Source organism: Psychrobacillus sp. NPDC096426 (genome assembly GCF_044762745.1).
Classification (GTDB): domain Bacteria; phylum Bacillota; class Bacilli; order Bacillales_A; family Planococcaceae; genus Psychrobacillus.
Map to the genome: position 1 here is coordinate 1 of NZ_JBIWEX010000014.1, position 57,671 is coordinate 57,671.

51 protein-coding genes (1 of these 51 running past the window's edge) are annotated in these 57,671 nt (G+C 39.2%); 3 read left to right on the plus strand and 48 right to left on the minus strand.

Annotation, left to right across the window (positions count from 1 at the left end; all coding sequences use genetic code 11):
* The first annotated feature begins 477 nt into the window (after positions 1–477).
* The gene (locus ACIQYS_RS12720; RefSeq protein ID WP_402980206.1) at positions 478–603 is read left to right on the plus strand and encodes a hypothetical protein; all 126 of its coding nucleotides are present in this window, start codon (positions 478–480) and stop codon (positions 601–603) included.
* A 96-nt stretch (positions 604–699) separates the two neighbouring features.
* Here the strand turns inward: ACIQYS_RS12720 and ACIQYS_RS12725 are convergent, their stop codons facing one another.
* The 27 genes from ACIQYS_RS12725 to ACIQYS_RS12855 all read right to left on the minus strand — a co-directional run bounded on the left by ACIQYS_RS12725 (position 700) and on the right by ACIQYS_RS12855 (position 31,300).
* Positions 700–894, minus strand: coding sequence for a tyrosine-type recombinase/integrase (locus ACIQYS_RS12725; RefSeq protein WP_402980611.1), 195 nt, complete (start codon positions 892–894; stop codon positions 700–702).
* Between the two features lie 238 nt (positions 895–1,132).
* Complete coding sequence (locus tag ACIQYS_RS12730; RefSeq protein ID WP_402980209.1) at positions 1,133–1,381, minus strand: hypothetical protein; 249 nt, start codon at positions 1,379–1,381, stop codon at positions 1,133–1,135.
* A gap of 325 nt (positions 1,382–1,706) precedes the next feature.
* A complete protein-coding gene (locus tag ACIQYS_RS12735; protein WP_402980212.1) occupies positions 1,707–2,261 on the minus strand; it encodes a tyrosine-type recombinase/integrase in 555 nt (184 codons plus the stop codon).
* A 74-nt stretch (positions 2,262–2,335) separates the two neighbouring features.
* Positions 2,336–2,545 (minus strand): hypothetical protein, encoded by a 210-nt coding sequence (locus ACIQYS_RS12740; protein WP_402980215.1) that lies wholly within the window; start codon positions 2,543–2,545, stop codon positions 2,336–2,338.
* Positions 2,546–2,826: 281 nt separating this feature from the next.
* Positions 2,827–3,150 (minus strand): hypothetical protein, encoded by a 324-nt coding sequence (locus ACIQYS_RS12745; RefSeq protein WP_402980218.1) that lies wholly within the window; start codon positions 3,148–3,150, stop codon positions 2,827–2,829.
* A complete protein-coding gene (locus tag ACIQYS_RS12750; RefSeq protein ID WP_402980221.1) occupies positions 3,150–3,662 on the minus strand; it encodes a JAB domain-containing protein in 513 nt (170 codons plus the stop codon). The genes ACIQYS_RS12745 and ACIQYS_RS12750 overlap by 1 nt, the downstream gene beginning before the upstream one ends.
* An 839-nt stretch (positions 3,663–4,501) precedes the next feature.
* Positions 4,502–6,604 (minus strand): Ig-like domain-containing protein, encoded by a 2,103-nt coding sequence (locus ACIQYS_RS12755; protein ID WP_402980224.1) that lies wholly within the window; start codon positions 6,602–6,604, stop codon positions 4,502–4,504.
* 67 nt (positions 6,605–6,671) lie between these two features.
* Positions 6,672–9,317 carry a hypothetical protein gene (locus ACIQYS_RS12760; protein WP_402980227.1) on the minus strand — a complete coding sequence of 882 codons (2,646 nt, stop codon included), beginning with the start codon at positions 9,315–9,317 and terminating at the stop codon, positions 6,672–6,674.
* Between the two features lie 590 nt (positions 9,318–9,907).
* Positions 9,908–10,768, minus strand: a complete 861-nt coding sequence (locus tag ACIQYS_RS12765) for an ROK family protein (RefSeq protein ID WP_402980236.1) — start codon at positions 10,766–10,768, stop codon at positions 9,908–9,910.
* Positions 10,769–10,903: 135 nt separating this feature from the next.
* Entirely contained in the window at positions 10,904–11,524 is a 621-nt protein-coding gene (locus ACIQYS_RS12770; protein ID WP_402980239.1) for a LutC/YkgG family protein, read from the minus strand.
* On the minus strand, positions 11,521–12,945 hold the full coding sequence (locus ACIQYS_RS12775) for a LutB/LldF family L-lactate oxidation iron-sulfur protein (protein WP_402980242.1): 1,425 nt from the start codon (positions 12,943–12,945) through the stop codon (positions 11,521–11,523). The genes ACIQYS_RS12770 and ACIQYS_RS12775 overlap by 4 nt, the downstream gene beginning before the upstream one ends.
* 2 nt (positions 12,946–12,947) lie before the next feature.
* Complete coding sequence (locus ACIQYS_RS12780) at positions 12,948–13,673, minus strand: (Fe-S)-binding protein (protein ID WP_402980245.1); 726 nt, start codon at positions 13,671–13,673, stop codon at positions 12,948–12,950.
* A gap of 225 nt (positions 13,674–13,898) precedes the next feature.
* Complete coding sequence (locus tag ACIQYS_RS12785; protein ID WP_402980252.1) at positions 13,899–15,947, minus strand: bifunctional aldolase/short-chain dehydrogenase; 2,049 nt, start codon at positions 15,945–15,947, stop codon at positions 13,899–13,901.
* The gene (locus ACIQYS_RS12790) at positions 15,944–17,539 is read right to left on the minus strand and encodes a ribulokinase (protein ID WP_402980255.1); all 1,596 of its coding nucleotides are present in this window, start codon (positions 17,537–17,539) and stop codon (positions 15,944–15,946) included. The genes ACIQYS_RS12785 and ACIQYS_RS12790 overlap by 4 nt, the downstream gene beginning before the upstream one ends.
* Before the next feature lie 14 nt (positions 17,540–17,553).
* Positions 17,554–19,338, minus strand: a complete 1,785-nt coding sequence (locus tag ACIQYS_RS12795; RefSeq protein ID WP_402980258.1) for an L-fucose isomerase — start codon at positions 19,336–19,338, stop codon at positions 17,554–17,556.
* Positions 19,339–19,353: 15 nt separating this feature from the next.
* On the minus strand, positions 19,354–20,790 hold the full coding sequence (locus ACIQYS_RS12800) for a rhamnulokinase (RefSeq protein ID WP_402980261.1): 1,437 nt from the start codon (positions 20,788–20,790) through the stop codon (positions 19,354–19,356).
* Positions 20,791–20,802: 12 nt separating this feature from the next.
* The gene (locus ACIQYS_RS12805; protein ID WP_402980264.1) at positions 20,803–21,444 is read right to left on the minus strand and encodes a class II aldolase/adducin family protein; all 642 of its coding nucleotides are present in this window, start codon (positions 21,442–21,444) and stop codon (positions 20,803–20,805) included.
* 55 nt (positions 21,445–21,499) lie between these two features.
* Positions 21,500–22,480, minus strand: a complete 981-nt coding sequence (locus tag ACIQYS_RS12810) for a Gfo/Idh/MocA family protein (RefSeq protein WP_402980267.1) — start codon at positions 22,478–22,480, stop codon at positions 21,500–21,502.
* Positions 22,481–22,590: 110 nt separating this feature from the next.
* Positions 22,591–23,574 carry an ABC transporter substrate-binding protein gene (locus ACIQYS_RS12815; protein ID WP_402980270.1) on the minus strand — a complete coding sequence of 328 codons (984 nt, stop codon included), beginning with the start codon at positions 23,572–23,574 and terminating at the stop codon, positions 22,591–22,593.
* A 55-nt stretch (positions 23,575–23,629) separates the two neighbouring features.
* Complete coding sequence (locus ACIQYS_RS12820; protein ID WP_402980273.1) at positions 23,630–24,616, minus strand: ABC transporter permease; 987 nt, start codon at positions 24,614–24,616, stop codon at positions 23,630–23,632.
* Positions 24,617–24,633: 17 nt separating this feature from the next.
* Positions 24,634–26,133, minus strand: coding sequence for a sugar ABC transporter ATP-binding protein (locus tag ACIQYS_RS12825; protein ID WP_402980614.1), 1,500 nt, complete (start codon positions 26,131–26,133; stop codon positions 24,634–24,636).
* Positions 26,134–26,274: 141 nt separating this feature from the next.
* Positions 26,275–27,042: a DeoR/GlpR family DNA-binding transcription regulator gene (locus ACIQYS_RS12830; RefSeq protein WP_402980305.1), complete on the minus strand. Its 768-nt coding sequence runs from the start codon at positions 27,040–27,042 to the stop codon at positions 26,275–26,277.
* A gap of 18 nt (positions 27,043–27,060) precedes the next feature.
* Positions 27,061–27,486 carry an RbsD/FucU family protein gene (locus ACIQYS_RS12835; RefSeq protein WP_402980308.1) on the minus strand — a complete coding sequence of 142 codons (426 nt, stop codon included), beginning with the start codon at positions 27,484–27,486 and terminating at the stop codon, positions 27,061–27,063.
* A gap of 352 nt (positions 27,487–27,838) precedes the next feature.
* Positions 27,839–28,678: an NERD domain-containing protein gene (locus ACIQYS_RS12840; RefSeq protein ID WP_402980311.1), complete on the minus strand. Its 840-nt coding sequence runs from the start codon at positions 28,676–28,678 to the stop codon at positions 27,839–27,841.
* A 363-nt stretch (positions 28,679–29,041) separates the two neighbouring features.
* Positions 29,042–29,770, minus strand: coding sequence for an amino acid ABC transporter ATP-binding protein (locus tag ACIQYS_RS12845; protein ID WP_402980315.1), 729 nt, complete (start codon positions 29,768–29,770; stop codon positions 29,042–29,044).
* 20 nt (positions 29,771–29,790) lie between these two features.
* Positions 29,791–30,447 (minus strand): amino acid ABC transporter permease, encoded by a 657-nt coding sequence (locus tag ACIQYS_RS12850; protein WP_402980339.1) that lies wholly within the window; start codon positions 30,445–30,447, stop codon positions 29,791–29,793.
* 31 nt (positions 30,448–30,478) lie between these two features.
* Positions 30,479–31,300: a transporter substrate-binding domain-containing protein gene (locus ACIQYS_RS12855; RefSeq protein WP_402980342.1), complete on the minus strand. Its 822-nt coding sequence runs from the start codon at positions 31,298–31,300 to the stop codon at positions 30,479–30,481.
* A 248-nt stretch (positions 31,301–31,548) separates the two neighbouring features.
* Between ACIQYS_RS12855 and ACIQYS_RS12860 the strand changes: the two genes are divergently transcribed.
* Both ACIQYS_RS12860 and ACIQYS_RS12865 read left to right on the plus strand, forming a co-directional pair.
* Entirely contained in the window at positions 31,549–32,103 is a 555-nt protein-coding gene (locus ACIQYS_RS12860; RefSeq protein WP_402980346.1) for a helix-turn-helix domain-containing protein, read from the plus strand.
* A 34-nt stretch (positions 32,104–32,137) separates the two neighbouring features.
* Positions 32,138–32,620 (plus strand): hypothetical protein, encoded by a 483-nt coding sequence (locus tag ACIQYS_RS12865; protein ID WP_402980349.1) that lies wholly within the window; start codon positions 32,138–32,140, stop codon positions 32,618–32,620.
* A 49-nt stretch (positions 32,621–32,669) separates the two neighbouring features.
* On the opposite strand, the gene ACIQYS_RS12870 is transcribed toward ACIQYS_RS12865, so the two are convergent.
* From ACIQYS_RS12870 to ACIQYS_RS12970, 21 genes are all read right to left on the minus strand, one after another.
* Entirely contained in the window at positions 32,670–33,617 is a 948-nt protein-coding gene (locus ACIQYS_RS12870; RefSeq protein ID WP_402980377.1) for an NERD domain-containing protein, read from the minus strand.
* Positions 33,618–33,712: 95 nt separating this feature from the next.
* On the minus strand, positions 33,713–34,180 hold the full coding sequence (locus tag ACIQYS_RS12875) for an SRPBCC family protein (RefSeq protein WP_402980380.1): 468 nt from the start codon (positions 34,178–34,180) through the stop codon (positions 33,713–33,715).
* 262 nt (positions 34,181–34,442) lie between these two features.
* On the minus strand, positions 34,443–35,567 hold the full coding sequence (locus ACIQYS_RS12880) for an acetylornithine transaminase (protein WP_402980383.1): 1,125 nt from the start codon (positions 35,565–35,567) through the stop codon (positions 34,443–34,445).
* Positions 35,564–36,340 carry an acetylglutamate kinase gene (gene argB, locus ACIQYS_RS12885; RefSeq protein ID WP_402980386.1) on the minus strand — a complete coding sequence of 259 codons (777 nt, stop codon included), beginning with the start codon at positions 36,338–36,340 and terminating at the stop codon, positions 35,564–35,566. The genes ACIQYS_RS12880 and argB overlap by 4 nt, the downstream gene beginning before the upstream one ends.
* Complete coding sequence (argJ, locus tag ACIQYS_RS12890; protein WP_402980617.1) at positions 36,303–37,508, minus strand: bifunctional ornithine acetyltransferase/N-acetylglutamate synthase; 1,206 nt, start codon at positions 37,506–37,508, stop codon at positions 36,303–36,305. Before argJ ends, argB begins: the two co-directional genes overlap by 38 nt.
* Before the next feature lie 124 nt (positions 37,509–37,632).
* Complete coding sequence (gene argC / locus ACIQYS_RS12895; protein WP_402980389.1) at positions 37,633–38,667, minus strand: N-acetyl-gamma-glutamyl-phosphate reductase; 1,035 nt, start codon at positions 38,665–38,667, stop codon at positions 37,633–37,635.
* A 333-nt stretch (positions 38,668–39,000) separates the two neighbouring features.
* The gene (locus ACIQYS_RS12900; protein WP_402980392.1) at positions 39,001–39,912 is read right to left on the minus strand and encodes an anti-sigma factor domain-containing protein; all 912 of its coding nucleotides are present in this window, start codon (positions 39,910–39,912) and stop codon (positions 39,001–39,003) included.
* Positions 39,909–40,664, minus strand: coding sequence for an RNA polymerase sigma-I factor (gene sigI, locus ACIQYS_RS12905; RefSeq protein WP_402980395.1), 756 nt, complete (start codon positions 40,662–40,664; stop codon positions 39,909–39,911). Before sigI ends, ACIQYS_RS12900 begins: the two co-directional genes overlap by 4 nt.
* 84 nt (positions 40,665–40,748) lie before the next feature.
* Positions 40,749–41,291 carry a hypothetical protein gene (locus tag ACIQYS_RS12910; protein WP_402980398.1) on the minus strand — a complete coding sequence of 181 codons (543 nt, stop codon included), beginning with the start codon at positions 41,289–41,291 and terminating at the stop codon, positions 40,749–40,751.
* 328 nt (positions 41,292–41,619) lie between these two features.
* Positions 41,620–42,300 (minus strand): DUF4956 domain-containing protein, encoded by a 681-nt coding sequence (locus ACIQYS_RS12915; RefSeq protein ID WP_402980401.1) that lies wholly within the window; start codon positions 42,298–42,300, stop codon positions 41,620–41,622.
* A gap of 21 nt (positions 42,301–42,321) precedes the next feature.
* Positions 42,322–43,032 (minus strand): polyphosphate polymerase domain-containing protein, encoded by a 711-nt coding sequence (locus tag ACIQYS_RS12920; protein ID WP_402980404.1) that lies wholly within the window; start codon positions 43,030–43,032, stop codon positions 42,322–42,324.
* 1 nt (position 43,033) lies between these two features.
* On the minus strand, positions 43,034–46,144 hold the full coding sequence (gene pelG, locus ACIQYS_RS12925; RefSeq protein ID WP_402980407.1) for an exopolysaccharide Pel transporter PelG: 3,111 nt from the start codon (positions 46,142–46,144) through the stop codon (positions 43,034–43,036).
* Between the two features lie 6 nt (positions 46,145–46,150).
* Entirely contained in the window at positions 46,151–47,563 is a 1,413-nt protein-coding gene (gene pelF / locus ACIQYS_RS12930) for a GT4 family glycosyltransferase PelF (RefSeq protein WP_402980410.1), read from the minus strand.
* A 1-nt stretch (position 47,564) separates the two neighbouring features.
* Positions 47,565–49,403: a DUF2194 domain-containing protein gene (locus ACIQYS_RS12935; RefSeq protein WP_402980413.1), complete on the minus strand. Its 1,839-nt coding sequence runs from the start codon at positions 49,401–49,403 to the stop codon at positions 47,565–47,567.
* Entirely contained in the window at positions 49,384–50,295 is a 912-nt protein-coding gene (locus ACIQYS_RS12940; RefSeq protein ID WP_402980416.1) for a hypothetical protein, read from the minus strand. Before ACIQYS_RS12940 ends, ACIQYS_RS12935 begins: the two co-directional genes overlap by 20 nt.
* 1 nt (position 50,296) lies before the next feature.
* Complete coding sequence (locus ACIQYS_RS12945) at positions 50,297–52,465, minus strand: NAD-dependent epimerase/dehydratase family protein (RefSeq protein ID WP_402980419.1); 2,169 nt, start codon at positions 52,463–52,465, stop codon at positions 50,297–50,299.
* A gap of 21 nt (positions 52,466–52,486) precedes the next feature.
* Positions 52,487–53,815, minus strand: coding sequence for a right-handed parallel beta-helix repeat-containing protein (locus tag ACIQYS_RS12950; RefSeq protein WP_402980422.1), 1,329 nt, complete (start codon positions 53,813–53,815; stop codon positions 52,487–52,489).
* 176 nt (positions 53,816–53,991) lie between these two features.
* Positions 53,992–54,906, minus strand: coding sequence for a DMT family transporter (locus tag ACIQYS_RS12955; RefSeq protein WP_402980425.1), 915 nt, complete (start codon positions 54,904–54,906; stop codon positions 53,992–53,994).
* Between the two features lie 213 nt (positions 54,907–55,119).
* Positions 55,120–56,367, minus strand: a complete 1,248-nt coding sequence (locus ACIQYS_RS12960; RefSeq protein WP_402980428.1) for an efflux RND transporter periplasmic adaptor subunit — start codon at positions 56,365–56,367, stop codon at positions 55,120–55,122.
* On the minus strand, positions 56,364–57,041 hold the full coding sequence (locus ACIQYS_RS12965) for a hypothetical protein (RefSeq protein WP_402980431.1): 678 nt from the start codon (positions 57,039–57,041) through the stop codon (positions 56,364–56,366). The genes ACIQYS_RS12960 and ACIQYS_RS12965 overlap by 4 nt, the downstream gene beginning before the upstream one ends.
* A 16-nt stretch (positions 57,042–57,057) precedes the next feature.
* Positions 57,058–57,671, minus strand: partial view of a S41 family peptidase gene (locus ACIQYS_RS12970; RefSeq protein WP_402980434.1) — the final stretch only. The gene runs 766 nt beyond the window's last position; only the last 614 of its 1,380 coding nucleotides appear in the window; its start codon lies beyond the right edge, outside the window — the gene reads right to left on this strand; its stop codon occupies positions 57,058–57,060.

The window sequence follows — 57,671 nt, forward strand, 5'->3', positions numbered from 1 at the left end:
CAAGAAAAATTAGGCTACCTAACACCAAAAGAATTTGGAATTGCGGCAGCCTAAATAGGTGTTTTATATGTGTCTCATATCGCTAGGTCAGTTCATTTACGATATTTCTTATATTTTGGGTAAACCCCAAACCAAAAATCTCTGATATTCTTCTTTAATTTGAGGTAATTCAAAATTAAGCACTTCTTTTTCCTTCACTAATCCCGCTATAGATGGAGTATGTCAATTCAATTCACCCTCTGATCAATAGAAATTTAAAGTAATATAATAATCTTTATTTTTTGCTTACCATATAACCGTTACCTATTGACTAATTACCATTAAAAAAATGGCATAAGTAATCAAAAAACACAAATATAAGAATACTACAAATACAATAAATAATGTGTGTTTTTTGTAAAATTATAGATATAGTGACGAATTTGTGAAATGTTTTTTGTCGTAATTTTCCAATGAGAGCATCAGGAGATGTTATAAGTGGTAGAAATCATAATTATTCGACATGAAGTAAACCAAAAAGTTATGTGGAGAATTGGCAGGTCAAGTGCAGCAAGTCAAACGCATACTGCACAACAGATGTATAAACAGCCGGTTAAGAGATGATTTCCTAGGAAAGGAAATCTTATTTTTCAACATATGAAATGCGTGCCCACTCCGCCTGCCCCATCAGATCCACTCATCATACTTGTCTTTTTGTGCCTAATGGTGCAACCCTGCATACAGATCGGTTTGACTTACATGATGGCGGCCTAACAATACTTTCAAAAATACAAAGGGAATTCCTTTCATGGCTAAGTGGGCAGCAAACGTATTGCGTAATGTATGGGGGCTCAGATAGAAGTCCAATTCTTTTCTGTAAGCCGCAAACCAATGAACCATAGATTCACGACTAATCGCTTCGTCCCTTCAAATTCAAAAATAGAATGGGAAGCTCAACCGTCCTTTCTAGTAAGATTGCACGGACATGCTCGGAACATTCTCTCGTGGACAAAACGATTCGGTCTTTCTTCCCCTTCCCCTTTGGAATGCGAATCATCCGCTCCTCCCAGTGAATATCTGCTAATTTTATGCTGGCCAATTCCCCCTCAGACGCCCGTTGTATATAATAACATCTCTATCACCGCTCTTTGTTTCAAGTACCTCTCAACAAGCAGCCTAGTTGGATAACCGCTCGTTGGTTAAGTATCTGGCAATATCGCTTTGGTCTTCCAGGTGATATACAGGCATGGTCCGACAATCCAAAAGCCATTAGCGATTCGCCAGTTCCTTCTGCCTCAAACCAAACGGAAAGTTCTGATTCGATGGCAGAAACGTATTCGAGAGGAATACTCCCCATTTCTATTAATTCCTCTATATCAGCGATAGTGTGAATGGTTTTCAACAGTTATGACTCCCCTTTACAATTTTTCAACAGCCACTTGTTTTTCCTCTCTTGTCGTTTGGATATAGAATTTAGCAGTCATGTTTACTGTGGAATAACCTGTTAGCTTGCTTACAGTAGTTAGGTCTACTCCTTTTCGGAGGAGTCTAGTTGCAAATGTCGGAACAGATGTGGATGCAGTTTCATCCCCAGCTCTTCTGAAATATTGGCAAGCCAGTTCCTAACCGCATCTCGATGCATTTTATTCGCTCGTTGGCTGACCAATAGATAGTCACTTTCACAAAAGCGAGATTTCTTTCTTCTGACTGGTATTGCTTTATCAGTTTTAGACCATCTTGCCGCAAGCTGATTTCCCGCCCTTTCCACGAACCTTTAGTGTAGCTGTTAATGAATCAATATCACCTAGCTTGATATTCACTAACTCGGACACCCTAACAGCTGTATATAAGAGCAGATAGGCAATAACCTTATTCCGATGGCTCACTTTTGTATCATCCTCTAAGTAAAAGAGCAGCTTTTCCACTTCCTTTTCAGACATTGCCGTAACAACGTGTTCACTTCCAGCTGCAATTTGTACCTTATCCCTTTTGAGTTGAATGAAGTCCTCACTTACCAAAACATTCCTTTGCAGGAAATCGTTGTAAACCTTTAGGCTATTTACTTTCTTATTGATGGTCGAGATAGCAAATTGATTATCTAGTAAATGTTGCTGGTATCGAACAAACGAAAAGCGAGAAAGCGGCTGTTGTTCGTTTGTCGCCTTCTCGTTCAAAAACTCCTGGAATCCCTTTACATCGCTTACATACGACTCAATAGTTTTCGTTGCCCGTCCCTCTTCTAAGAGCCATTGCTGAAATGATGCTAGAATATTTTCTGTCATCTTGATTTCCTCCTAAAATAAAAAAAGAGTAGCGGCTTTTATACCACTACTCGGAAGATTAATTCCTTAACTATTTATCTAAATCTTTCTCCTGTATAGGTTTCAAATAATTCTTCAATTTCATCTAACTCAGAACACCAACCATGTCTTGTATTATTAGGGTCTAAAATTCTATAGTGCTGAGTAAACATATTTTGTTGGATTTTCCATCCATTTGTCGTTTTAATAGTATTCCAAACAAAATTTCCACCTAGTGTTTTAGTTGGTATATTAGGAAATAACATAACTTCACTCCTCTCCATAATATTACATTTATTACCCAATGCAAATGTTTTTATACTTCAATTACTAATAAACATCACCTACTTTCAAATTAGCTTCATATTGCACCATTCTCGCCAGTTATATAATAATGGCATAAGTTTTTAGGCACACAAAATGAGCACATGCTATGTACCGCATGCACTTACCATTTTCAATATCATTGGTCCTCACTTTTGACATGAGTTTTTCTTAGAACTGTCGTGAGTTGCCAATATAGAGTACCCTAGTTTTGTTGTGAGATTTAGTGGGGGAGGGGTAGCACATTTCGAAAAACTAACTCACCATTTTTCGTCACAACCTGTAAACACCACTCTGGACTATCTGGATAAAAAGAAATTGCACCAACCCATACATTGTTCTTCTCATCATCGACAATCATAATCTCGTAAACAAGTGTTTCTGGAAGCTCACCAAATAGTTCCATCGGAACAAAGAAATCTTCTACTTCATCCATTCCTAACTCTGTAGCTTCTATACCAATATCGCTTACTTCAACTTCTACACCAAATTCATTTAGTAATGTACCCACAAACCACTCCATTTCTCTTGATAGCCGATTTTCCATTATAAGTAGCCTTTCTCTTTCAGCGATACAAAACTGTTTTCTCCGATGACAAGATGGTCGATTAACTCAATCCCAATAATTCTACTAGCTTCTACTAATCGTTTCGTGACATCAATATCTTCTTTACTTGGTTTTGGTCGTCCAGATGGATGATTATGCATTACTAAAATGGAAGCTGCATTTGAAAGCACCGCAGTTTTCATGATTTCTCTCGGATGTACGATACTTGCATTCAAACTACCAATGTGGCACACATTAATCACTGTAGGCTGATTCTTCACATCTAAACACATCAATACAAAATATTCACGGTCCAACTCTCCTAGAAACTGCTTGAACAGGTTATAAGCATCTTCTGGACTTCGTATACTCCTATCCTTATATAGTAGACTTGATTCCTTCACCATGCGAAGAGAGACAATATCCACCCGTTTAGCAGGTATTCGTTTCTCTCCTCCCTTCACTGTTAGTAATTCAATCTGTTCCAATTCATTCACTTGATACTTCTCCATAGTAAATCCCTCCAAATAAAATAGCTCTACCTCCAAAGTTGGAAGTAGAGACTTTATGTTTGTATTCGGGATTATAATATATATTTGAAACGTGATTAAAAACAGAATATTTGTATAATGTGATGAATAAAATAAATACAAGAACATTTGATATCTAATACAATATAACATCCCATTTCATTCCCTTTACTTTTTTACATTTGGTCTAAGCGTGTATAGATGCTCTTCAAAAAGAAACATCTAGAAGAAGAGGCTAAGTTACAAAGAATAATTAAGCGGTAGAGACAAAAAGATTCCTCGGCTAACAACTTAATTAATGTAGCATATTATTTGACTTCATTCAAAAATAATTGTAATTATGTCCAAATCGTTTCCGGTATAAAGTCAGATTTACCTTCAAAAAAATAATTCTATGTTCTCATGCAGCAATTAATTAGTCCCATGTTAAGATTTTGCAAATATATAAACAGTTACTATGTACCTATTTAAACTGAAAATTATTATACAAACAATTTAGACTTGGTAAATTGAACCTATATAACCACTATTTTTTAGGTTACAAACTACAAAGGATATTGTAGAATAACAAGTAAGAGATATTAAGTAGTCAACGCACGAATATAGTTGACCGAGATTACAATGAAGCTACATATATTAGATAGCAAGAGAAAGACACAAAAAGAAAAGCCCCTTAACCGATTGCTCGATTAAAGGACTATTCCTCATTCAACATCCTATGTAATTAGCGATGAAAAAATTAATTCTGAATGTAATCACATAAGGTGTCTTGTCCACTTCTTTCACTAGATTACTAGTTTATGAAGTAACGTTTCGTTTAATTAAACGCCTTCGACTTCTTCAGGAGCAGGAGTTCCTTCTTCTTCAGGAGCAGGAGTTCCTTCTTCTCCAGGAGCTTCAGCAGGAGCAACTTTTGCGATATCGACGTCAATTGTACCTACGGATACAATTTTACCTGCAGTATCCTTCACACGTACAGTAACTGTACCTGTTACCGCTGCAGTTGAACCTTCTGCACGTGATACAGTTACAAGTAATTCCCCATGAACACCTTCTGCTACAGATACTACAGCTGAACCTTTAGTAGAATCTAAGTTATCTAAGATTTCTAAAGTACCTAATGTAGCAGCTGATTCTGCGCTATCTTTAATAGTTGCTGATTTACCACCTTCAGCAACATCAAATACTACTGCAGTCGCTGGAGTAGATGTGAATGTTAAACCACTTGCTTTTAATACTGCAGTTGCATCTGTAGATGTTACTTTTGCATCTTTAATTAGAGTTGCTTTAGTAACTGTTGGAGTAGAGTTATTAACTGTTACTTTATATGAAGCTACTTTAAGAGCGCCATCATATACATTTACAGTTGCTGTACCAGTAGCTGTAGCTGTTAAAGTAATTTTACCATTTTCGCCAGCAGCAACTTCTACAATATTAGCTGTATTACCATTTATATCTTTTTCTACTACTTCATAAGATAATGTTGCTGCAGGATTTTCAGCAATATATTCTTCTAAAGCTGCAGCCCCTACTAATTGATTAGCAGTATTGTAACCGTTATATGCTACAGTTACAGCATTATCTTTAGCATTAGCCACATCAATCACATTATCTTCTGATTGGTCAGCTACTTTTACTAATTCTAATTTGTAAGTATCTACTTTATTTTCACCAACAGTAACTGGAATTGAAATTGTTTTTGTTCCAGCTTTAACTGTTACTGTAGTAGAACCTTTTGCTACACCAGCGATTGTTACTTTAGAACCATCAGGATTTGCAGTAGCAATTGTTTCTTTAGCAGAAGTTACTGTTAAACTACCAGTAGAAATTGCATCGCCAAATTGGTCAAATGCTTTGATAACTACATCTTGAGAACCAGATTCAACGATACCTACAGCTGTTACATCTGCTTTTACTGTTGTAATTACACGAGTAGCTTCAGCTACTGTTAAAGTGATAGTTTTAGAACCTTCTCCTGAAGTTACAGTAATTGTTGCTGTACCAGCAGAAACAGGAGTAATTTTTCCATCTGCACTAACTAATGCTACTGCATTATTTGATGATTTGTAAGTTACACCTGTAAATTCTGTAATTTCTTCTCCTTTAACATTTGTACCTTTAGTTGGCACTACTTTTAATGTAGTATCATCTAAAGTAACAGTTGTACTAGTTAAAGCTTTTTCAGCTGAATCTTGTAATTCTAATTCAGTAATCGTTTTTGTAGCTGTAGCATCCACAACTGTTACTTTACCAGTTGTTTTAGAAGTAAAAGACTCTTCACCTTTTTCTACAGTTACTGTGTAGTTAAAATCAGTAATTGTTCCAAAGTCAGCTAGTAATTCACCTGTTGTAGAGGTAGTAGAACCACCAACAAAAACAGCTTTGTTAGCAGAGAATGATACTGTATACCCAGCTTCTTCTAACTCTGCTACAGTTACTGATTGTTTGCCATTAATTTGTACCGCTAATTTTTGTTCGGCAACTGCTTTATAAACAGTAGCGTTAATCGCACTTACCTCAACTACTTCAAGATCAGTAGCCGGTGCTTCAGTAACTAGGTCACCTTTTTCATCAAATTTTGCTTCTACAGTAGTAACGTTCACTGGAGTACCAGCTGAATCTAAAGCATCTAATGTTAGAGAAATATCATTTTTATATGCATCTAATGCTAGGTTATATTCACTAACTGAATAAGTTTCTCCATTAGGAGCAGTTACATATTGTACGCTAAGTCCTGCTGCTTTATTAGCATCTACTAGTGCGTTATATGTAGAATAACTAACTTTATAGTTAACACCGTCTTTTGTAAAAATTACTTCGGAAAGAGAAGAAGCAGGTGCGGCAGAAACTGTTGGTACAACTGCACTTGCAACTAGTACTGCAGCTAAAGCTGTACCGCTCATTACTTTAAGTGGTTTTTTCATTGAAGTTCACCTCATGGTTTTTTTATTAAAAGGGACGGCAGATAAAGCCGCCCCTTTTGATTATTTATTATTTTACTACTTTAAATTCTGCAGCATTAATTTGTGCATCAGTATAAGTGCTTGGAACACTTACAGTATAACGTCCAGCAGTAAATGGATTTACAACAAAGTTGTAAGTATTACCATCTAAAACTAATGAGTAAGAAGTTCCTTTGTTAGCATCTGCTAAATCAGCAGTGTTAAATCCAACAACTTTATTTCCTAAACCGTTATTTGTAATAGTAGAAGTAACATCACCTAAAGTCACTTTAACAGCTCCCACTTGAATAGCATTAACACGAGCTTGTAATGCATCTTTAGTTGCACCAGCAGCTAAAGCATTAACTGCAGATTGTGCTGCATCTTTATCAGCTTGTGTTTTGCTACCTTCTGCTTTAGTTACAGCTGTATCAGCAGCTATTACTTTAATTTGTTCTTGAGTTAGTGGTGGATTTACTACTCCTTGGTTAAAACCAATACCTTCTTTAACTTTTAATACAAGGTTATCTTGGTTTGTAACTCCAGATACGCTGTCGATTCTGTGTGAAGTAGTTTCTTTGTTATCATAACCAGCTTCAGAAGAAACAACGTCAACAATTTTAAGTGTATCGCGGTCTACTTTTACCACTTTATAAGTAGCTTTTTTAGATAAAGAGTCTTTAAGTGTAATAGTTGCACTTGAAGAAACTTTTAAATCATTTAATGAATCGTTGCTGAAGTAAGAGAAAGTGAAGTTAAGAACATCACCAAAACCGATAACTCCATCAGCAATTGATCCTGCAGTTGATACAGAGTTTACTTCATATGGTCCTACAAGAACTTCTGCAGAAACTGCAACGTTTTCAGAAATAGTCTTAGCAGCATCAACACTTTGGCCTGGTGCTACTTGTACTGCCGTGAATGTTGGGTTTTGACCTGGTGTTCCTAGGTTAGCCGCTTGTACTGACCATTTACCTGAAGAAACAGTAGATGTTCCAACTAATCCACCAGTAACATTGTTATATAGATATACTGTATAACCATTGTTACCTTCACCTTCAAATTTATAGTTCATTCCATATCCATCATAAGTTACTTTTACTTCTGGATTTGTGAACTCTACACCAGCAAATGTAACGTCTGATGTGATGTTGAAAACAGAGCTTCCAGAAGCAGCTGCTTTGTAAGAAGTTACTGTGAAAGTATCTTTATATGATAATGCTGCTTTGAATTGATCTAAAGTAACAACATTCCCTAAAATGTGGAAAACATCGTTTGCATCATATTTATATTTTGTTGCTCCAACTGTGAAATAATTGTTAGTTTTATCATGGAATCCAGTAAATTCTGTTGCAGAAAGGGTTGCGTTGTCTGCTGCAGGTTGATATACAAATGTACGTCCAAGTTTTAAAACTTTTTCGTTATCAACACGTTCTACTGTAGGAACAAATCCATCAGCACTTCCTGCGTCTCCTTTAATAACGATAGTTAAAATTCCGTCATAAGGAACAGTTACAGTTGCTGTATCACCTGAAGTTGCAACACCATTAACACTTACTAAATCTGCAGTAGCTCCAGCATTTGTGTTGATTTTAACTTGACCGTTATAGTTTGTTAAATCAGCATTTTTTACTGTTACTTTATAAACGCGAGTTTGACCAACTTCAATACGTTCTACGTCAGCTTGATCTACAAAGAAAGTATTGTCTGTCACTGCACCTGGAGTAGTGAATGATTTACCAGTAGCTTTTCCTTGGTAAGATAATGTGTAAGTTGTACCAACTTTTTGAGTTGAAGTAGTCAAAGTTACAGTTTTGCGGTCTTCTGAAACAACAGCTGCATTAACTGTTAAACTATTATCAAATACAAATTGTCCAGCTGGTAATACAGCGTCAACTTGTTTAGAGAATTTAACTGTTACTGTGTTGTCATTTACGCGGTCTACAGAAAGAACTTGTAGTGGTAATGCTGCTGCTACGTCAGTATAGTTTTTCTCTAAAGTAGATTTGAAAGTGAATTTCGCATCTTTAAGAGTTAAGTTGTAATCAGCTTTTGCTAATTCAGCAGCTGCTTCTTCTAACTTGTTGTTTTTGATCAAAGCAGAAGCTTTGTCTAAGTGAGTTTTAACAGTAACGTCATATTGAACGTCTGCGATTAATTTTTCTAATGTTGGTTTAACAGCGTTACGGATACCGTCACGAGTAGATTGACCATAAACGCGGTCTAATAATTTTGCTTGTTTGCGGTATTCAGCAGTAGCTGTATGGTAAGCAGTTTCTACTTTACCAAGATCACCAGATTTGATAGCTGCATCAAGATTGTTAGTTAACCCGATGATTTTTTCACTTGAAGTGATTGCATCGATGTAAGCTTGAGCGCGAGTGATTTGAATTTTTGGTTCAACAAGTTTCGCTTGAATGCTTAATTTTTCTGTTGAAGATAATTTTGCTGCAGCTGCTTCTGCTGCTGCTACAGCTTTTTTAGCTGCATTATACTGATCGTATGGACGAGTTTTGTAATCAGCAGAACCTTCTACTGAGATAGCCCATTTTAATACTGTACCTGCATTTTGTGCGTCTGTTGCTAATTGGTTTACATTTGTTGCTGCGTCAGCTTGGTTTGCTGGTGCTGCTGCAACGAATGCTGAAGCTGCTACTGCAGTTGAAGCTGCAATTTTGATAGCTTTTTTCTTCATAAACTTGTGATCTCCCTTCGCTTGTGTGTTGCAATTTTTTTGTAGTTTGTAACACCGGTCGCTTGATTGCGTCCAATATCAACACCCTAACTAATATATGAGTATACAAAACTCTTATGCTAAAATCAACTAAAATCCTAAAATATTACCAGTTGATTTTTGAGGATATTGTTTTGAAAGCACCAAGGACATGATTACATGTTCCATATTACAGCAATATTACCAATCATGCCACCTTTTTTTCTGAATAATTATTACTATTTTTTAAATTGAACGTTTTGACATTTTTATTTATCTGATTAAATAGATTTTTCTTACTACTAATTCATTTAATATTATAGTAGATTTTTATTATTAAATTAATTTATTTTAAATTTCTTTGTGTAAATGCGTGCATTTTTTATTTTTTGTGTTATGATGTACAGTATAGAAGGTTACTTATAGATGTGTAACGCCGTAAACTTGTTTGTACATTCATTAGTGTGCAGCCTTCTACTTCCTTCGTTTTATCGCTCAAGAAAAGAAGCATCTGAACATCGGATGCTTCTTTTCTTATTTTATCGCCTTTTGCTTATGCAGAAGGCGTTTTTTTATATTTGTCCCGCATACACAAGCCCACCGATTAACCCTGCATTATCCCCTAGTGCCGGTAAGACTATTGTTTCTTCTAGGTTAGCAAGTGCTGGATAGTAGGTGTAGCAGTTTAGTTGTTCTTTCATATTTTGTTTTATTTTCGGAAGGAGTTGAGGTTGTTTCATAACACCTCCACCGATGATGATGCGGTCGGGTGCGTGGGTGAGTATCATTTGGTAGACTCCTTGTGCGATATAGTTTGCTTCTGTCTCCCATGCAGAATGGTTTGCTGGGAGATTTTTTGCGTTTGTTTTCCATCTTTTTTCGATTGCTGGACCGGATGCTAGTCCTTCGAAGCAGTCTGTGTGGAATGGGCAATTGCTCGGCGTTGTGTCTTCCTTTGTTCGCTTAATCCAGACATGGCCCATCTCAGGGTGTTGGGTGGTGGGCAAGAATCGTTTGTTTACGACTACTCCACCGCCGATTCCTGTCCCTATTGTGATGTATAGGACGGTTTTATCTTTAGTTCCTGCTCCATGTACAGCTTCTCCTAGCGCCGCTACGTTTACATCGCTTTGCAGTTCGATCGGGATGTTCAGGTTATCTTTTAGCGTTTTAAGGAACGGAAAGAAACGCCACGCTAGTTTTGGGGTGTCTAGTATGGTCCCGTATAGTTTGTGCTCTCGGTCGATGTTTACTGGTCCGAAAACACCGATTCCGATTGCTGTTACTGGGTTTTCTACGAAAAATTCGGTGAGTTGCTGCATGTTTTCAGCTGGTGTAGTTGTTGGAAACTGTGCTTGTTTTATGATATTGCCGTTTTTGTCCCCGATAGCGCAGTTCATCTTTGTGCCCCCAGCTTCGATGGATCCTAGCATTTTAAAGCCTCCTTTTTATTTCCTTTTTAATAGGGTATAAAAGTTATAGTCACTAGTTATATTGACTTATCGTTGTTTTTTTCAAAATCTTTAGTAGTATTAAGCTTTGATGACTAACGTAAACAACTTGTAATGTCATGTTTCTTCGTCAAGAATGACATATATTGTGCGCAAAGGCCCATGTACGCCGACTACTAGATAGCTTTCGATGTCAGCGGAGTTGCTTGGACCTGTTATATAGTTAACGCAGGATGGGACTAGCTTCCCTTGTTTTACTCGTCCGTGCAGGTCTCTCATGCTTTCCTTTAGGCGTGGGACGATTACTTCTACTGGAATGAGTACGATATGGATTTCCGGCAGCAGACTGACAGATCTCCCTGTGTTGTTTTCGTTTAGTAGCACTACTGTGCCTGATTCCGCTAACGCTTGATCGCAGTATGTGATGCCAAATTTTGCTTGTTCGGCGTTGGTGATATTTTTATCGCCAAGAGTTGTGTCCCATTTGGTTGTGTTTTCGTCGAGCCAAGTTTCTAGTGGACCAGTTGCTCCGTGTATGGATGATAGTATTTCATTTGCTGGGGTTCCTTCTATTATATTGTTTAGTGCTTTTATAAGATTTGATGGTGTTGTTTCAATGATTTCTGCTTGGATTAGCTTAGCCGATTCGATGAATACTTGTTTGAGAGAGCCTGTTTCGATTGCGCAATAGACGTTCGATACGGGACGTTCGATTTGTTTTCTTGCTAGTTTGTTCATTGGCTATCCTCCCTTTCTTTCATCCAATCACGGAAACGACTTTGTTTGGGTGTTGGGAAGTCTCGGCTATTTGTCCATTCTTTTAATAGTCCTGGACCATTCGAGATAGTTTGTTTGTTTTTTAATAGCATTTTGAGACTTACGGCTGCCATTTTGGAACCATTTGTGTATACGGCGTTGGTAGATGCGCCGAAACCAAATGCTTTCATCATAAGGCGTTCGCTGATAGGTGCTTTTCCTTCTGTTTCCACTATTTGTTGACGATGCTTTAATAGTAGATTGTGTAATGGTATTTTCACTGGGCAGACGTCTGTGCATGCTCCGCAAAGGGTCGATGCATACGGTAAGTCTTTATGATCTGCATATCCGTCGAGAAGAGGCGTGAGTACTGCTCCTACTGGTCCTGGGTAAATGGAGCCGTAAGAGTGTCCTCCGATATGACGGTAAACCGGGCAGACGTTTAAACAAGCACCACAGCGAATGCATTGTAGAATTTCTTGAAAGTCTGTTCCGAGTATTTTTGAACGTCCATTGTCTACGATCACTACGTGCAATTCTTCTGGACCATCTATTTCTTGTTGCTTTTTGGGTCCTGTTAATAATGTGATATAGCTGGTAAGGCGTTGCCCGACGGATGCTCTAGTGAGGAGGCTGACCATAATGTCTAAGTCTTCGAATGTTGGTACGAGTCGCTCCATTCCCATGACGGTAATCTGTGTTTTCGGAATGGTTGTGACTAATCGAGCATTTCCTTCATTTGTTACGAGACAGATGGTACCACTTTCAGCTACACCGAAGTTACAGCCAGTAATACCTACTTCAGCTTCTAGGAATTTTTCTCTTAATGTGTAGCGTACGTGTTTTGCAAGTTCGTCTGGATCGGCGGATTTTGTGTAACCAAGTTTTTCGACGAAGACGTCTCGGATTTGTTCTTTCTTTTTATGTAATGCAGGTACGACGATATGTGATGGTGGGTCGTGATCGTCGATTTGCAGAATGTATTCTCCTAGGTCTGTTTCGACGACCTCACAACCTATCGCTTCGAGTGCTTGGTTTAGGCTGATTTCTTCGGTGACCATCGATTTGGATTTGACTATTTTTTTGGCGTTCTTTTTTTGTACGACTTGTTGGATGTATCGCGTTGCTTCTTTGTCGTCTTTCGCGAGGAAGACGTGTCCGCCGCTTTTTGTTACTTGCTCGCTGAATTGTTCTAAGTAGTCTGCGAGATTGTCTACTGTATGTTTTCTAATTTCTTGTCCTGCTTCTCTCCATTTTTCCCATTCGCCTAGTTGGTCCGTCGCGAGGTTTCTTCGTGCCCCAAGACCGTCTTGGGCGCTGGAGACGGCTTTACGCATAAAGTCATTTTGGAGTTCGGATTCTAGACGTTTCTTGAATGGTCCTTGTTTTATTTTGATAGACATTGTTATTCCTCCATTCCTCGATTTAATACTTCAGCGATGTGGAGCACTTGGACTGGTTGGTTTTCGCGTGATAAACGACCTTCTATGTTCATGAGACAACCACAATCTGCTCCTATTAAGTAGTCGACATCTGCAGTCATGATGTTATTAACTTTTTCTTTGACCATTTCTGCTGAGATATCCCCCATTTTAACGGAGAATGTGCCTCCGAAGCCGCAACACTGTTCTTGTCCTTTTAGCGGTTTTATTTCCAAGTTATTGACATTGTTTAGAAGCATTTTCGGCTCTTCTTTTGCCTTTAAAAGTCGGGTCATATGGCATGATGTGTGGAATACGGCTTTTCCGCGTAATGATGTGTTTACTTTGGTAACGCCGAGCACATGGACGATGAATTGTGTGAGTTCGTACGTTTTGTCTGCTACTTGTTTGGCGATCATGTGCCATTTTGGGTCGTCTTGGAAAATGTGTTCATATTCTTTTAGCATGAGGGCGCAAGAGCCAGATGGTGTGACGATGTATTCAGCGTGTTGGAACGTTTCGAGCAAATGCTTCATTGCTGGTTTTGCTTCGTTCAGATAGCCACTGTTGTAGGCTGGTTGGCCACAGCAGATTTGAGCGGTTGGGTAGTCAATTTCGCAGCCTAGTTTTTCGAGTAGTTCCACGGTAGCGATGCCAACGTTTGGCTGGAATAGGTCGACTAGGCATGTGGAGAATAAAGTTACGCGCATGTTCTTTCTTCCTTTCTGAAAAAAATCGCTTCGGATGGAAGCGACTTTTTTGGTTTGTTGGTTTTGTCGTGTTCGCGGGTGGTTTTGTCGCGTTCGGCCGTTGTTTTGTCGCGTTCGAATTGCCGTTAGTCGCGTTCATGCGCTTGTTTGTCTCGTTTAGGTAGTATTTCCCTGTTTTTTGGCTTGAATTGCTTTTCGCGGGAGAAAAGCTTCCTTTGTTTCTTTTTATCTTGTGAAGGCTGCGGCTACTCCGCCGTCTACAGTTAACATGCAGCCGGTTGTTTTGGTTGCTTTGGATGATGCGAAGAAGGCGATTGCTTCGGCTATATCCCTTGGATAGATATTTTCTTTCAGAACGGTACGTTGTCTGTAATGTTCTTCTAGTTCATCCGGTTCAATTCCGTATGCAGTTGCCCGTTCTTCGCGCCATTTAGATCCCCAGATGGCGGAGCCTTGTAGGACTGCGTCTGGTAGTACTGAGTTGGCGCGAATGCCGAAATCTCCCCCTTCTGTTGCGATGCAGCGAGCTAGTTGGACTTCAAGTGCTTTTACAGCGCTGTATGCGGATGCATTTTTGCCGGCATAGATGGAGTTTTTGGAGCCGATGAATATCATACTTCCGCCTGTGCCTTGGATTTTCATGAGCTTGAATGCTTCTCTCGAGACGAGAAAGTATCCTGTTCCGAGTACGTTCATATTGAGATTCCATTCTTTTAGCGTTGTTTCCTCGAATGGGCTGGATGTTGCTAGACCTGCATTGTTTACTAGTATGTCTACTCCGCCGTATGTGCGGGTTACTTGTTGGAATGCGCCAATAATTTGTTCTTCGCTTGTCACGTCCATTTGTACTGCGATTGCTCTACCTTTTCCGTAAGTTGCGTTTATTTCACTAGCTACTTTTTCTGCGCCTTCTAGATTAAGGTCAGCGAGGACGACATGGGCTCCTTGAGATGCTAGTAGGCGGCATGTTTCGCTTCCGATTCCTCCTGCTCCACCTGTGATGAATGCTACTTTTCTAGAAAACTCGGCTTCTTTTGGAGCGAGTGATAGTTTGTAAAGCTCTAATGGCCAGTATTCAATGGCGAATGACTCCGCCTCAGAAAGTGATGTGAAACCTCCAAGTGCATCTGAGCCTTTCATGACGGCGATTGCTCGGTGGTATAGGTCTCCACTAATAAGGGCTGATGCTTTGTCTTTGCCCGTGTTGATCATGCCGATGCCTGGAATTAAAATGACACGTGGAGATGTGTTGAACATTTTGTCTTCGGGTGAAGCATGTTCTTTAAAATACTTTTTGTATGCTGCTTGGTAGTTTTCGATACTTGTTTTGATCGTTTCCAGATTGCCGTCCCAGTTAATGAAAAGAGGGACACGTTTCGTGTGAACTAGATGATCAGGGCAAGCTGCTCCAACTTGAGCGAGTTCTATAGCACGCTCGCTATTGACGAATTCGAGTACGTCTTCTGTGTCATCGTAGGTGATGATTTGGCCTTCCTCTTTTGATACTAGTCCCCGGATGTAGGGAAGGATTTCAGTAACTAGTCGTTCGCGTTTTGCTGGTGAAATTCCTTCATTCGATTGGCCACCGAAAGCTGGTTTTTTCGTTAATTCGTTATCAATATATGCTTTTGCTTCGTTGATTACTTGTATCGTTTTGTCGTAGCTTTCCCGAGCTGTTTCTCCCCAAACGACTAGACCATGCTTTTCCATCAGGACGAGCTCTGCATTTGGATTGTTTTTTACTCCGTCTGTAATCATTTTGGATAATAAAAATCCGGGGCGTATGTATGGCACCCATACGAATCGGTTCCCGAAAATCTCAGTTGCGATTTCCTTTCCATTTGGCGCACAACAGATACTAATGATGCTATCTGGGTGCGTGTGGTCGACGTGCTTGAATGGAAGGAAAGCATGTAAAAGTGTCTCAATAGATGCACGTGGATGCGATTTGTTGAGCATGCAGTGTGCTAAGTATTCGACCATGTCTTCGTCGGGCATGTCTTCACGTTCTTGAAGTGGGAGAATATGTTCTAGTTGAAGCGCAGTGAAATTTGCTTCTTTCATCGTTGCAAGGTCGGATCCGCTTCCTTTTACCCACATGATGTCGACTTCTTCCCCTTTGAAGTCGAGGGCGGTTGTTTTAAAGGAAGTGTTTCCTCCTCCCCAGTTGCATACGCGACGATCTGCGCCGATTAGATTGGAACGGAATGTTAGTTCTTCTATTGTGTCGGGTTCAACTGATTTATTGGATGATGCCCAAAGGTTTTCAATCATTGTAAGTTCTCCCCTTTCAGGTTGTGTAAGTCATGCATGATGGTAGAGTCATGGACAAAGTATTTGCTTAAGTTTTGATAGATGGTGAATAGTTGGTTGTATGTCTGTTCATTGGCTTTGTTTGGTTTATACGTAATAGATTGTTTGGATGCCATTTTTTCGATTGCTTCTGGGAATGATGTGTATGCATTTGCTACGACTGCACCTAGGATGGCCGCTCCGAGTGCCGGTGCTTGGTCGTTTTCTACAACGATAATTTCTTTTTGTAGGATGTCTGCGTAAATTTGCATAAGTAATGTATTTTTCTTTGGTATACCACCGGTTGCGACGACTTGGTCGATTGGGATGTCGTTGCTTTCGAATAGTTCGATGATTACTCGAGTGCCGAAAGCAGTGGCTTCTAGTAAAGCTCGGTAAATTTCATACGTTTGTGTGGAAAGTTTTTCTCCGATTACCACGCCAGAAAGCATTGAATCTACATAGGGCGATCTACAGCCGTTATGCCAATCAAGTGCTACTAGACCACTTTCACCCGGTTTTAGTGTTTTTGCTTTATTCGTAAGCGTTTCGAAATCGGTGTTATAGTTTTTCACGAAATGTACAAATAGATCGCCGACTGCCGCTTGCCCTGCTTCATATGCGTAATATCCTGGTAAGATTCCGTCTTCTACGACACCGCTAATGCCTGGAACGAGTACTTCTTTGTCACTAAGTAATAGGTGGCAAGTGGATGTGCCCATGACCATAACGAGTGTTCCTGGTTCACTTACTCCTGCTCCAGGGAGTGCCGCGTGTGCGTCGATAATGCCTACTGCTACTGGTGTTCCTTCGTTCAATCCTAATTGTTCGCTCATTTCTTTTGTCAGTTTACCTGCTAATGTACCGGTGGATTTGACTGTACCAGCGAGTTTTGTTTCATATATATTTTCTAGTTTTGGATGAATCTTTTGGAGTGTTTCATTTGGTAAATAGCCCGTTTCTTTATGCCATGTTCCTTTGTAGCCGGCAGAACAGCTGTTTCTAGTTATGGTTCCAGTTAAGGTGGACACGACCCAGTCTCCTGCTTCTAAGAATAGATCGATTTCATCAAATAGAGCTGGATCGTCGTTTGCTATTTCCATTATTTTTGGCAACATCCACTCAGAAGAGAGGCGTCCTCCGTATCGTGCGAGCCATTTTTCGTTTTGCATGATGTTGTTTAGTTGTTTTGCTTCGGTTTCTGCTTCATGGTGTTTCCATAGTTTGACGTATGCGTGCGGGTTCGCTTCGTATGCTTTTATTGTGCATAGTGGTTTTAGCTCTTCATTTACCGGTAAGATGGTGCATGATGTGAAGTCTAGGCCAATACCTATGACGTCTGCTGGATTTATATTTTTTATTACGTCAGGGATGGATTTTGTAAGTACGTCCAAATAATCCTGGGGCACTTGAAGTGCAGTTTCTTTCCCTAACGGATTGTTATTAAGATGCCCAGTGATGACGCCATGGGGGTAGGGCGTCACACTAGTAGCGACGATATCGCCATTTTCGGTGTTCACTAAAATTACACGGCCGGATTCGGTTCCGTAATCAATGCCAATTGTGTATGTCATGGCTTTCACCTCATTCATTTGTACAAAGGACCAAAGTTTTGACAAGCACGGAAGTCGGCCGCTTCGCTTTGCTCCGTGCCGAACATGCTCCATGCACTCGGTCTGAAGATGCGAGATCCTTCGACGTTATGCATATTAACTGGAATGCGCAAGATAGATGCGAGTGATATCAAATCTGCACCGATATGCCCGTAGCTGACCACACAATGATTAGCTCCCCAGTTATTCATGACAGAGTAGACGTCCGTGAATGGACCTTCGCCAGTTAAGTTGGGTACAAACCAAGTTGTTGGCCAAGTTGGATCTGTTCGAAGATCGAGTGTGTCATGCATTTCGTCATCGAGTTCGATTGTATGCCCTTCTGCAATTTGAAGCACTGGACCGAGTCCTTTTACGTAGTTAAGACGAGCGATTGTAACTGGCATATCGCCTTTTGTCGTGAAATCGCTAGAGTATCCACCGCCTCTAAAGTATTCAGTTGACGCTGGACGGAATTGTACGTTTTTTAGTGTTTCCTCAACTTCTTCGTCCGTAATTTCCCAGTAAGGCTTCATGACTGGTTTACCATCTTTCGTTTGACGACCGGTTCCATCAAGGGCAGCCGATCCGGAGTTGATGAGATGGATGAAGCCATTTGCCGCTTTTCCTGTGAGTTCTTTTCCTGTTACCCGTATAACCGCCTCTGGACTCCAGAACGTTCGGACGTCCGCAAAAACTTGCGCGGTATTTGTGAGCAAGTGCCCCATTGCCATTGTGACACCGTTTAAGCTGTCGTTTTCAGTCGCCAATAAATACGGAGCACGCTTGCCATTCCAATCGAATGATGAATTTAAAATCGTTTCCATAAAGTCTCCATTTGGAAAGTAGTCCGTCCATTGACGCTGCCCTTGGAAACCTGCGATGAGTGCGTTTCGACCATTCGCTTCTTCTTCGAAGCCCATTTGTGCAAGTTTTTCATTGCCAACCATTAAATCGCGTGCGATAAGCGTCATTTTAATAGAACGTTCCCAGTCGCTTTGTTTTTCTTCGTCTGTTCGCTTAAATTGTTCTTTGTTTATATCTTCCCCACGCGTTAAGTTTTCGTTTGTCCACGCGAGTGCTTTTTCATATTCTTCTGTATCATAAATTTCAAGATCCATCCTACGAACAAATTCACTCATATCGATGTACTCATTGCGCATGCCTAAGTATTCTTGGAAAAAGTCGTCTTTTACAATGCTTCCGGCAATTCCCATCGAGACAGAGCCCATTGCAAGATAGGATTTTCCTTTGAGCATTGCTGCGGCAAGCCCAGCTTTAGCAAAGCGAAGGAGTTTTTCTTGTACGTCTTGTGGGATTGTTGGATCTGCTGCGTCTTGTACGTCATGACCGTAAATGCCGAAAGCAGGAAGTCCCTTTTGGTTATAACCCGCTAGCACTGCAGCTAGGTATACGGCTCCAGGCCGCTCGGTTCCGTTGAAGCCCCAAACCGCTTTTGGCAGATGCGGATCCATATCCATTGTTTCGCTTCCATAGCACCAGCATGGGGTTACGGTGATTGACACCCCGACTCCTTCTTTTTTGAATTTCTCTGCCGCATGTGCCGCTTCTGCAACGCCGCCGATACAAGTGTCCGCGACGACGCATTCTACTGGTTCACCATTATAATATTGAAGATTTTCAGATAGGAATGTTGCGACGTTTTTTGCCATGTTCATCGTTGTTTCTTCTAGCGATTCGCGAACTCCTTTTCGTCGTCCGTCAATAGCTGGGCGTATGCCTATTTTCGGTAGTGTTCCGATATAACGTTCTTTTGTCATATTTGTATCCCTCCGTTAAGTATGTAATAGTTGTTGAAACTTTTCGGTTGCTTCTTGCCATTCTGACTCGTTTTGTGGTTCATACCGAGTCATTTCGAAGGAGTTTGCGACGAGTTGACGCCCTTCTTCGATCGTGCGTACCTCTCCTAGAGCCCGGAGTTGGGATAGGCCGTTTCCGATAGAACTTGCTTCTGTTGGACCGGTGTGAACGATTTTTTTCGTTGCGTTTGCGATAAATTGGCATAGGTTTTTATTTTGCGTTCCTCCACCACCGATGTGGATGGCAGTTGTTTTCGTTTTGGTGATTTGTTCTATTTGGTTGATCGTATATGCATACTTTAATGCTAGACTTTCTAATAAGCAGCGTATATGTGCCCCTGGTGTTAGCGGGACTTGCTGATTTGTTTTAAAGCAGTATTTTTTTATTGCCTTTGTCATCGATGTTGGGTTGAAAAAGAGCTCGTCGTCCGGGTCGATGAACATTTGAAACGGTCGAGCTGCTTGTAGTGCTTGTATTTCTTGTTCATATGTGAAGTAAAGTCCTTGTTGCTTCCACTCTTCTCTCCATTTTTGTAGGATCCAAAATCCCATTGCGTTTTTTTGGAATCGGTAATGCCCTTCACTCGTTCCTTCGTTTGTGAAGCCTTTTTGGAAAGCTTCGATTGTGGTGTTTGGTGTGTTTACTTCTTTTCCAATGAGTCCCCATGTACCAATGCTAATGAAAACGGCGTTAGGTGTTTGAATCGGCAGTGCGGATAGTGCGCAAGCCGTGTCGTGGCCCGGTACTAATGCCATTTTAATGTTTGAGTGATTCGTTAAGTTGCCGACGATTTGGTGCGGCATTTCGATCGGTGCAAATGGTAGTGTTTGATTGAAAAAAGTGTGTTGAATGTCTTGGTCCCATGTTTTGTTTGCGTTTACTAGTTGGGATGTAGACGCGATGGCGAATTCGTTTATTGTGCTGCCGGATAGTGCGTGCATAAGCAAGTTTGGTGTCATGAGTATGTTGTGTGTTTCTGATAAATAGTGCGGGTACTGGTCTTGTATAGCCATCAGTTGAAATAATGTGTTGATTGGCGAGATTTCGTTGCCTGTTTGTTGGAATAGTTTTAGCGCTGGTATTTGGTTTGTCGCTTGTTTTACGTACGGGACGGAGTGCGTGTCTCGGTATGAAAACGGCTTCGTTACAAGGTCGCCGTTTTTATTGAGTAGACCAAAATCGACTCCCCAAGTGTCGATGCCGAGTGATTCAGTTGGAAAATCCACTTTGTTTAAGCCATCATTTAGTTCGTGTATTAAGTGATCGTAATCCCAATAATAGTGATTATTTTGAGCGATTGGCTTGTTGACGAAGCGATGAATTTCCTTTGTGTTGAGTGTATTTCCATTAAATTTTTGGGCAACGAGCCGACCACTGGACGCACCTAAATCATAGGCAAGAACTGTTTTCATAGCGTTTGCCTCCTATTCTTTCAGCAATTTCGAACGATATCTTTCCGCAGAAAGGTTACGAAGATCATCGCATTCTTCGTTGGTTAAAATTCGTGGGCCGCCGAAAATGGAGCTGATCGTGTACACTTTCGCAGATTCCTCCGTCAGCTGCATGAAGAAAAAAGCTTCTTTCATCGTTTTGCCTAAAGTGAGCACGCCGTGATTTCGCATGATGATCACGTCATTTATCACGAGCTCCGCCACTTTTTCTGCAAGTAAATGGGTGGTCGGAATAATGTAGTCGATGTAGCCGACGCTTTTCACCATTGCTGGAAAGTCCGGAAAGACCGGCGGAATGTCTTTGCCAGCGGATGACACGCCTACTGAGTATGTCGGGTGCGCATGGAGCACAGCTTGAATTGCATCATTTTTGCGGAAGCATTCTAAATGCATCAGTACTTCAGATGATGGGCGGAGTGTCCCTTCTACTTTCCCTGTTGTAATGTTCACTTTGACCCATTGGTGTGGCTCGATTTCTTTAAGATCGAATCCACTTGGGGAGATGTACATATTGTCTTGGTCACGCATGCTTAAGTTGCCGCCTGCTCCTACTACTAGGCCTTGGTCTACTAATTTATGGGCGTATTTTGTCAGTTCTTCGATGACTTTGGACACATTTGGTCACTTCCTTTCTGGTAATGCTGATTGGAATTTAGGTTAAGGTAACTGGTTATGTTGGAATCGCTGTTTTTATTGCTTGGTTGATTTTTTCAAGTTCGGTCGTTTGTTGGAGCATTTGTGTTTCTGTGTAGGTTGGTGGTTCATTGTTTTCGATTGCTTGTTGGAATGCTTTTATTTGTTCGATGTATGCATTTGCTGTTACGGTTATGGTTTTAGTTTCGTTGTTTGATTTGTATTGAATGACGCCTTTGTGATTGTTTAGGTCCGTTCGAAATGCATAAGGTAGTTGCATCGTTCCTTTTGTTCCGATGATATCTATTGTTTGTGTCATCGGGCCGTGGAAGCTTGCGTCGATTTGCGCTATGATTCCCGATGGATAGCTTAGTTGAACCGCGATATGTGTGTCGACTTGGTGATTTGATCTGCCTTGAGAAGCTTGGACCGTTTTCGTACTTTCTTCTATTAAATAGTGAATCGCATTTAGTGGATAGCAGCCGATGTCATTTAGGACGCCCCCTCCAAGATTCGGGTTGAGGCGGATATCGTTTTGCCAGTCCTCTATTGTGAAATGGAATCTTGAGCGGATAGTTAGGATATCACCAATTACTCGTTGTGCTAATAGTTCTTTTGCTTTCGCCATTTGGGGATGGAAGCGGTACATGAATGCTTCCATTAAATAGACGTTGTGTTGTTTGCATGCTTGTTGCAATTCGATTAGGTCGGTTGCATGAAGCACGATTGGTTTTTCGCACAGCACATGTTTGTTCGCTTGGATTGCGGCAAGTGTCCATTTTTTGTGATGCGTGTTCGGAAGTGCTATGTACACTGCATCTATATCTGGTGAGTCGAGTAGTTTTTCGTATGTGTCGTATGTGTTTGGAATGTTGAATTGCGTTGCGAGTGCTTCGGCTTTTCCACTTCGGCTTGCTATTGCGATGATTTCGGCGTTAGTTGTTTGTTGTATTGCCGGAATGACTTGTTGTTTCGCGATGTTCGCCGCGCCGATGATGCCCCAGCGAATCTTTTTCATCTAGACTTGCCTCCTCTTTGTTATGGTGGTGAATTGTTACAGGAGTGTTACTGGTGCCAGGCACCAGTAACACATCTGTAACATAAGGACCTGTAATATTAGGTGTTTTATTATTCGTAGATTGCGGCTTTGATTTCGTCGCTGTCGATGTTTTCTTTGTCGTACCAGTAGAAGCCAGTGTCAATTGTTTTTTCTACTGTTTTGCCATTCATTGCGTCTACCGCTGCTTTTACTGTTTCGTAACCAATGCCGACTGGGTTTTGTGTAACTGCTCCAGCCATTAAGCCGCTTTTGATAGCGTCGATTTGTTGTTTACCGGAGTCGAAGCCGACAACTACTAGGTCTCCTGATTTGTTAAGTTCTTGTACTGCGTTTACTACACCGATTGCGGATCCTTCGTTGGAACCGAAGATTCCTTTTAGGTCGCTATGTGCAGAGATGATTGCTTTTGCAAGGTCGGTCGATTTTAAGTGATCTCCACCGCCGTATTGGATGTCGACGATTTCGATGTTTGGATATTTGGATTCGATTTGCTCTTTGAAGCCATCACGGCGTTGTACCCCGGTTACCGATGTTTGGTCATGCACGATTAACGCAATTTTTCCTTCTTTCCCTATGAATTCAGCCATTTTGTCTGCTGCAAGCGCCGCAGCCGCCTTGTTATCAGTCGATGCAGTTGCTAGTGGGATATCACTATCTACTCCTGAGTCAAATGCGACAACTGGAATTTTTTTATCTTTTGCTTCTTCGAGTAATGGAGTTGCCGCTTGTGAGTCAAGTGCCGCAAATCCTAGAGCATCCGGCTTTTTGTCGAGTGCTGCTCTAAGCATTTCGATTTGTTTGTCTACTTGTGATTCACTTTCTGGTCCTTCAAATGTAATTTTCACATCAAATTCGTCCGCAGCTTGTTCCGCACCTTGTTTAACTGCTTGCCAGAATTGATGTTGGAAACCTTTCGACACGATTGCTACATAGGGCTTATCGCCACTAGAGCCTGTGGATGAGGTGCCGGATTCTGTGTCGTCTGAGTTACATGCACCTAAAATCATGGATACAGCTAACATACTTCCTAAAAACCAAGATCTTTTCTTCATTTTTTACTCCCCATTCCCTTTTTTATATTTCAGTCACTTGGACTAAATACTATGTTTATTCCTTACGTCTTCTGAGAATATCCATATATACCGCTAGAATGATAACTAAGCCGACAACGACCGTTTGCCATTCTTGCGGGATGGACATGATACGTAGACCATTTGTGAGAACGCTCATGATCAGTGCCCCAATCACCGTGCCGACGATCGTTCCTTTACCACCACTAAGGGATGTTCCACCAATGACTACTGCAGCAATCGCTTCCAACTCGTATCCTTGCCCGAGTGCAGGTTGCGCTGAGTTTAGGCGTGACGCCATGACGACACCGGCAATTCCTGTGAAAGCACCAGCTAATGAATAAATCGTTACTTTCCAAAAGTCAACATTTACTCCAGAGAGCTTAGTCGCTTCCTCATTGCTTCCGATTGCAAAATTGTAGCGACCTAAAATAGTTTTGGAAAGAATAACAGCACCTATAATCGCTGCAATAAAAAATATAAGAACCGCATTAGGAATTCCAGGAATAAACGTGCCAAGCGCGATTTTCGTGAATGATTTAAAATCTGTAAAATAAATTGGGGCTGCTCCCGAAATAACTAGTGCTAAGCCCTTAGCAATCATCATCATTGCAAGCGTCGCAATAAATGGAGGGATTTTCAGTTTCGTGATCGCAATACCACAAAGAAATCCACAAAATGCACCAGTTGCAATCCCTGCAAAAACTCCTGCGAAAAGTGGCAATCCCGCATTTACGATAATGACGCCCGTTAGTACGGAAGATAGCGTCATCACGGTGCCTACCGATAGGTCAATTCCTCCTGTAATGATTACGAATGTGGCACCGAGTGCTAGTATTCCAATTACAGCAGTTGATAATAATATTCCGATTATGTTGCTCCATTGCAGGAAACTTCCAGATGCAAAAGAGAAGAAAACGACTAGTACGATTAAACTTCCGAAGGCGAGTGTTTGTTGTATTGCTCCGGGTGGTATTATTTTTTTCTTTGTTGGCTCTTTTTCCGTTAGTGTCTCGACATTCATTTACTTCACCCCTATTGTTAGTGGAGCTGCGTTGCGAACTCCATTATTTTTTCTTGGGTCGCTTCTTCTGATGAAAGCACCCCTGTAATTTTTCCTTCTGACATGACGATGATTCGATGACTCATTCGTAGTATTTCCGGTAATTCGGATGAAATCATAATGATAGATTTTCCACTCGCCGCCAGTTCATCGAGCAGTTTATAAATTTCTCCTTTTGCACCGACATCGATTCCTCTTGTCGGTTCATCGAATATGAGTATGTCGCAATCTCTTCGGAGCCACTTCGCAATAACAACTTTTTGTTGATTACCTCCTGAAAGGAGTCTAATTTCTTGATCAACAGATGGCGTTTTAATCTTTAGTTGTTCGACGTATTTTATAGCTGTTTCTTTAATTTTGGAATCGCTTACAAATAACGAATTAGATTGATATTCTTTAATTGTTGCAAGCGCAATATTGGACTTCACATCCATATTTACAAGTAATCCAAATTGTTTGCGGTCCTCCGATAAATAGCCGATCCCTTGTTTGACTGCATCTGCCGGAGATTTTATTTTTACTTCATTGCCATGTAATGTGATGGTTCCTTTTGTTGCCGGGTCAGCCCCAAATAGAACGCGGGCGACTTCAGTACGACCTGCACCCATTAGTCCGGCAAATCCGAGTATTTCTCCTTTTTTTAATTCGAATGAAACATCTTTTAATAGGGTCTTGGTGGAGACGTTATTCACTTGGAGCACCGTTTCTTTTTCCCCTTCTGCGATGCTAGGCTTCGATTCTATGTACATATGTCGACCTACCATGAGTTGGATGATTTTACTCATTGCGGTTTCGGCAGTCGTTAGGGTGTCAACGTACGTTCCATCTCGCATGACAGTTATTCGGTCAGAAACTCGCTTTAGTTCATCCATTCTGTGTGAGATGTAGATAATTCCCACGCCTTTTGCTCGTAAGCTATTAATAATTTTAAAGAGGGTTTCGATTTCGATATCGGTTAGAGCTGTAGTTGGTTCGTCCATGATGAAGATTTTAGAGTTGAAAGAAAGTGCTTTTGCTATTTCGACCATTTGCTGCTTGGCTACGGTTAAATCTTGCACTTTAGTCTTGGGGTCTAAGTCTAAGTTGAGTTTTTCAAACAGTTCTTTTGCTTGTTTGTTGAGCTGTTTGTCGTTTACTAAAAGATTAAGAGCACCTTTTGGCTCTCGACCTATGAAAATATTTTCAGCGATGGTGAGATCTTTCATCAAATTGAGCTCTTGGTGGATAATTGAAATTCCGAGTTCTTGTGCTTGCTTTGGTGACGTGACGTTGATTTCGTTACCTTGTAGCGTGATGGTTCCCTCGTCTTTTTGATAGATGCCCGTGAGTATTTTCATGAGCGTGGACTTTCCTGCTCCATTTTCCCCTACAAGCGCTAAGACTTCTCCGTAGTGGAGATCAAGTTGGACATTGGAAAGCGCTTTTACTCCTGGGAAAGATTTTGATATGTTTTCCATTTTTAATAGGGGCTCCATCATCATTCCTCCTTTTTGGTTTTGTTTTTGTTTATCCGTGTTTTTGTTGATTATAAATGAATATCCCGTTTTAATCAACAGAATATTTAGTTATTTCTGAATATTATTTTGTGTTTTGGCTATTATATGCCACGCAAATGTGTCTCAACCCATTTGCGCATATAAAATGGTTATGTTTTTTTCTTCGAAATATTGTAAATACGTCTTGTTTGCATGGCTATCTATAACAATAGTGTTTATCTTATCTTCTTTTTCAATATAAGCGAAAGCCTTTTTCTCAAGTTTCGTGTGATCAAGTAAGAGTATTTTCTCATCCGCCATTTCAATCATTTTTCGTTTAACGATTGCCTGTTGCTCGTTGGAATCACTAATCCCCCATTGTTTGTGCAAACCTTTACAGGAGAAAAATACTTTATTTACATGGTAGCGCTCCAGTGTGTTGACCGTTAAAGGACCAACGAGCGATAACGATGATGATGACAAATTACCACCAATGAGGATGACTTGGATTTTTGGTTGATTGGCAAGTTCCACAGACACTCTAATGGAGTTTGTTAAGACAGTTATTCGATGATTCGTTAAAAGTTTTGCAAGATAAAGTGCAGTTGAACTAGCATCTAAACAAATGATATCGTCATCTTTGATCATCTTGACAGCCTCTTTCGCTACAGCCATTTTTTCCTCTTTATTCATCACTTCTCGTTGAAAATACGGAATGTCTCCCTCTTCCTCCTGTGTAGTTATTGCACCACCGTGCGTGCGTGTGAGTTTTCCTTCTGTTTCTAGTTTTTCTAAATCACGACGGATCGTTTCTTCAGTTACTTTGAGGAGTTTACTCAGCTCAGAGACCCGAGCCGTTTTGTTTTTGTTTACGATTGTGATGATTTTTTTTTGTCTTTCTGGTACTAGCATATTAGATTTCTCCTTTCATCATGTGATAACGCCTTTTTTTAGAATAATATTGGCATATAATGCTTGTTCGCTTGTGGCAACAATGGCATAGGCCTGTTTTGCCTGATCATAGAACTTGAAACGCTCTACTTTTGTTGGTATAACATTGCTATTTCCGGTTTTCTTGAGAATATCGTTGTACTCGGTCCAAATAGGTGGCGTGCTTACTTCTGGTCCATACATCATATAAAAAATGGAAGGGTTAGCATAATCATCAAGTGGCATCAGAGTTAATAACGCTTCAAGTAATTCTGGGATATGAAGTCCATCGAGACGAATAAGATTTCGTGCATGAGATGCCGCTGGGAAATTTCCATCAGCAATGACAATCTCATCTCCATGCCCCATTTCCATTATCACTTTTAAGAGATCAGGCGAAAGACATTTCGGAATGTTTTTAAGCATTTAGTTGGTTTCTCCTTTGTTTGTTTTTGTTTTAATTTAATAATAACAAATAATCAGAAATCCGAAAGAGTTTTTTTGGTGGAGTGGGTTTGGGAGTGTGGAACTTGGGCTGGCTTGGGTGAAACTTGGAGACTGTGAGTGAAACTCAGGCTAGCTTGAGTGAAACTCGGAGGGCAGGAGTGAAACTCAGGCTAGCTTGGGTGAAACTTGGAGGGCAGGAGTGTAACTCAGGCTAGCTTGGGTGAAACTTGGAGGGCAGGAGTGTAACTCAGAGGTGCTTGGGTGGAACTCATATCGAATGAGTGGGACTTGTGGAAGAAATTTAAAAACACCATGTGGGAAGAGTGGTGTTTTAAAGGATGCTCTTTTTGTATGTTGTGCTGTTGCCTTTTTCCGTTTTGATTAGCTGCATCTTTTTAAAAGTATAATTTAACATGAAGCGCGACTTTGGTTGGAGAAGTTGTTCGCATTCTTTCATGGTGATTTCTGGTTTTATTAATATGAATAGGTCTTCTATATTCTGGGGAATCGGGTCGTTATCTTGCTTGCCACATCTGCTGCATATCCATTTCCTTTCTGTGAGTCTATATAGTTGGTCACCGCAATGAGAGCAAAGTATTCCTTTTTTTAGTTCATTTAGATTGATTTCAAATTTTTCGCATAGCGGTTTTTCTACAAAACGTATATTTTTCTGTAAAAGTTTTTGAATTAATCTTCGAAATTGTTCTTTTGATAAAGTAGGTGGGATTTTATTTAGTTTTTGAATATAGAGTGGGAGGTTTTTGATAAAAAGAATGTTCTTGTTGGACGGAGCATTTTCTATGATTGCTTTATCAGATGCAAAGACGAGTGCCGTATAAATCGGGATATTCCAGTTATTTTGATCTCTCCATATTTGTAAGCCGTCTTGGTTGCGCTCTAGTTGAACGATCGGGCATTTAAATGGAGTGATTTCATCATTTAGGATTCTCACAATTTGACTGGGAGATGTCTTGAAATTAATAGTGCCTATCATATTTTTGACTTCAATAATAAGAATGTAGCTACTTGTAATAATTAGTGTATCGATTTGGATGTATCTATTATGGTGTACCTTCATGTGAAAGTCAGGAATGATGTAAACTTCCGTGGGAAATTGTACTTCCCGGAGAGACCGGTCAGTACGTGTTTCTCCATGAAATCCAGCTTCCATTGCGCTGATTTTCTGAAGGACTTTTTTGTAATGCTTGTGGTCAGTGGGGAGACGATGTTTCAAGCGAATGTAATGGAAGTAGCTGTGTGGTAAATTCCGATGAATTTGTATGATGATTTCTCCTTTTTTATGTATTTATAGATAGATTATCAAATTTGGATAGACTTAACAAGAGAATTTGAGATTATTCGTCATTGAGTGGGATTTTTAAGTTTCTGAGTGAAACACTACGGCTTTTTAGTGAAACTTGGGGCTTTTGAGTGGAACCCAGGGAGGGTTGAGTGAAACTTAGGCTTTCGGGTGGAAACCCCAGGCATTCAGGTGGAACCCTTTCTCGGAAAAGAGAAAAACCACTAGACAGGTCTAGTGGTTCAATACTTTAGATAGAAAATCCTGCGCGCGCTGAGTATCCGGATTCGTGAAGAATTTGTCTGGTGCTGCGCGTTCTACGATTTTGCCTTCTGCCATGAAGACGATTTCGTCGCATATTTCTTTGGCGAAGCCCATTTCGTGTGTGACGACAACCATGGTCATGCCGTCATTTGCTAGTTTGCGGATGGCATCGAGCACTTCAGTTACCATTTCTGGGTCGAGTGCGGATGTTGGTTCGTCAAATAGCATGACTTGTGGGTCCATTGCGAGTGCTCGCGCGATGGCTACGCGTTGTTGTTGGCCACCTGAGAGTCTGTTTGGGTAGGCTTCGAATTTGTCTCCTAGTCCAAGTGAGGATAGTAATTCTTTTCCTCTTTTTTCGGCCGCTTCTTTGCTTAATCCTTTTACTTTTATTGGTGCCATTGTTACGTTCTCTAATGCTGTTAAAAACGGGAATAGGTTGAAGCTTTGGAATACGAAGCCGATGTTTAATCGAGCTTTGTTTATGTCTGTTTTTTTGTCGTGGATGGATATTCCGCCGACGGTGATTTCTCCATTGTTGATCGGTTCTAGTGCATTGATTGTTCGGATGAGGGTGGATTTCCCTGCTCCACTTGGTCCGATTAGTGCGACTACATTCGATTTTGGTACTTCGAGCGAAACGTCGGTTAGGACGTGGTGGGCACCGAAGCTTTTATTGACATTTTTGATAGTAATCATTGGTTACACCCTCCTTAACGTTATGCTTCGCTTTTCAGTAATCGTTTTTCGAAGTATCGAATGATTAGTGATAGGCTGAATGTCATGATAAAATAGATTAGTGCGACGAATGTCCATACTTCAATAGAACGGAATGATGTTGCTACTAGGTTTTTTGCGTTTAGTGTTAACTCGGTTGCTGAAATAATGGATACAAGCGACGAGTCTTTTATAAGCATAATGAATTGTGATGCAAGCGGTGGCAATACTCGTCTAAACGCTTGGGGCAAAATAATATGTGTCATCGCCTTTGCATGAGACATCCCAAGTGATCGTGCTGCTTCCATTTGGCCTTTTGGTACAGCTTGAATTCCAGCGCGAACGATTTCCGCAATAAATGCACCAGCAAATATGGCAAGACCCCAGATTGCACCCCAATAGGGACCCAGCCTTAAGAATTGTCCAAGTACGAAGAAAATCCAAATAAGTAACACAAGCAATGGAACACCGCGAATGATTTCTACATAGATGGAAGATATCAATCTGAAAATCTTGTTTTTCGAAATACGTCCCATCCCAAAAATAACGCCTATTGGGATAGCAATAAGAATGGCTAGTAAAGAAATTTCTAATGTTTTTAGGGCGCCGTCAATAAAGACGTCCATATTACGCGGGATTACACTCCAGTCGTATGTCATTGTTGTACCTCCTCTAGATTGCCAGAGTGTCCTATTCTTCTACTACTTCACTTAACCAGTCAGAAGTTTCGAACCATTTTTGGCGAGATGCAAGCTCTGCTGGGCTTCCAAGGTAGCTATTTAAGAATGAGTTTACCCATTGAATTGTTTCGAAATCATTTTTCTTCAGTGCAATTCCAAGGTTTTCTGTAGAAATTAAGCCTTCTAACTGTCTTACTTTGTCTCCATTTTGTAATTTCCAAACAGCGATTGCCGGCTCGTCATATACAATTCCATCTGCTTTTCCTGCTGCTAAAGCTGCTGCTGCATCTGGGAAGTTCTCAAAGTCCATTACTTGCGCGTTTTTAAATACGTCTTTTGCCAGTAACGCACCAGTCGTTCCGATACCTACTGCAATTTTCTTCCCTTTCACATCAAGATCTTGCCATGCTTTTGTCGTTGTATCTTTTCCAGGTAGCATAACCGCTTGACCGGTTTGGAAGTATGGATCAGCGAAGCTAACTGCTAGTGCGCGGTCCCCACGAATGGTCATACCAGCGAAAACCATGTCTACTTCTCCGGTTTGTAACGCGGGAATTAATCCATCAAAAGTAAATTGTTTATATTCAATTTCCACTCCTAGTGCTTTTGCAAGCGCTTCCGCAGTATCTGCGTCATATCCAACGAACGTACCTTTTGGATCTTTCATGTCAAATGGGAAGTATCCTGTTGACATTCCGATGATTAATTTTTTGTTTTTTAGTGCTTTTTGAATAGTTGAGTTTTCTGTGGATACTCCCCCACCCGAATCATTGCTACATCCTGCAATGATTAAAACGGTAATCATTAATACTGCTGCTAACCATTTTTTCATTCTCTTATCCCCCTGTTTTTTTAAAATTAATTCATTTCCCCTTATGAAACTAGTGAATTATTAGTAGTATAAATTATTATTATTCACCTGTCTACATAAAAAATAATTAGTTATAATATTTTTATTATTGATTCTATTTACGAAAAGGTGCAAAATAGAATCAATAATAGATTATATGTATACTATTCAGTCGATATTATATGTTTTATTATTCTGTCAAATGTATGTTTATTCAAAGGGGTGTTTTAATGGAATTTCCAAAAGGAGAGATAGGTAAACGAATACGGTATTTACGTAGATTGCAAGGATTGACGTCGGATGAGCTTGCTAAACTAGCAGGAGTTAGTCAGAGTATGATTTCCCAAATAGAGAGAGGGCTCGTATCTCCTTCGTTGGAGACGCTTTGGAAATTGAGCCATAGTTTGAAGGTGCAGATTTTTTCGTTTTTCGAAACGGAAGTAACGACTGCCGTTTCTATTACAAGGGCTGGGGAGTCAAATGTGGTGAAACGGGTGCGACCGAACGTGAGTTATGAGTTGTTATCACCAAGCACTGGAAAGCAGATGAGTTTTTTTAAGATGATCGTGGAGCCCGGGGAGGATTTGGAGACGCCTTATTTGTTTCATGGTGGTGAGGAGTGTGGGATGATTCTTTCTGGTTGTTTGCGTTTAGAGTTAGAAGGGGAGTGTCATACGCTTTGTAAGGGGGATAGTATTTACTTTGATAGTTCGCAACCGCATCGTTTTTTTAATGCAGGGGACGAGAATGCGGTTGCGGTTTGGACGATGACTTCTAGTTTTTAGGGGTTTGGGTGGTTGCGGCGGGTGGCGGCTTGTCGTGTTCACGGGTGGGTTTGTCGCGTTCGCGGGCCGGTTTGTCGCGTTCGCGGTGGATTTTGTCTCGTTGAGGATTATTTTGGAAATTTCAATGCCGTTGATCTGCCCTTTGCTTTGGCAAAGGGCTTCCTTTTTGGTTTTGAGTTTGTTTGTCGCGTTGGGGTGGCGGCTTGTCGTGTTCGCAGGTGAGGTTGTCGCGTACGATGGGTGGTTTGTCGCGTTCGCGGTGGGTTTTGTCTTGTTGAGGATTATTTTGGAAATTTCAATGCCGTTGATCTGCCCTTTGCTTTGGCAAAGGGCTTCCTTTTTTGGTTTTGAGTTTGTTTGTCGCGTTGGGGTGGTGGTTTGTCGCGTTCGCGGGCTGGTTTGTCGCGTTCGATGGGGGGGTTGTCGCGTTCGCGGTGGGTTTTGTCTTGTTGAGGATTATTTTGGAAATTTTAATGCCGTTGATCTGCCCTTTGTTTGCAAAGGGCTTGCTTTTTGATAGTGCATGAAAAAAGCTCTTTGCCTTGGCAAAGAGCTCTTTTTTGGTGTTAGTAGGTCATGGTGTATTTGGTGTTTCTTGCTTTTCCTGATTTTATTAGTTTGGGATTCATCAGTATTCTTGTGGCGTCGTGCTTATCCTGTAGGTGGAAGAAGCGACGACATTCTTTGTTGTTGATTGTTTCTTTATAAATAAGAAAGTAGTCTTTTAGTGTTTTTTCGTGTGCATGTTTGCTAAACTTTTCGCAATTTGGGCAAGTCCAGTTTCTAATGATTTTTTTCATTCCTATATATCCACAGTTTGGACACTCGACTCCAGTCACTATATCTAATGGGTCTATCGCGTAATGTTTGCTTAATGGGAGTGAATTGTATTCGTTATTTTTGTGAAGTAGCCAGTTTTTGACTTTGTCCAATTGTTCAGCTGATAGGATAGGTTTTTCTGCGTTTATAGAACGGATAAATCTTCGTAGTTCGTTTGTGAGCAAGATCACCGTATTTGTCGGAACTTTTTTTACATATGATTTTGCGAAGGCGAATGTTACGGCGCCGTAGATTGGGATACTTATTTTGTGTTGTTTAAAGAGTTGGGATAGTTGATAGACGTAGTCTTCCAGCTGGGGAACTGGGCTTCTGATGGATTTCTGTTCTCCGTTTGGTTTTGTGTAGACGAGCATAGAGGGATTGGTTGAAATTTCAATTTCTCCTGTGATATTTTTCACTTCTAATATGACTGCGTAATAGGGAGAAATTAATAGAATGTCCATTTGAAAATTGGTTTCGGAATATAGGCTGACGTTGTGAAAAATATAAAATTTGTGGGGTAATTTTAATTTTTCTAGTTCACGCATGACAACTTCTTCACCAATTTCACCTGCATTTTTTTGCATCATCTCATCGCGCATTTGTGTGTATTTCGGATGTGTTTTGCGTAGTCTCCTAGTGAGAGCTATTAGTGCTTCTGCATGAAGCGATTTTGCATATGGTTTAGCTATCAATAATGATCACCTCGTTTCTATATTAGCATATTTAGTAGATTGCAACTATACAAAAACTGAATTTTTAGTATTCATTGGAAACAGCCTTGAGATAATTATCCTACCTTATTTGCGTCTTTTAATGCTTCCGTGCGTACTAGCTCTACAAAGTCATTTACTACTTTATCGTTTTGTTTTTGAGTGCCCATTTTCGATAAAAGACGGCCCATAAAATTGGTGCCTTCGTTTTGACCGGTGTAGATAAATCTAGTTGTTTTCTCGTCTACTTTTATTAAGGTGAAGCCAGCTTGGATTTTAAATAGTTTGGCTAATGTGAACTCGATTTTGTTGTGTTTTTTGTGTGTGGTGTTTTCGTACTCGATGTCTGTTACGATGTACGTTTGGGTTCTTTTTCCTTCTTTGTACGTTTGCTCATAGGTAGAGCCGACGACGCCCTCTTTTATTTCTAACGGTTTGTGTTCTACTACGTTTGGCATGATTCGTTGGATTTGGTCGAGGTCAAATAGGTTCCAGATCGTTTCGATTGGTGCTTGGATGGTGATTTCTTTGTGCCAAGTTAGCATGTGGTCGCTCCTTTATAGGTGATATTTGGTCATTTTTTCTAAAGTGTACCATATTTATGGGTGATTGCAATGATTGGTTTTTGGGAATTTGTCGTGTTCGCGGGAGCGTTTGTCGTGTTCGATGTGTGGTTTGTCGTGTTCACGGTGGGTTTTGTCTCATTCAGGATGTTTTTGGAAAATGGTAAGGGCCCGCTCCTTTTTGTAGGGCGGTCTTTAGGAATGAATAGCGGTTCACTGAGCGCTTTAATTCAATTTGTTGCATCTATATTAATATAGAAGAAAGTAGGTCGACGGCTTGGTCGATTTCTTCCGTTGTGACGGTTAGTGGTGGCAGTAGTCGGAGGACGTTTGGACCTGCTGACACTAGTAAGAGACCTGCTTGTTCTGCTTTTTCGATGTATGGTGCTACTTCTTCTTCGCAGACGACGCCGAGTAGTAGACCTGTGCCGACGATTTTATGTGTTGGTAGTGCTGTTTTTAATTTGCCTAATAAGTACTCGGATTTTTCATTGACTGCCGATAAAAATTTTGTGTCGAACACGTTGTCTAGAACGGTTTGCGCAACGGCTACTGCGAGTGGATTTCCGCCAAATGTCGTGCCGTGCGTGCCTGGGCTGAATGTGTCATATAGCGCACTTGTACCGAGCATCGCGCCTATTGGAAAGCCTCCACCGAGACCTTTTGCGAGTGTGATGATGTCCGGTTTTAGGACGGTTTGCTCGTATGCATAGCGAGTTCCTGTGCGCGCGATGCCTGTTTGCACTTCGTCGATAATGAGTAGAATGCCTTTTGATTCGCAAATGTCAGCAATTGCTTGGGCGAATGCTGGTGTGACTTGGTTTACGCCGCCTTCTCCCTGAATGACTTCGAGCATGATTGCTGCTACATCACTGTCGATTGCAGCATCGAGAGCCTCTATGTCGTTGAACGGGATGGTGCGAAATGTGTCGAGTAACGGACCGAAGCCTTGGCGCACTTTATCTTGGCCAGTTGCAGACATGGCTCCGAACGTTCTGCCGTGGAATGATTTTTCGAATGTGATGATGACGTGCTTTCCTGTATGTTTGCGTGCGAGTTTAATCGCCGCTTCGTTTGCTTCTGCTCCGCTGTTACAGAAAAACGCGTGTGCAAGATGTGTGTCTTTTACAAGGTTCGCCGCTAGTTTTTCTTGTTCTGGGCTTTCGAATAAATTCGATGTGTGCCATAGTTTTTCGCTTTGTTGTTGAATGGCTTGCACGATCGCTGGGTGCGCATGACCAAGACTTAGTACGGCGATGCCGCTTGTGAAATCGAGATATTGTTTTCCTGTTTCATCTGTTACGATGGTCCCTTTACCTGACACGAGATGAACCGGGCGACGGGCGTAGTTTTGAAATAATGCACTCATGCGAAAACCTCCTGCTGTAAAATAGTCGTTCCTTCTAATGTTTCGCCGACAATTTGGACGGACGGAATACCGGATGTTAGGCAATCTAGCGCTGCGGTTACTTTCGGAATCATGCCTCCGTAAATATCCGCTGATTCGATCCAGTCGTTTATTGCTTTTGCGGTTACGTTTTGTTGCACTTCCCCGCCGATTTTAATGCCTGGCGTGTCGGTAACTAGTAGCAGGCTTTCTGCTTTTATTGCTAGCGCGATTTTGCTTGCTACTGTGTCGCCGTTTATGTTAAGCGGTGTAGTATCATTTGTGCAACCGAAGCAGGAAATAACTGGTGTGATGCCGTTTGCAAGTAGTGTTACGAGTAAGTTGCTGTTTACTTCTTTTATTTCTCCGACGAAGCCGTATGTTTCTTTATCTAGGAATTCGCACGTTAGTAAATTGTCATAGCCGCTTAGTCCGATTGCGGTTACCCCGCCTTTATTTAGCTGGTGAACTAGCGTTGGATTCACTTGACCGATTAAGGTGGACTGGACGATGTCTACTGCTTCTTCGGATGTTACGCGAATTCCGCCTACGGTTGTGGACGTGACGCCGTTTTTTGCTAGTTGTTTGTTTATAGCTGGACCTCCGCCGTGAACGATGAGGAGGTCGATGCCTTGTTGTTGCAAGCTTTTGAAGTTTGCGATATGGGTTTCATTTAACCGTTCGAGCATGCTGCCGCCGAGCTTGATGACGATGCGTTTAGGAACGGTAGGTTGCGTTGATTTGGACATAGTCATACGTTAAATCGCACCCCCACGCTGTTCCTTGGCCGTCTCCTATGTTTAGTTCGACGGTAATTTTCACTTCATGCTGCTTTAAATAATTAAATAAATCGTCCTCTGAGAAAGGAACTGGTTCGCCATTTTCGACTACTTCGGCGTCTCCGATTTTGATCTTTATCGCAGTTGGGTTAACTTGTGTACCACTGCGACCTACAGCAGCGATGATTCTTCCCCAGTTTGCATCGCTTCCAAAAATAGCCGTTTTGACAAGTGGCGAGCCTACTACTGTTTTTGCGACTTTGCGTGCTTCCTCATCGGTCGTTGCGCCTTGCACTTCTACTTCGATTAGTTTTGTCGCACCTTCCCCGTCTTTTGCGATCATTTTCGCTAAATCTTGGGACACGGCATGGAGTGTTTGGATGAAGTTTTCCCAGTCTGGATGGTCTGGTGTAAGGGTGTTATTTTCCGCTAAACCATTTGCCATAACAATTACCATGTCGTTTGTGGATGTGTCGCCGTCCACTGTGATGGAGTTGAATGTTACGTCCGTAATCGATTTAAGTGCCGCTTGCAGATGATCGGATTCGATGTTTGCATCAGTTGTAATAAATCCAAGCATCGTCGCCATATTTGGCTCAATCATTCCAGAGCCTTTTGCGGTACCAGCAAAAATTACTTCTTTCCCGTCGATCGTTGTTTTGTACGATGTATTTTTTGTTACGGTGTCTGTTGTCATGATTGCTTGGGCGAATCCCATTGCACCTTCTAGGTCGTGAATCGGATGAAGTTTTTGAATACCTTCAAGAAGTGGCTCCATTTTCATCATTTCACCGATTACTCCAGTGGATGCTACGCCTACTAAGTTTGAATCTATCCCTAGTTTTTCCGCTGTTTTTTGTTGCATCGTATAAGCATCGTCCATCCCTTGTTTTCCGGTGCACGAATTGGCGTTTCCTGAGTTGACAATGATTGCTTGCATTTTACCTGTGTTTTGCACGACTTCTTTTGTAACTAGTAGTGGTGCTGCTTGGAAAGCGTTCGTTGTGAATACGCCGGCAACACTTGCTGGAACTTCGCTAACTAGTAGTGCTAGGTCTTTTTTCTTGTGCTTGAGCCCGCAGTGGATGCCGGTTGCTTTGAAGCCTTTTGGAGATGCTATATTTTTATATGAAATTGATTTCATTGAAGTAAGTGTTGTCAAATGAAATTCCTCCTAATTTATCAAATTTGCCTTGGCGGATGTCATAGATTTTGCATCCGCCGGAGGCATTAACTTTATTCAGCAAGTGTTTTTTTGCTGAATAAAGTTAAATGAAGAGTGGGACTTGCTGGAGGCCTGTCGTTTGATCCAAACCGAACTGAACGTTCATGTTTTGAATCGCTTGCCCGGCTGCTCCCTTTACTAAGTTATCGATCACCGAAACGATAGTCGCTCGGTTCGTTCTGGGGTCTAGTCTCACATGTATGTCACAGAAGTTGGAGCCGTACACTTGGTTTGTACCGAATTTGTTCGTTTCTTTAATGATTCGGACAAACGGGTGGTTGGCGTATGTTTCTTCTAGTGCGTTTGTGAGTTGCTGTTCGGTTACCCCTCGTTTTACAGGTGCGTAGCTAGTTGTAATAATCCCTCTTGTCATCGGCACTAGATGGGTGGTGAATGTGATCGGTGATGCTTCGGCTGCAAAAAGGCCGATTGCTTGCTCGATTTCCGGTATATGTTGGTGTTCATGAATTTTGTAAATGGCTGTGTTTTCATTCGTTTCGCTGAAATGCGTCATTTGGTTCGGCTTATTGCCCGCTCCGGAAATTCCACTTTTCGCATCGATGACGAGTTGTGCCGCGTCGATTAAGTTTTCTTTGATGAGTGGAAGTACAGAAAGCAGGACAGCCGTTGGGTAGCAGCCTGGGTTTGCGATTAGCCCGGCTTGTTGTATGGCTGTTTCATTCCATTCCGTTAGCCCGTATACGCTTTGTTCGATCGCTTCCGGTGGTGCTGGTGTTTTTTTGTACCACTGTTCGTATTGGGATGCATCTTTTAGACGGAAATCACCGGATAAATCGATGAGTTTAGGTCCTGCTCCGATTAATGGTGGTAAAAGTTCCTTAGAAACTCCTGATGGTGTGCTCGTGAAGATTACATCATAGTTTGCTAGTTTGTCTTTTTCTATTTTAAGTAACGGCTGATCGTGAATATTCAATAAATGTGTATATTTATTCGAAAACTGAATTCCCGCTTCCGAAGAAGTGAACAACTCAATATTTTCAACTTCTTGGTGATTATGAAGAAGACGAATCAGTTCTAGCCCTCCGTATCCTGTTGCACCAATAATACCTACCTTCACATTCGTTCACCTCTTCGTTTTTATTAAAACAAGTATAATGCTGCATAAATATAAAGTCAATTGTATTTTTATATATTTCGTGATTCGTAGTTTTGCAAAAATGAATCTGACCCAACATTTGGAAAAGTGATTTCTTTTTGGGGTTTGGTTGCTCTCGTAATTGAATTGGTTGCTTTCCTAAATGAATTAGTTGCTCTAGTGGGGAGGTTGGTTGCTCTCGTGCTCTAATTGGTATCCCTTTGCCATTTATTTGCAGACTTTTTTCCATTTTAAGATATTTCCGCAAAAAAAGAAGGCGTCCCGCTCGGGAGACGCCTCTTTGTTGAGTTTCAATTAATCGTCATGATCGTTTTCATCATCGTCTTTTTTATTTCTTTCATTTTTCTCTCTTTGCTTCTCTGCCTTTTTATCTTCTTTATGCTGTTTGTCTTGTGCTTTTTCTTCTTGTTTTTCTTTTTTCTTTTCCCATTTTTCTTGCTGTTTTTCTTGTTGATTATGATGCTTTTCGTGATGTTTTTTTTCTTGTTGTTTTTCGTGATGCTTTATTTCTTGGTGCTTTTCTTTTCTATTTGGACCGTTGTCGGGTCTTGGTTGTTCTTTAGTTTTATGTGGATCTGGTTCCTTTTCCTGATGTTTATGTTCCACTGCTGGAGGCGTTTCTTTTTGTACCGGCTTGTTTTCTATTATTGGTTTTGTGTTTTCGATTTTTTGGGGAGTTTGTTTTTGGACTTCGTTCACCGCTTGGTCAATGCGTTTTTTTAATTCTTCCTCGTCTTGCTTTTCATATACTGTTGTGATGACAATCTCTTCATTCGTAGATCGTAATTGTGCCATCGCTTTTGCTAACACGACGTTAATGGAGAGTCCTTCCCATTCATCTAGATTAAAGGGAGTCGTTTCATCTAGAGAGCGAAGCGACACAACGTTTCCTCTTTCATCGACACCTAGCTTAACGGTCGTTTTCCCTTCTAACTGTACGTAAGCATAGGCGTTACTCGTTTGGGGAATCAAAGATGCAATGACAAATAGCAGAAGCACTGCTGCGACTATAGCTGATCCAACGAAGAAGGGTTTTATTCGCTTTCGATGAAGCATGGGTACTGCTACTAGCTGAAATTCCGCTTCCTCTCCCACTTCCGGAGTCGGTCCAATTGGAGTTCCATGAAGAAATTCGCCTTCCTTCGTCAGAAAAACTATATATTCATTTTTCTTATCGCAAACAATGCCCTTGTATGTGCGCATCATATGATTTCTCCTTTTACATACTCTTTTATATAAACGAAGTCGCTGTTTAATAGCAAAACAACGGCAATTATGTATTTTCGATGCCGTTCCAATGTTTTTCGAGATACCTCGACGATCGCTTCGATTTCTTTCAGTGGTAGTTGTTTGGTTTTAAGTAAAGAGTTATAGAATTCTTCTGTCTCTGCAATAATTTGCGCGGTATGAAATGCAGTTTTTCTAGCGTCTGCATGCTTCGGCGCTGCCTTTGTTAGCTCTTCGAATGTTAAGTTATATACCGCTAATAATTCCCTATAGCGGATTAGTTCTTCTCGCCTTGCAACTGTTTGTTGTTCTTCTGTATATGTATGGATGGATTGTTTATCGAATAAATATTGCTGCTCCGATGCGTGTGCTTCTTCATTCGAAGATTGTATTAAAAATACTTTCTCTTTTCTAGCGGTCTCTTTTCGAATATAGTCAACCATCCGCCTTTTGATTATTAAATGTGCAAACGTTTGTAAAGAGGCGTTTTCTGTGGAATCAAAAGCCATCACCGCTTCATGAAATCCATTTATCGCCACACTAAATTCCTCATCGTGTTCATCAATCGGTCTTTTACAAATAAAGGATGCCGTTTTTTTCATAAAAGGGGTGAAGGCAAAAAGGAGGTCACTAAGAACCTCCTCATCACCTGCTTTTGCCTTTTGAGCAAGTTCGCTCGTTGTTTGTTTTGTTTTTGTTTTGAATAATCCCTGAAATATGGACAAAAGCATACATACCCTCCGTTCTCACTTCATCCGGTGCCTATTATTGTAATAGGCTGAACGGAAAATGAAAAGCGGTTTTTCTGCAAATGATTAATGTTTATGTTTATCTTTATGCTTTTTGTTTGCATGTTTCTCTGCTTTTTGCTTTTCTTTTAAAGCTTTTTTAGCTTCTTTTTGTTTTTCTTTTAATTCTTTATGATCATCATCATTATCATCATGGTCAGCTTTTTTTAAAGCCTCACGCTCTGCCCTTTGTTTCTCTTTGAGGGCTTCACGTTCTTTTTTATGCTTTTCTTCAAGGGCTTTGTGCTCTTCTTTGTACGCAGTTTTCCGTTCTTTTTTAGTAGAATCTTCCGGTGTTACGTGAACTACTGGTTGTTCTGTCGTTTCCACATTTGGAGAGTCAACAGATCTTACAGTTACTTCATTTGTTTTAGGTGTAACTGGATCTTCTGGAATCGTTACAACCGCTCGCACAGTGTTCCCTGTTGTTTCTTCTGCATTTTTAGAATGTAGTTTGCTTAAGTCCACTGTGTCAAACAGGTTTTCATTTGCCCATGCATAACCAGCACCGGTTAATGTCATTCCAGCTACTAATAATGCGGCCCCAGTTTTCTTCCATTTCATTTGCAATGTGTTATCACCTCACATATAGTTTTGCCCTTGTTCTTTTACTCGGACACTCTATTATTCGTCCAAGCACTTCCGTTTATGGGGGTCATCCTGTAAGTTATTATGTTACATTTGTATTACGAGTGCTTGGTACTAGTAATATCTCTGTAATATAGCCGTTGTTTTGAGAGGCTTTGTCACTTTCGTGCTAGTGCATGTTGTATTCGCTTGCGGGTTTGTCGCGTTCGATTATTGGTTTGTCGTGTTCACCCTTCCAATTCTCTCGTTCAGCCGTATTTTCCCAAAAAAGAAAGAGCCGCTCAACCGGAGTGGCTCTTTCTTTTTGGGGTTATTGGGCGTAGTCACCTGTGTAGTTTACTAGGGAGCATTCGATTACGCCATTTATGTTACTGATAGTTTTCATGAAAGCTGTGTTATCGTCTCGTAAGTTTAGTTCAACGGTTAGTTCGGTGTAATTATTTCTTATTGATTTTGATTTCAGGTTTGTATCAAGTTTTCTTAGTAGAACCCTTAGATCCAATGTCGCTTCATCTGTATGTCGTATGATCAGTAGGTAAGCTTGATGTCTTGTTTTCTTTTTTGAAAGCCATGCTATGGTTACTCCTACTACTAAGGAACCAATCAATGCTAATGGATACATTTTAGCACCTGATGCAATCCCAGCTGCAATTGCCCAAAACATGTAAACGATATCAAGGGGATCTTTTACAGCCGTTCTAAATCGTACAATGCTGAGTGCCCCGACCATTCCTAGAGATAGGATTATATTCGTGCTGATAGTCATAATGATAAGTGTAGTGATCATGGTCATTAATACAAAGGACACATTGTAATTGTAGCTGTATACTACTCCGCGAAAATACTCTTTATACACCCAGTAGATGAACATGCCAATTGCAAAGGAACATGTTAATCCCAAAAGTATATCGATATAAGACACACTTCGAAATGCTTCTAGATGAAGTACACTCTTTTTTATTACATCTTGAAATCCTACTGTTTCATTCATTATCTTACCCCTCTATTAAAACTATTGTTTAAAATGTTTTATATTCACTTCTCTGCAGATTACGTATTTAGATATTGCGGAACGAACAAATTTTTCTGGTTGTACTAATTGCCGGATGTTATCAGGCAAAAATTCATCAAATTTAATTTCTAAAATGGTCTGTTCAGGTAGTAAAGGTTCTTCTAAAATTAAGTTCGGATCAAATAGATCTACCGTGTTTACTCCTGCAGCTAATCTCTTATCAAATGTAATCCGTACATTTCCTGGTTCATAAATGTACGCTTCTCGAACATAATCCACAATCACGGTTGGACGAAAAGCCCGATATTTTAGTCCAAGAAAAAAGTCTCTTAATAATGGACTATCCTTTTCAGATAAAACATCTGTATCTCCATTCAAAATAGCATGGTATTCTGCTCTTGTAATAGGAGCTGCTTCTTTGCAAATAAAATCGCCATACTTACTTTTTCTTTCTAAACTTATTTTCTTGTCTGTACCGTTATAAATTCGAATACGATATTTCTCTCTATTAAAGACTCCATTGTTTTTGTCATAAAGGGAATGATTATGAATACCATCAAAATACAAACTACGTATTCCATATCCATCTTCATTGATTGAATTTGTATCCAACGTCAATAGAGTGGATACTTTTTGTCGTAGTGCAAGGTAATCAAACACATTTACATAATATTTCATTTCATGTCTAAATCTTTTCGTATGAAAATTCATCTTACTCCACCTCGAATTCCCTAATTCCAAAGAACTCGTTTCCTTCTTCGTCAATATGCATATCAAACGATGTTTGTTCGTTTCCTTTACTGTCTGCCACAGTAACTTTCCAATAATACTTTCCATTTGGTGGCTTTTTCATCGTGAACTCATTTTCACGAATATCTTTTTTTACTTTCAATATATCTGTGAATAAAGGATCACGAGCCACAGTGACAGTATAAAAGAGATCATCCTTTTGGAGGTCGAACGAAATTTGCCAAGAGAATATTAGCTCTGTATCATTGTCGTCAACAATGTCCATATAAAATGGCTTTGGTTTTTCTATATCTTCGTAAAACCGTTGCTTAGCTCTTTCAGGAGTTTCCTTTAATTGCTGTAGTTCGCCTTCAAATGATGTATTCAATGCTGGTAAGTATTTTATATCGGGCTCTCTAAACAAAAATGGTTTGACTACATCCGCATAATTATTTACCTGATCTCCTACTGTTTCTGCATTGATCGATTGAGAAAGCTCTTCTACTTTGTCTATTAGTTGCTGCACATTTTTTTCACTACGGAAGTAACGATTGTGTAGAGTAATCCCCCAAAAGTTACTAATCCCTGCCTGATAGGGCTTTATTGAATTGTTTTTTCTTTGTAACTCCCAACCTCCGTCATAGTCCCAAGGTAGAATAAACCACTTTTCTGAGTTCAACGGAGAATACAGGTAAAAGTTGTTAGCATCTGTATCCATATTGTCCATTAATATATTCATCGCAGTCCAAGTTAAAAAATTTTCCATGTCGAAATGCTTCTCTATGACTTCTTCTATCGGTATCTGCATATTGTTCACGTCATCCAACATTTCAATTAATTTGTCGTGTTCCTCTCTTCCCTTTATTTCAAGAATCGTTTCAAACTTTTCTTTGTCGTAATTAGGGTCTGTTTGTGATTTTATTTGATCTGGATACCGTTGAAATTCAAAAAAGGTGACTTTGTATAAATATCCACTTGGATCTAACCAATGATTTTTTAAAAACATTTCGTTTGGTTGTTCTATTTGGGTGTACAATCCGTAATCTTCATAGGTTGTTTTATTTCCAGCAGTTAAGTCTTTCACATATAAATGAACAAATTGTGTACGAAGACTTGTCATATTAGGTATTTTCTCCATCAAATCAAAACTTAATTTGTTTCGAATTCGACTTGGATCAAGAATATGTTTGTTTAAATTTATCGTTCGTTGGTTTTGCCATAAGCCAGCACTATCATATAATTTAATTTTGTATGACTTCTGAGCAGCATAGCGTGCAGTGTTACCTCTTAGGCTTATTTTTGCATTCGCTTCCACTGCTCCATATCCAAACATTCCTTCTTTTGATCCAGTGCCATCTTCTGTGCCTTCTGAAAAAATGATTTCTAGTTTTTCTCCGCTATCGCTATTCCCATCCGTTAATCGATTTAATGCGTACCAATCCACTTTATCATTAGAAGTATCGGGTAAAATGGTCAAATACAGTGACTTTATTGAACCATCTTCATCTCTCTGATATAACTTTTTATCCTCCACTAATTTATCAACGCTAGAAGAATTTTCCACTACAATTATTTCCGGTTCTATTGGACCTGGAGCCTCCACATCTACTTTGTTTGAACAGCCAGACAAAATGATACTAGAAACAATGATTAAAGAAAGTGTGGTAATAGACTTGGAATAAGAGAATTTTGTCTTTTCCAGTTTTCTAACAGTACTTAATGGTTGGGAACAAAACGTATAATAATCAATATTAGAAAGTATATGCAACATTCGAGAGATTGTTATAAAAAGTATAACGAATGAAGCAATGAACATTCCTAGACCATTTATCTCTAGCTTCATCGTTATATAAGTTAACATTCCATTTAAACCAAAAAACAATGTACTAATCACTAACACACCTTTTCGGTCATCAAAATACATGAGCCCATGAAGCATGACAAACGTAATGATAAAGAAAAAATACCCTAGACATAATAGTATAAACAAATCCAATTGCTCCATCGAAAATCCGATTTTGGGTAAATAAATAATCCCTATCGCAATCGATAAAGCAGTAAATAGAAGCTGAACTTCAATTAAGAATCCGATACGATGTAACAATACAGCTTGCATTTTTTGCTTTGCAATATTCATACTTTTGTATGTACCACCGTCTATTACATTCTTATAATAAATTTGAAATCGTTCGTAAAAATCCGTTTCTACTATTACGACAAACATAACAAGGGAAGGTACAACAGAAATATACGCATAAAAAACTGGTAAATCATAAAAAGGCATCAGTCGGAATCTTTCCGATACTAATAAACTATCATCTGAGAAAAACCAAAAAACAAAGTTATGAACATACACGGTTGCGTAAACAAAAAAGCCGCTAAAAAAGACAGATGGATATTTTCGAAAGTAGTATACAAAAGAGAAGTAATTCCTCTTGTTATTTCGAGGAAATACCTGTTCAAAATGGTACATCGACATGGCCACAATAATTGCAAAACCTATATCCATTCCGATTAAAGCAATTGTTGTTAAGCTAATCGAAGTGAAATAAAACAAAAGATAGCTGACAACAATAGAAGCCACCACTCCAATGGTAAATCCATGGACAATCCTTTTATAATCTTTTAGTGCGGATAAATAAACACTTTGTATCCAAATAATTACAAGTTCTATAAAAAACAAATAAGCCGCGATTTTGTAGCCAAGATTTTCTTCCACACCATATAAGAAAACACCAGTAATAAGCCCTCCAATTGGCAGAATAATGATCAAAGCACCGTAAAATGAAGTAATAATTTGTTTATATTCTTTTTGATAAATCATGTCTGCGATGAATCTAGTTAAAACCATTGAAAGACCAGAAGTCAAAATGATAGAAAAGATAAAGCAGTACGTCATGGTTGATATGAATAATTCATTATCTAAAAATCGACTACCATTTGATAGCATCATATTTTGTTGCATAAACACTAAAATTATACATAAAACCATTGGACCAATCGTAGTCATGGAGGAATATGCATATGCTTTAATATTTTGAACAATGCCTTCTTGTCTATATAACTTTCGAAGTTCAAAACCTATACCTGCCAAGCTGTTTTAGCCTCCTACTGATTGATACAACTTCCGATAACTTGTGATAAATTCACTACGTTTATAATCATTTTTCACGCGATTATATCCGTTTTTGCCCATTCTTTCTCTTAACTTTTTGTCTTTACATAACTGAATGACGTACTTTGCTATTTCTTCATAATGCATGACCGGTGCAATAAACCCTGCATTTCCATAGTCATCATTCAGGCTACCATCGATCAATTCTTTGCATCCTCCAACATTTGTTGACACAAAAGGCTTTGAACTAGCCAATCCTTCTAAAATAGCTAATGGTTGGCCTTCACTAATGCTTGTTAACATCAAAATATCCATTTGTTCTAAATAATCTTTTACTTGGACCATCCCTGTAAAAGTAATATGTTGAACACCTAAACTTTCCACCATTTGCAGGCATTCTTTATAGTACGTATCATCTTCTTCAGATGGCCCCATAATGTACAACTTTACATTTGGCACTTCTTTTTCAACTAATGCAAAACTTTGAATCATTGTTTTAATGTCTTTAATTGGCACAACTCTAACAATCGCTCCTATACGGATGATGCCATCATTCGGTGCTTTCGGAAGATCACTGTAATTTAAAACATCTACTCCGTTCGGAATAATAATGATTTTTTCTTCTGCGCATCCTAGTTCCACTTCTATTTCTTTGTTCCGATTAAACAAAGTAATCACTTGATCGGAAGCATCATAAATGGAGTTCGATAAAGTGTAAAAATAGTTAATCCATAAATCTTTAAAATATCCTTTTACCCAATCTGCCTTAATAATTTCTTCTTCTCTTTCGCGAGAATAAATACCATGTTCCGTTAGAATGAGTGGCTTGTTGTGAAGGTGCTTAGCTAACGTTCCCACAACTCCCGCGTACCCTGTAGAAACGGAATGATATACATCTGCTTTTGGAACATCGTGACGAATGGTTAAAAACAGAGGTAATATCATGGAATTAACTGTCCAAAATAATTCCGTAAAAGGAACTTGACTATATTCATTTTTTCCTAAATACTCCACTAGATCGAAATAATCTTTACTAGATAAAAACTCTCCAACATTTTCGATTTTTTTACTTCTGATTAAATCAAATAATTCATTCCAATTTACATCACTACTTCCACTTACAAGAGAAACGAGATTATCTCGTTCTTTTGAAGAAAGATTATATCGCTTTCCCCATTTTTTTCCTTCAAACAAATATTCATCTAGAAACATTTCCTTCATCTCGATCAGGTTTGGAGGTAACTCATAACGGAATGTTCCTTTTTGTTTTGTCTCAGCTCCAATTGCATAGACAATGAATTCATGTTCTTGCATCTCTGTTATAAGACTGTGAATCCAGTTGGATACACCTCCTGTGACATAAGGATATGATCCTTCTGCGATCAAACAAATTTTCATTCTAAGCCCTCTCCAAATCTATTTTAAATTTAGAATCGCTCACTGTTACTAAGTAAATATTGTCATCGATTTTTGTCACAGTACAATTAAGTAGACGTCCAATTTTTCTTTCTGTACGTAAAATATAAGAAGTTTCCGATTTATAATTGGATATATTGCCTTCAATACTATTTTCCCCGCTATGCCAGCTTACTCTTGTCTGAAGGTTTGTAGCCATATCTAGGGCAGCCTCCGTAGCAGGCATGGCACGAACCCAAGGGTATGTCTTTTGCACCCGGGACATGTATTTATTGAATAGCTCATAGCTTTGCTCCCACCCCATATTATTGCTTCTATCAGTACTTATTACATCGTCTGGATGCACAAAATGAGAAAATACACCGATTCCTGTCATCGTGTTTGCTTCTGCCCATCGATCATACTCATTTTCAAAATAACCGGAAGTAATTCGAGGCATTTCAATAATCTTATCTTCTGCTACTTCAAATTCTTGAATATAGGCTATTCCATCTTCATCATCTCCATATAGAGATGAGATTACTGTTAAATCAGGCCAAACCTTTTTCATCGCTTCTCTTCCTTCTTGCGAAAGTACATTGGAAGGTGGTACATAAGAGGTAACAATGTATCCAGGAAATGCACTTTTCGTATAAGCAAGAAGTTCCTCTATCGACTCGGACATATCTTGTTCGCTTCTCCACTCTTTATACCCAAAATGATCAGAAATTTCTTTATCTAGAACGAAAGATTGGTGATTGTAGCCATGGAAACCTAATTCTCCGCCACTTTTAATAAGCTCACGACCATATGATATAAGATAATGACTATCTTTATCTTCTGTATTACTAAACGGAGGGGCTACTCGATTATTGTATGATTCAATAATTGCTCCAGTATATTTAATGTCATACTTTTTGGAAGCTTTCAGCATATTTGGCCACCATATTTCTTGATAAAAAGCTGATGTATTTCGCTTATACTCTTTGTAAATGATTGGATTCTTTCCTTTTTCAATAGGGGCTGGGAAATCGTCGATAAAAAATACTTTCAAGTTAAAAATAGGATAGATAAAATTTGGTTCCAACATACTTAAGGCTCCAGCAAAAAAGCCTCGATTTATCTTTTCTTGTAATATCGTTCCGTTAAAAGTCATAAATCCGCCTTTGCCGTATTCTTTTTTCCACAATAAAGGTATTTCATCTGCACTTTCGGCAAGTAACAATACCCTATCATCCAGTTCGACATTTAATGCAATATTGTGGATAAATTCATCGTTAATAAAAAGATCTTTTTCACCAATCAATACATTCTTAACTAAATGAATTCCTTTAGCATCAATCCAGTTGTCAAAAGAGGAAATACCAAATTTACGATATAAAATCTGATAATTACTATCTATGTCTAATACAGTCATAAAAAAAATATATCCACCTTTGAACACAAATTGTTCAATTTCCTCTACATTTCCAATATTCATTACATGTTCAGTGGCTAGAATGATTACACGACAACTTTCAAAATCGACCTTTTGCTCATTAACATTAATTTCTGTTGATCTTTTCTTCATATATTGAAGTGTTTTAACGGCATTTTCTTTCAAGTCATTGCTATATTCATCCGAAGCATTGTACAAAACGCAATAGTTGCTTTCACTCATCTCTAAATCATTCTCCTGTGAAATGCCTGCAAATATTTCGTCTCTTTGTTCGATTAAACTCTGATTTTGATGAGACTTCAATACGAACTGTGAACGTGAAAACTGCAGTAGTATCCCGAACAGTAATACAAACAGGAAAATAAAATAAATTCCTTTAGAGAAATTACCTTTTACTACTTTCATATTTGGTTCCTCCCGACCAATATCTAACAATAGTAAGTGCTCGATTGGAAAGTGTAATTGTCGATTTTTTTAATTCATCCAATATATTTTGTAATTTTATTGTGGATTTTGTTGTGTAATATAATTTCATTAAATAAATATAGGGATTTTCTGAATGAGGATATTGCTGTAGATATTCTAAGCAGGTATTTTCTGCATGGAGGTATTCTTTCATTTCTACTTCTGTTTTTATTTTTTCTTCAAAAGTTTCCTCATCACCATCATCAGTTCGAATGAGTTGATGTAAAACTTGAATATAAATATATTTATATTTTCTAAGTGTTTGATCATCCAAAAAACCGCTTCTCATATATTCTTTCAATACATGTGCGTACGCACGCGCCAAATGGTTATCTTTTTTATTTTGGTCGAATTTAACAGAAAGTTCTTGTAATGATATAGATAATTTTCTCTTTACTTCCATCACTGCAGTTACTGCATAGTGAGAAGTTTCTGTGTCTTCATTTAAAACAGCTTTTTTAATAACTTCCATGTATTGCATCGCATCTTCTTTTAAAACATCAATCATTACTTTTCTTCTTGTGGAGAAGTCACTCATTACTAAAGCATCTTCGATTGGAACAATATTTAGCTCTTTTTCTTTTTCTACTTTTTCCTGAATTGCTAATAGTTCTAAGGAAATGTCCTCGTCTTGTTTGTTTATATAAGCGCCAAATAATTCTCCTCTATTTTTAATGAACTTTTTTAACCATACAATAGGCAAAAACCATCCAATTATCGGTAAAAAGGAGACGATCGTCATTTTGAACAACCATTCTTTTAAATTCCTTTCCGAGATGAATAAAAGTATTATGGCAGATAAAATAATATACAGCATAAAAACGTATATCATTTTAAAACTCTCCTTCTAACAACTTATATTTAATTCCTCTATTCTCAAGTCTGGATAAAACAACTTTTCCGTTTTTTATGTTGGTATTGGATAAGAGCACTAAAATAGTGTTATTTTTGCTCTGCCCTATATAATCCGTTTCTCGGAGTAGTCTGGAAATCTCTTCAGAGTAATAGGCAAACGATTCAACAGCCATAATTACTTCTAAAAGTAAGAAAGGAGTATTATACTTTTCTTTTGTTTCCCGTTTACTAGTTAAAATTTCTTCAAACACACTATTTTTCAAAATATGTGTGTTTGGTATAAATCGATTGATTTCAGTTGCTTCAATATAGCTGAATGCTCTTGCCAAAGCTGATTCTACTAATTCCGCAGTTACTCTGAAAAGGTTTTCGTGATAAAGTGAAAAACTATCAAAATCAATGCCGTTTATCGAAATGATCGCTGTAATTTTATCGTCATAATAAATTGGAGCTGCCATCAGTGGCGCATTGGAAAGTAATTCTTTGTTAACAAATACTTTTCCGTTTTTTAATATATTTTGAACATACTCGACTTCATCTACTTTTATAGAATTGATACTTGATATTTCTGAATCGTTTGCGTGTACGATTAATCTTAAAGTTGAGTTGTTTTTATTTAAAACATATATCGAAACGTCTTTTACATCCATTATTGTTTGTATAACGCTTACTGAACTTGTAAACACTTTTTCAGGTTCCAGACTTTCTAATTCTTTAACGATAGAATGGATTTTCCCATAACTATCTCCGCTATTTAGCAAACGTAATTGCAACTCTTTTTTTACTTCTCTCACATCTTTATAAACTCCATTCAAAAAGTCATAACGACTTTCTAGCTCTTCTATTTTTGACTTTTGCTCTATTAACATATTATTTTTCCGTTGAATAGAATAACCTACTACCAATCCAATAAATAGAAGGAAGGCGATTTGGAAAAAGAAAAAGGTATCATATAGTAAGGAGACAATTTCTCTACCCTCCAATAGCTTTTCAAAAACAATTAACCCAACAGATAATCCTACCGCTATAATCGATTGTCTGTTTCCGTATAAAATTCCTATAACAACAATGTAAAAAATTCCAAGATCAATTGAATTTAAAATACTTACTTGATTCGTTAATGTAAGCCAAGTGATAAATGAAAATGCAAGTAAGTTTTCAATATAAGGTTGGATTTTTCTATAGATTGCAGACGTCTTCTTTGATCTAATCGTTTTAGTACTTTCTTTTACTGTTTGCTTCTCCATCGCCCATTTATACGTATTTTCTAAGCCTGTTTCCATATCGTATTTTGGACCCCAATCTAATTCGTCCTTCACCTTTTGATTATTTAATACCGATTTGTCAATATCACCATCTCTAGCTGGAAGGGTCTTTATTTGGAATTCCCCATGCAAATTTTTCAACATTTCTAGTAAATTATTAATACTGTGTTCTTGATTTGTAGATAAATTAAATATTCCCTCCACGGTAGAGTTAGAAGCTCTAAAAATAGCATACGCAACATCTTCTACGTAGATAAAATCTCGTGTTTGCTCCCCATCACCATAGAGTTCTATTGGTTTGTTGTCGATAATTCTATTTAGAAAGATGGATATTACCCCACCTTCTCCTTCATTACTTTGCCTAGGTCCATATACATTTGAAAAACGGAAACAAACACTCTCAAAATTGTGTATTTCCTTCCACTTTCGACAGTATTCTTCCCCCATCCATTTACTTATTCCATACGGGGAGATAGGTTTGCATCCTTCTTCCTCCTTCAATGGAAGACGATCATTTAGACCATAAACTGCTGCGGAGGAAGCAAAAATAAATTTTTTCACCTGATATTTATGAGAAAGCGTTAGGATATTAACAAGACCAACAACATTTGTTTCTAGATCTTCTCTAGGGTTTAAGATTGATTTTGCAACACTTACCTGTGCGGCTAAATGAACAACTACATCAAAACGATAAGATTTGAAGATTTCTTCGCACTTTGGATCATCCACTGATAGCTCGTAATTTTTATGTTTAAATGAAATATTTTCTTTTTTCCCTGAAGAAAAGTCATCGATAATAAAAACTTCATATCCTTCTTTGTAAAACTTATCCGCTACATGCGAACCAATAAAACCGTACCCTCCCGTAATTAATACCCTCATCCCATTACCTTCCTATCCACTCTATTCACTTTTATCGAACAAATTCTTAATTTTGGTTTTAATCTTTTCGACTAGAGAAGGTTTCTTGGTAAATGAATAAATGCGATTGTTAATAAAAATATTGCTTCTTTCTTTTAAATCATTTCGTTGAATATAGTCATTTTTGGTTTTACTGTAAATTTCGTTATTAATAAATTGATTTTCTGACGTATTTGATTGAAGCGTTATTTCTCCGTAACCTTCCTTTTTTTGATCGTTAAAGTAGAGAATATTATTTGTTAATAGATTTTTATAAGCACCGCCATTGTAAACACTTGCTCCTCCGATAATTATGCCCGCACCATTATTGTTGAAGATAATATTATTCTTTGCAGTGATATAGCTTGTTTGTTTTCCATTGTTTTCGCTTGCAAGCTCAATCCCAAAATCATTGTTATAAATTAAATTCTTTTCAATTACTATTTCCGTTGAACCATCTGCATATATTCCTGCTGCTGCATGGCTGCCTTCATAAGCTGGATTTTTTCCCGAGCTGTTATTGTAAACTTCATTATTTGATATTGTTCCATTTCTAACTTGATCTAGACAATTAGATTCACATGCACCGTAAAAGCCTGCTACGTCAATTCCAATATTATTGTTATGGTGTATTTTGTTTTGTGAAATAGTAAATCCATCAATATTACCATTAAGTGTAAGTGCTTCACTGTTACCTAGTGTTAAATGGTGGATATTATTATTTTCAATCGTAATATCACTCATTTTTTGTGAAGAATTACCATAGAAAAGAATTCCATGTGCATTTCCTTTTTTATTTCCATTTTTTATATGATGTACATCGTTATTTAATAAGTGTATATTGCTCCCTCCATCACGGACTAGTATTCCTGCAGGATATTCATCGGAATGGTTTGTTCCTAGATTTCTTAATTCAAATCCATCAATCTTAATATAACTAGCATTTTCTAGATAAAATAAAGCAAGTTCACCACTTGTTAATGCCAATTTTTTACCATCTATAATTGGAAATTCCCCCGGAAATGCTTTGAATGAAATATATCCTTCGTCTTTGGAGCCAGAATTTGTGATGTGAACAAACTCTGAATAAATGCCGTCCCGAACATATACTGATTCTCCTGGCATCAGTGTATCGGCTGCCTTTTGAATTGTTTTCCATGGATTCTCTAAAGATCCATCATTTAAATCATTGCCATTTTCGGATACGTAATAAATGCTTTTTTCCATATTCGCTGCATTCGTTTGCAATGACAATAATAAAAATGCAAATATGGAAATTGACACTAATTTTATCTTATGCCAATTGGATGAAAAGTTTCCTTTTGCATTCAATTAGGATTACCCCTTTCATATGTTGGCTCATAAATTACTTGTGTATCGCAGGCGTCTAGATGGTTCTTAGATGGAAAAGATATTTTTTCTTATTTAAACCCAAAAAACGAATGTAAAATTCAGCGGCTGAATTTTACATTCGTTTATCTTACTATTCATCTATTATTTTTATTACCTCAAGATGAAATATGCTTTTTTCTTTTTTTCCACATATCTTCCGCAGCTCCTGATCCGAGCATAACACCTATTACGATAAGAAATAGGCCGATGAAGTGGCGTCCTGTTAGTATCTCTCCAAGGAAAATGGCGGAGAGAATGAGCGAGAATAACGGGTTTAAGTTCATGAATATCGCTGATTTTGTTGCGCCTGCTTTGCCGACTGCGTAGTTGTACATCATGTGGCCAACCGCTGTACAGATGATTGCTGATGTTAGAAATAGTACCCAAAACATTGAATTTGTTTCTGCAAACATGAAGATTCCGCCTGGTTCTTGTATAAAGCTGATGATGATGAGTGAGACTGCACCGATTAACAACATATAAGCGGTAAGCAGCCTTGGATCGAGCGTAGTTGCCGCTTTGCTCACGACCATATAGCTGAGTACTTGTGCTAAAATAGCGAGAAATACGTAAAAGTCTCCAATATTTGCTCCATTGGATGTGCCACCTCCGACTAGAATGGAGACGCTAACTCCCGCTAGTCCAAATACTAGACCAAGCCATTGAATTTTCGTAGGAAAATATTTCAATATAATAGCTGCGGAAATGGCCGTTAGCATTGGTCCAGTTCCTAAAATGAGTCCCCCATGGGTTCCACTCGTGATCGATAAGCCGATATTAAGGAAATAGTGGTGCAAGACGACATTTGTTAAAGACCCTAATAATATATATTTCCATTCTTGCTTCGTCGGTTTACGGAGGAGTTTCATTTTCCATAAAATGATAAACACTACTACACTAGCACATAGTATTCGAAAAGCGGTTAGTGTGACGGGTGGTACTACTGTTATTAAATATTTTAATATGGGAAGGTTTGCTCCCCAAACGAACATGACGAACACGAGCATGGCATAAATTTTCCATTCTTTCACTTGAGGGCCTCCTTGTTAGAATTGATATAGACAAGCTTACTAAAATGAGTAGCGAGTCCATCTTTTGCGTTTATATTATTACATTAGTATAGCGAAGTTATTTACAGTTGTTAATAGCTATTTTTCGGGAGTGGCAGGATCGGTTGATTGTGTGAGGAGATCCATTCGGTGGGAAAAAAATCTAGCCGTTACGAGTGGCAACGGCTAGATTTATTATTTGTATGTTAGATATTTCAAGTAATCTTTCCATCCAATTGCTTTGATGCTTTTCCAGGATGGGAGGTCACGTGGAAATGGTAGGAAAGCCGATGCTTCGTCAATTTTGGGGTCTGCGTTTAGTACGATGCTTTCGCTTTGCACGCCTTCTGATAGAATGGCGTATTGTTTTAAGTCAAACGGTACGTTGACTTTTATCCGGATGATTTTCCCATCGTGTGAAAGTGTGTACACTTCGGCTGCTTCTTCTGATCGATTCAGAAGCCAGTCTGCTTTTACGCGAATGGCGTTTTCGACTTCGTCTGTGATGATGACGGAGTTGATGTTGGCAGCGAATGGCAATGTATCTAGTTGTTCATCTAGTTGGATTTGCACTTCGTATACCGGTTCTTTCGTTTCATTGCCAAATTGTTCGTATGCTTTTAGCCATTTATTGTCGTTTGCTGGCACTTGCGTTTTAGTCAATACGGTCCCTTCTACTACGCCTTCTCGATGGGTAGAGTAGTTATTCACACGTTGACCTTCATTTATTCGGTGCCACTCTGCCTCTTTTGCGTATGTGATGACAGATTTTTCATTTGCGTAAATGGTAATAAAATACGTACCGTTTCGTTCTTCGATTGCAGCGATGTTCCCGTCTATTGGGCTTAGTAGCGCTGTTTCGCCAGAATTTTGACTTAACTGAGCGCTAACAATTTGTAACTTGCGTTCTATTTCGGCAATTTTTTGTTCTGTCTGTGCAATTGCTTGGGCGAAATTCCCTTCTGGAGAAATATTCACGTCAACTTGAAGATTTACACGAGTTTCCTCATCACCTGATGATTGGTTACTTGTCGAATTGGAACCAGCTCCGTAGCGCTCCGACTCGAGATTTTCGATGATGTCATAAAGTCGTGATTGTTCTTCCATGTACGCCTCTTGCTCGGATTCCCAGTTTGCTCGCTGTGTATCGGCAGACTCTGTGTTTAATAATGCAAGCTCCGTTCCTTCTTGTACGACATCTCCTTCTAACACAACGATATCGCTAGTAGCATCGACATCTATTGTAACGATCACTTCATTCGCCGGCACGACGACCGATTCTTTTTCCAGTTCTTTCGCATATGTACTTTCATGGACGCGGTCATATTCATGGACGTAATAAGTTCTCGCTATTTCGCTGTTATTGGAAAATAAAAGAATGGCATTTACTGCAATGAATGTAGACACCACAATCGCAATACAGATTGTTATCATTTTATTCATGCAGCTTGCCCCCCTTCGAACCAAGCTTCTAGTGGAAGTACTTGGATTCCTGCTATGAATAAAGCCAGAATGAGCTGGATCACTAGTAAAATAATAAATAGGTTGCGAGCAGACATTTCGGTAAATGCCCGTAAAAAATGAAACTGGATCGCAATTATTAGTCCGGTAACTAGCGTTAATTCATTAAAAAAATAAGTAAAGAATTCATTGTCTAAAAAAGTTGCTGCAAGCGGACCGAATGATAAAATCGAAAAGTCCGTTGTAAAACCAACGATTGCATATAAGAAAAATGTAAATGCTTTTTCCATTAAAAGTAGCGCTACGACGAATAACTGTATTACCGCCACTTTGGACAGTTCAATATTCATTATCTTATGTAAAAGAAAGGCGATTCCGAAGAAATGAAACGCCATATAAAGGAAAGACCAAATAATCGCTCCTATTAAAGAAGTCGCCCTTGCGATGACGAACGTATCTTCAAAGCCACCTACAAATAATGTGGTGAGACCTTCTGTGTTCATGCCCCATAGATCGCGAAGCGCAAACAATAGCACTCCTAGTAATGCGACTAGACAGACACGCTTTTCAAAGCCGCGCATCCTTGTATCTTTTAGTGACCCAATTAACTCATTTCGGTTAAAAAGGTATTTCCAAAATCGAAAATCAAAAAACATTCTATTGTTCCCCCTCTTATGGCTGAACAGTTACTTCCACATAGGCACCGTTTTTCATCATTTCTCCAGTTTTCGCTTGGAATGTTGGATGAATGAGTAGTAAGTAGGCTGCTCCTTTTTCAAGTGGTGCTGTTGGTGTTAAGACGAACTGATTATGCGATTTTTGTTCTATGTTGACTTGCACGTTGCTCGCAGTTCCCAGTTTGACTAATTCCATTTTTTGCTGTTTGTTTGGTACTATGGCATTTGAAAATGTAACGGTAAATTCTTTCGTTGTTGGCACATTTTGAAGTGCCGGCATTTTTTTGTATGTTTTATTTGCTTCAAGAATGGTGTCAAGATGGGCTTTTTGTAGTTCTTGCCCAACTGCTGTCGTAATTTGTGGTTGGATGCCGGTTTTATGGATGATCGTTCCTTTTGGTCCTGTGAAGTTTGCGATCGTCAGTTTTAAGTAGGAACCATCAGACAAATTGTAAAATGTTTGCATCGAGCCTTTGCCATACGTTTTTTGGCCATAAAGTGTTGCTGACTTTTGGTCAAGTAGTGCGCCGGCAACCATTTCAGAAGCACTTGCGCTGTATCCATTTACAAGTACTTTTGTGTTTGTTGGAAATAGAGATGATTGCTGCA

What these genes read in the sequence shown, in the direction of transcription:
- ACIQYS_RS12800 (WP_402980261.1), bottom strand. Translation starts at nt 20,790, where the DNA reads ATGAAAACAGTTCTTGCCTATGATTTAGGTGCGTCCAGTGGTCGGCTC.
- ACIQYS_RS12965 (WP_402980431.1), bottom strand. Translation starts at nt 57,041, where the DNA reads ATGTTTTTTGATTTTCGATTTTGGAAATACCTTTTTAACCGAAATGAG.
- argB (WP_402980386.1), bottom strand. Translation starts at nt 36,340, where the DNA reads ATGACTATGTCCAAATCAACGCAACCTACCGTTCCTAAACGCATCGTC.
- sigI (WP_402980395.1), bottom strand. Translation starts at nt 40,664, where the DNA reads ATGCTTTTGTCCATATTTCAGGGATTATTCAAAACAAAAACAAAACAA.
- pelF (WP_402980410.1), bottom strand. Translation starts at nt 47,563, where the DNA reads ATGAAAATTTGTTTGATCGCAGAAGGATCATATCCTTATGTCACAGGA.
- ACIQYS_RS12860 (WP_402980346.1), top strand. Translation starts at nt 31,549, where the DNA reads ATGGAATTTCCAAAAGGAGAGATAGGTAAACGAATACGGTATTTACGT.
- ACIQYS_RS12855 (WP_402980342.1), bottom strand. Translation starts at nt 31,300, where the DNA reads ATGAAAAAATGGTTAGCAGCAGTATTAATGATTACCGTTTTAATCATT.
- argJ (WP_402980617.1), bottom strand. Translation starts at nt 37,508, where the DNA reads ATGAAATCAATTTCATATAAAAATATAGCATCTCCAAAAGGCTTCAAA.
- ACIQYS_RS12785 (WP_402980252.1), bottom strand. Translation starts at nt 15,947, where the DNA reads ATGATTGAAAACCTTTGGGCATCATCCAATAAATCAGTTGAACCCGAC.
- ACIQYS_RS12815 (WP_402980270.1), bottom strand. Translation starts at nt 23,574, where the DNA reads ATGAAGAAAAGATCTTGGTTTTTAGGAAGTATGTTAGCTGTATCCATG.
- ACIQYS_RS12920 (WP_402980404.1), bottom strand. Translation starts at nt 43,032, where the DNA reads ATGAATTTTCATACGAAAAGATTTAGACATGAAATGAAATATTATGTA.
- ACIQYS_RS12770 (WP_402980239.1), bottom strand. Translation starts at nt 11,524, where the DNA reads ATGAACAAACTAGCAAGAAAACAAATCGAACGTCCCGTATCGAACGTC.
- ACIQYS_RS12810 (WP_402980267.1), bottom strand. Translation starts at nt 22,480, where the DNA reads ATGAAAAAGATTCGCTGGGGCATCATCGGCGCGGCGAACATCGCGAAA.
- ACIQYS_RS12735 (WP_402980212.1), bottom strand. Translation starts at nt 2,261, where the DNA reads ATGACAGAAAATATTCTAGCATCATTTCAGCAATGGCTCTTAGAAGAG.
- ACIQYS_RS12750 (WP_402980221.1), bottom strand. Translation starts at nt 3,662, where the DNA reads ATGGAGAAGTATCAAGTGAATGAATTGGAACAGATTGAATTACTAACA.
- ACIQYS_RS12850 (WP_402980339.1), bottom strand. Translation starts at nt 30,447, where the DNA reads ATGACATACGACTGGAGTGTAATCCCGCGTAATATGGACGTCTTTATT.
- ACIQYS_RS12840 (WP_402980311.1), bottom strand. Translation starts at nt 28,678, where the DNA reads ATGGAAGCTGGATTTCATGGAGAAACACGTACTGACCGGTCTCTCCGG.
- ACIQYS_RS12745 (WP_402980218.1), bottom strand. Translation starts at nt 3,150, where the DNA reads ATGGAAAATCGGCTATCAAGAGAAATGGAGTGGTTTGTGGGTACATTA.
- ACIQYS_RS12795 (WP_402980258.1), bottom strand. Translation starts at nt 19,338, where the DNA reads ATGACAAAAGAACGTTATATCGGAACACTACCGAAAATAGGCATACGC.
- ACIQYS_RS12935 (WP_402980413.1), bottom strand. Translation starts at nt 49,403, where the DNA reads ATGAAAGTAGTAAAAGGTAATTTCTCTAAAGGAATTTATTTTATTTTC.
- ACIQYS_RS12845 (WP_402980315.1), bottom strand. Translation starts at nt 29,770, where the DNA reads ATGATTACTATCAAAAATGTCAATAAAAGCTTCGGTGCCCACCACGTC.
- ACIQYS_RS12825 (WP_402980614.1), bottom strand. Translation starts at nt 26,133, where the DNA reads ATGATGGAGCCCCTATTAAAAATGGAAAACATATCAAAATCTTTCCCA.
- ACIQYS_RS12945 (WP_402980419.1), bottom strand. Translation starts at nt 52,465, where the DNA reads ATGAGGGTATTAATTACGGGAGGGTACGGTTTTATTGGTTCGCATGTA.
- ACIQYS_RS12880 (WP_402980383.1), bottom strand. Translation starts at nt 35,567, where the DNA reads ATGAGTGCATTATTTCAAAACTACGCCCGTCGCCCGGTTCATCTCGTG.
- ACIQYS_RS12835 (WP_402980308.1), bottom strand. Translation starts at nt 27,486, where the DNA reads ATGCTTAAAAACATTCCGAAATGTCTTTCGCCTGATCTCTTAAAAGTG.
- ACIQYS_RS12900 (WP_402980392.1), bottom strand. Translation starts at nt 39,912, where the DNA reads ATGATGCGCACATACAAGGGCATTGTTTGCGATAAGAAAAATGAATAT.
- ACIQYS_RS12960 (WP_402980428.1), bottom strand. Translation starts at nt 56,367, where the DNA reads ATGAATAAAATGATAACAATCTGTATTGCGATTGTGGTGTCTACATTC.
- ACIQYS_RS12940 (WP_402980416.1), bottom strand. Translation starts at nt 50,295, where the DNA reads ATGATATACGTTTTTATGCTGTATATTATTTTATCTGCCATAATACTT.
- ACIQYS_RS12780 (WP_402980245.1), bottom strand. Translation starts at nt 13,673, where the DNA reads ATGCGCGTAACTTTATTCTCCACATGCCTAGTCGACCTATTCCAGCCA.
- ACIQYS_RS12790 (WP_402980255.1), bottom strand. Translation starts at nt 17,539, where the DNA reads ATGACATACACAATTGGCATTGATTACGGAACCGAATCCGGCCGTGTA.
- ACIQYS_RS12755 (WP_402980224.1), bottom strand. Translation starts at nt 6,604, where the DNA reads ATGAAAAAACCACTTAAAGTAATGAGCGGTACAGCTTTAGCTGCAGTA.
- ACIQYS_RS12760 (WP_402980227.1), bottom strand. Translation starts at nt 9,317, where the DNA reads ATGAAGAAAAAAGCTATCAAAATTGCAGCTTCAACTGCAGTAGCAGCT.
- ACIQYS_RS12775 (WP_402980242.1), bottom strand. Translation starts at nt 12,945, where the DNA reads ATGTCTATCAAAATAAAACAAGGACCATTCAAGAAACGTCTAGAATCC.
- ACIQYS_RS12875 (WP_402980380.1), bottom strand. Translation starts at nt 34,180, where the DNA reads ATGCTAACTTGGCACAAAGAAATCACCATCCAAGCACCAATCGAAACG.
- ACIQYS_RS12830 (WP_402980305.1), bottom strand. Translation starts at nt 27,042, where the DNA reads ATGCTAGTACCAGAAAGACAAAAAAAAATCATCACAATCGTAAACAAA.
- ACIQYS_RS12765 (WP_402980236.1), bottom strand. Translation starts at nt 10,768, where the DNA reads ATGCTAGGATCCATCGAAGCTGGGGGCACAAAGATGAACTGCGCTATC.
- ACIQYS_RS12740 (WP_402980215.1), bottom strand. Translation starts at nt 2,545, where the DNA reads ATGTTATTTCCTAATATACCAACTAAAACACTAGGTGGAAATTTTGTT.
- ACIQYS_RS12915 (WP_402980401.1), bottom strand. Translation starts at nt 42,300, where the DNA reads ATGAATGAAACAGTAGGATTTCAAGATGTAATAAAAAAGAGTGTACTT.
- ACIQYS_RS12820 (WP_402980273.1), bottom strand. Translation starts at nt 24,616, where the DNA reads ATGAATGTCGAGACACTAACGGAAAAAGAGCCAACAAAGAAAAAAATA.